Origin of the sequence: Mesorhizobium sp. (genome assembly GCF_017306585.1) — a bacterium.
Taxonomy (GTDB): domain Bacteria; phylum Pseudomonadota; class Alphaproteobacteria; order Rhizobiales; family Rhizobiaceae; genus Mesorhizobium.
Genome location: NZ_JAFKIC010000146.1, coordinates 1 through 40814 on the forward strand (window position 1 = coordinate 1; position 40814 = coordinate 40814).

The following is a 40814-nucleotide window of genomic DNA, read 5'->3' on the forward strand; positions in this document are numbered from 1 at the left end:
CGCAGCGTCACCTTCAGCGGCGCGGCATAGGTCAGGTCGCGCTGACGGCATTCGTCGACGTCGAATTTCGGTCCTTCGAACTCGTACTTCACGAACTCCAGCATCGAGGAGCCGGAAAAATCGGAGATCGGGAAGACCGACTTGAAAACAGCCTGCAGCCCTTCGTCTGGACGGCCGCCCTTGGGCTCGTCCACCATCAGGAACTGGTCATAGGATGCCTTCTGAACCTCGATCAGGTTCGGCATCTCCGCAACTTCCGGAATCTTTCCGAAGAACTTGCGTACGCGTCTGCGGCCATTGAAAGTCTGGGTCTGGGCCATCGTCGCTCCTTAGCTCTGAACTCGGGGCGAACCTCGCCGCGGTTCGCCTTGCATGCCGAACCGCCTGGGCGGCGGCTCTCTGTCTGTTCTCCGGCGGCCCCTACCAATTGCTTGGCGGCAGCCGGCTAAAACGGGAGAAAACCCGTTTCCTGAAGGCCGGTTTTCGGCCCTCAGGAAAGAGGTTCTCGTACATCTCGCGTTACGCGCTCTCCCTCCGGCCGGAGGGAGTGGCGGACGACGCGAGGCCGCCCGCCGCTTGATACGCTTACTTCAGGTCGACCTTGGCGCCGGCTGCTTCCAGCTGGGCCTTGAACTTGTCGGCGTCGGCCTTGGAAACGCCTTCCTTGACCGGCTTCGGAGCCGCTTCGACCAGGTCCTTGGCTTCCTTGAGGCCAAGGCCGGTGATGGCGCGGACTTCCTTGATGACGTTGATCTTCTGAGCGCCGGCGTCGGTGAGGACGACGTCGAATTCGGTCTTCTCTTCAGCCGGAGCAGCAGCAGCGGCGCCAGCGCCGCCAGCAGCGGCAACCGCCACCGGAGCAGCAGCCGAAACGCCCCACTTCTCTTCCAGGAGCTTCGACAGCTCGGCCGCCTCGAGGACGGTCAGCTTCGAAAGGTCGTCTACGATCTTTGCCAGATCAGCCATTGTTTTCTTCCTTCGTTAGGTTCGAACGTGTGTTTTTGATAGCGAGGAACGGCCTCATGCCGCCTCGTCCTTCCGGGCGTAAGCGCCGATGACACGCGCGACCGAAGCCGCGGGCGCATTGACGATCTGGGCGATCCGGGTTGCCGGCGTGGCGATCATGCCAACCAGCTTGGCGCGCAGCTCATCGAGCGACGGAAGTGTGGCGAGTGCCTTCACACCGTCGGCGTCAAGCGAGGTCGTGCCCATTGCACCGCCGAGAATGACGAGCTTGTCATTTCCCTTGGCGAAATCGGACGCGACCTTCGGCGCCGCAATCGGATCCTCCGAATAAGCGACCAGCGTCTGTCCCTTGAACAGATCGACGATCGATGCGGAGTCCGTGCCCTGAAGAGCGATTTTGGCGAGACGGTTCTTCGCGACTTTAACGGTGCCACCGGCGGCGCGCATTTTCGACCGAAGGTCGTTCATTTGCGCGACGGTGATACCGGCATAGTGGGCCACGACCACTGAACCCGCGTTCGAGAACGCATCGTTCAGGCCCGTGACGAGTTCGCGTTTTTCCGCTCTGTCCACTGCCTATCTCCAGTTGACCCCAATCCTGTTCAAAGGGAACATTCCCAATGAGAAGGACAGGCGTCGGGTTGCCTTTTGCCGGCCGGGCCATCCAGTAACGGATCTCCCGAACGGCGCTCGAGGATCCTGCCCCCTTTCGCCACATCGACGGCCAGGCCGGCGATGCGCAGACAAAAGGCAAACACGGTTCGAACCTTTCATTGGAGCAGTGCGCTCCGTTGTCGGGTCTTCACCCGTCTCATGCAGGCCCAATTGAATTAAGGCTTTTGGGCCGCCTGCAATCTCGGACAGGATATCCGGAAACCTTTCGGCTTCCGGCACCGGGCCGCCGACAGGTCGGAGGCCCGGAATTCAATGCGGGATCAGCCTTTAACAGGCCGATCCAAACAGTCTTGTCAGGACGCCGTGAGCGTCGAGACGTCCAGCTTGAGGCCGGGGCCCATCGTCGAGGTGACCGACACCTTCTTGACGTAATTGCCCTTGGCGCCAGCAGGCTTTGCCTTGGTCACCGCATCGGCGAAGGCGCGGACATTCTCTTCCAGCGCCTTGACGTCGAACGAGACCTTGCCGACGCCGGCGTGCACGATGCCCGCCTTCTCGACGCGGAACTCGACCGCGCCGCCCTTCGACGCCTTGACGGCGGCGGCGACGTCGGTGGTGACGGTGCCGACCTTCGGGTTCGGCATCATGCCGCGCGGGCCGAGCACCTTACCAAGACGGCCGACCAGCGGCATCATGTCCGGCGTGGCGATGCAGCGATCGAAATCGATCGTGCCCTTCTGGACGATGTCGACAAGGTCCTCAGCGCCGACAATATCGGCGCCGGCGGCTTTGGCTTCCTCAGCCTTGTCGCCGCGGGCGAACACGGCAACGCGAACCGAACGGCCGGTGCCGTTCGGCAGGTTGACCACGCCGCGGACCATCTGGTCGGCATGACGCGGGTCGACGCCGAGATTCATAGCGACTTCGACGGTCTCGTCGAACTTCACCGACGAACGGTCCTTGAGCAGCTTCAGCGCTTCACCCAGAGCGTAAGCCTTGTTGGGATCGATGCCTTCGCGGGACTTGGATACACGCTTTGCAATCTTTGCCATGATCTCAGCCCACCACTTCCAGACCCATCGAACGGGCGGAGCCCTCGACCATGCGCATGGCCGCTTCGACGTCGTTTGCGTTCAGATCCTTCATCTTGGCGGTCGCGATCTCACGAACCTTCTCGCGCGAGACGGTGCCAGCCTTGACCTTGCCCGGCTCCTTCGAACCCGACTTCAGGTTCGCGGCCTTCTTCAGGAAATAGCTCACCGGCGGCGTCTTCATGACGAAGGTGAACGACTTGTCCTGGTAATAGGTGATGACGACCGGAACCGGCGATCCCTTTTCCATTTCCTGGGTCTGCGCGTTGAACGCCTTGCAGAACTCCATGATGTTGATGCCACGCTGACCAAGCGCCGGGCCGATCGGGGGCGACGGCGTTGCCGAACCCGCGGAGACCTGGAGCTTGAGCTGGCCTGCAATTTTCTTAGCCATCTCTATTCCTGCCTTTGTCTGTGCCGGCCCAATATCTGGGAAACCCGGCGGTTGCAGTCTGGTGGTGCGGTTCGCGCGGCCGGCTAAAGCCGCGTTCGCCTCCCACCGTTCTCAGGCCGCGCGTCCATGCGCCGCCTCCCCCGACCGCCGAACCAGCAAGACTGGGCCGGCATCGGGGATTTCGGATCAGCCCTTTTCGACCTGTCCGAATTCCAGATCGACGGGCACGGCGCGCCCGAAGATCGAAACTTCCACCTTGAGCCGCGCCCGCTCCTCGTCCACTTCCTGGACAAAGCCGTTGAACGACGCGAACGGGCCATCCGAAACGCGGATCGCCTCGCCGATCTCGAACGTGACCGAGGGCTTCGGCCGCTCGACGCCTTCCTGCACCTGGTTCAGGATGCGCTGCGCCTCCGCCTCGGTGATCGGCACGGGCTTGGAGTCACCAAGGAAACCCGTGACCTTCGGCGTGTTCTTGACCAGCGAGAACACCGCATCGGTCAGGTTGGCCTTGAGCAGCACGTAGCCCGGAAAGAACTTGCGCTCGGCATCGACCTTGCGGCCGCGGCGAACCTCGACGACCTTCTCGGTCGGCACCACGATCTGCTCGATATCGGCGGACAGGCCCTTCTGCTTGGCCTTGTTCTCGATATCCTCGGCGACCTTCTTCTCGAAATTCGAATAGGCGTGGACGATGTACCAGCGCGTAGCCATTTTTACGACTTCTCCGTAATCGCCGGACTTAGCGTCCAATACCCAGGATCTGCTCGACCGCGAGGCCCATGAGCTGATCGGCGGTGAAGAAAAAGATCATCGCGATCACGGCGAAGGCCAGAACCATCACCGTCGAGATCATCGTCTCGCGCCGCGACGGCCAAGTCACCTTGGCAGTCTCCGCGCGCACCTGCTGGAGAAAGACGAAAGGATTTGTGGTTTTCGAAGCCATATGCCGCCTGTATTCAAGACCCGTTGGCCGGATCCCCTGGATGATCCCGCTGGCCGGGACGTGCCGCCTGAGCCCAAAGCCGCGCCGAATCAGCGCAACCATTCCGCCCATGCAAATCAGACGCGTAAAGCCGGCCTCCCAGCTCCACGCGCCGCGTGTCTGTTCTGTCTACATAAAACCGATTCTTGATCCACGCAAGTGGCAAGTGCCCGCTTTATGACCAAACGCCGCCTCGGAACCATCCAGTCGTCCCGTCCCGGCTATGCAGGCCTTATGCCCGAATTAGCGCCATATGGCAAGCGGCCCGCCGGTTTTCAATGGCTGGAGCCACAGTCACGCGCCAGTTTGCCGGATATGGCATGACGCAACCCGGACTGAGGCGCGCTCCCGATCATATTTCGGCGACCCAAATTCCTCTCGCACTGCAATCGATTTTTCGCGGATGGAGACTCTGACTGCACGGCGTTCCTGACTGTCAGTCGCTTCGATAGGCCGTCTTGCCAGCGGCCAGAAACGTTTCTTTCAAAGACCTGGGAATATCGTAGAGGCCCGCTGGGTGGATTATGTCGTCAATTCTCCACTTCCCCCCTTCCCACCTCATCTTATACCGGTATTGGCTTCCTATCGCTTGCTCGGTATCGCTGGCCGCCATCCCTACCGTTGCAACGACGACAGCGCGGTGCCCATCATTGGAAACCACATTCGCTTCGAGCAGCTTAAAGCGAACGGCATCCTGGGCTCCGGTAAGGATATCTCCGTCCCAGATGTTTTCCCCAGCCTCGTCGGCCCTTTTCCAACCATCGGTCAGCACGGAAGCCAGTTGTTTTGTCATATGGTCAGCATATTTCCACTCTTTGCCTCGATCCGTCAGCGAGACAACGAGGGCAATCGTGGCAACGGGATCTGCCTTCTTCTGTTCCTGACTGCCAGCTTGGCTGACGCCTTGTCCAATCGTTTGATTGGTGCCGGCCCCGCCGCCAGCGCTCGCCAGTAAGATTCCGAGACTGTTCAACCCGGCAGCCACCAAAAAGATCGTTGAAGTCGATCGAAAAGACATGTGTACCCTCATCGTCTCAAAGGGTCGCTTTCCCTGGACACCGTGAACACTCATAAAAACCTGCATGACAATGCAAGTCATATCTTGGAGTCTTCGCCTAGCAGGGCGATTTAGAAGTGCCTGATTTTCCTTGGAAAATGGCACGGGCAGCAGGGCTCGAACCTACGACCTGCGGTTTTGGAGACCGCCGCTCTACCAACTGAGCTATGCCCGTACACTGGCGCTGCTATTTCACAAAGCGAATGAGAACTCAAGAGCCGTTTTGAGAGATGCCGGTCCTTGGCCGCGATCGCGCCGTCGCAAGCCACAGCGCCCATGCGCAGATGAGGAGTTCGAGCAGGAAAGTCCAGTGCAGGACGAAGCTGACGACCCAGTTGCCATAGGTGGCCGGAACCGTCACCCACTCGAAGGCACGGGAATCAAACGGCATCAGCCACAGGATCGGCGACGCCACCGTATCCAGCACCATATGCAGCATCGCGCCGGCGAAAAACACGGCGATCGCCGGCAGGTGGCGCCAGCCGAACAGGCGGGCCGCCGCCAGGGCCGTCAGCCCCGTGGCCGCCCAGAACAGCGGCCAATGGGTGATATAAGCGTGGTGATGGGTCCGCCCGCCATCGACGAGATGGAAATACAGCATGTCGATATCGGGGATCACGCCGCCGATCATGCCGGCAAGCACGATGCCGGATGCCTCGCGCCAGTGTCGCCGCGCACCTCTTCCAAGAATGTATCCCGAGGGCAGATGGGCAATCAGCATGACAGGCTCGGCATTGTTGCGAACGCGATGACCATCCTCCGGCTTTGTGGCCTCATCCCTTCGGACCTTTGCAGAAATTCAGCATCTTGCGTGCATTCCACGCCAAACCTCGCCCAGCCTTTTCCGATTCGCCAAACTTACCCGCACCGGCCTCATGTGCGCCAGCATCGCGCGCGCCGGCCTCACTTGCCGGCCGGCACCTTGTACGGTCCGCCCGGCACGCCCCAGCCCCAGGCCGGCATCGGCTCTGTCCCGGGATCGCAGGTCTCGCCCAGATTGGAATTGATCCTGGCCAGCCGCGATCCCCATTCGATATAGCCGGTGAAGGCCGAGCGGAATTCGGGATCGTCGGGCAGCCCCACCTCGTCGGCGGCATCGGCCAGGAGATTGATCCAACGGCGTCGCTGCTCTTCCGTAAGGTGCCTGCCCAGATGATGCATCACCATCTCGCGGTGGCCGCCGAATTTCTCGCTGTAGGTTTTCGGGCCCCCAAAAACCTCGCCGATGAAGGCCGCGACATGGGCCGGATGGTCGGGCGACATGTTTTTGAACACCGGCCCGACGACCGGATCGCGCGCCACCTTGTCGTAGAAGGTTTGCGTCAGCCGGTTCAGCGCCTCGATACCGCCCGCCCATTCGTACAATGTCGGAACGTCCTGGCTCATGCTCGATCCTCCGTCGGCCCCGGCGCCACCGCCGACGATAGAGGAAGAAGCTACACTGGCTCAACCTGCCTCGATGGCCAGTGCCGCCGGCACCAATGCATGTCGCCCAGAAGTGCGCAGCGGTTCTGGGACGCATCAAGCAAAGAGTTAGAGCTTGGCCGGCGCGCCGGCCTCGGCATCGGCGGATGGCAGGGTCCCGCAGTTTTCGGGCCTGGGAACGGCCTTGCAGATGGTGGCGCCGGTCAGGGCGTCTACCGATTGCGGACCGGTGGTGAGCCCGGTCTTCATCATCTGGGCGGGTTCGAGCCGGCGCTCGGTGGCGTTGCGTTCGATCGCCTTGAACAGGTCGGAGCTCATCGCCATGTCGGCCAGATAGGCCTTGACCGCCTGCTTCTGTCCCATCGGGGACATGCCGAGCCACGCCTGGCGACCGACAAGGCGTCTGGCGCCGGCGGCCAGCACCAGCGCACAGGCCGAATCGCACGCCGCGCCCGCATCGATGCTCAATCCGGCATAGGCACCCTCCTTGGCCACGCAATTCCAGGCGCCGGGGTCGCAATCGACGAAATCGGTGCGGGCCACGGCGACGTCGAGCTTCCTGTCGTGGATCAGGCGCCCGGTTGCCATGGCGGCGGGCAGATCGCCTCCCCGCGAGCTGATCACGACGGGCAGCCGCCGGCTGCCCAGCACGGCCAGCAACTGCCGCAACTTCTGCGGCGTCTGGCCGGTGATCACGCCTTCCGCCGATATCCATTCCGGGCAGTCGGGATTGCACAGCGGATTGCTGCCGCGAACCACGAAAAAGCGCATCTCCGCCCCTGCTTCCGGCTTGGCGGACAAGGCGGCCGTGGCCTTCGTTGCGGCGGACGGCGCGACCTTGTTTGCAGGCCCCGTCATGTCCCGGCAGTTCGCGGCCGGCTGGTCCAGCCGGCACAGGCTCGCGGTGGTCAACAGGTCCACGGTGTCGCCGCTGGTGACGAGCTTCATCGCCAGCATGTCTTCCAACGGAATCTGACGGATTTCGCTGGCCTGCGTCGCCTTCATGATCTCCAGCACGCCGCCGTCTATCCCCATTTCCCGCAAGTAGGCGGCAAGCTTCTTCTCGACCGCCTTGCTCATCTCGTAGGTCTTGTAGCTGCCGGCGTTCTTCCGGCTGACCACTTTGGTGCTGATGATCTTCTTCTTGCCGTTCACGATCCTGTAGGTGGTCCGGTAGAGCAGCTTCTCCCGCTGGAAGGTGGTGGTGATCTGGTGGACACCGAGATAGCCGAAATCGCCGACCACACGGCGCACGCCGCCCGAAAACATCAGCGGACAGGCGGAGTTGCACATCGCCCCGTCGTCATAGGCCATGCCGAAATAGTCGGCGCCCTTGCCCTTGTTGTCGTCGCAAGTCTTCATCCCCGGCTGGCAACCGGAAAAAACCGTCACGCCGACGGCGATATCGAGCTTGTTCTTGCGGATCATCCGCCCAAGTGCCAGCGCCGCGTCGACATTGCCGCCGGGCGAATTGACGACGACAGGCAGCTGTCGTCCCTTCAGCGCCTTCAGCGTGCGTTTGAAGAGGGACGGCGTGTTGGCCTCGATGGCGCCGTCCGCCGATATCCATTCGGGACAGTTGGGCTCGCATCCCGAAACATTGCTGCGCACGACGACGAAGCGCATGGGCGCCATGTCGGGAGGCCCCTCCTGCGCCCGCACGGCCGTGACAGGGAGCGCAACGAGGAGGGCGAGGCAAGCGAGTGCCCACAACCACCATGCCTTGCCATTGAAACAGCGTCCTGGAACCACTGCGGCGAAGCTCCCTCAATGCAACCTATACTAGTTGCGGCAACGGCGCTTGCAACAGCTTTGAGACATGGCGCGTCGCCAAGACCCGAGGCCGCCGCGAAACGAAAAAGGGCGGCCCGAAGACCGCCCTTTCCTTATCGAACCGGCGAGCGCCGGATCGATTATTCCTTGATGGTGACGACGATGCCGGCACCGACGGTGCGGCCGCCTTCACGGATGGCGAAGCGCAGCTTCTCTTCCATGGCGATCGGCACGATCAGCTCGACATCGACCGTGATGTTGTCGCCAGGCATCACCATCTCGGTGCCAGCCGGCAGCGACACGATGCCGGTAACGTCCGTCGTGCGGAAGTAGAACTGCGGGCGGTAGTTGGTGAAGAATGGCGTGTGACGGCCACCTTCGTCCTTGGTCAGGATGTAGGCTTCGGCCACGAACTTCTTGTGCGGCTTCACCGAACCCGGCTTGGCCAGAACCTGGCCGCGCTCGACGCCTTCACGGTCGACGCCGCGCAGCAGCGCGCCGATGTTGTCGCCAGCCTGGCCCTGATCGAGCAGCTTGCGGAACATCTCGACGCCCGTGCAGGTCGTCTTGGTCGTCGGACGGATACCGATGATTTCCAGTTCCTCGCCGACCTTGACCACGCCGCGCTCGACGCGGCCGGTCACGACCGTGCCGCGGCCCGAGATCGAGAACACGTCTTCGATCGGCATCAGGAACGGCTTGTCCAGCGGACGGACCGGGGTCGGGATGTAGGCGTCGACCTGGTTCATCAGCTCGCGGATCGCGTCCTCGCCGATGGTCTTGTTCGAATCCTCAAGCGCAGCCAGAGCCGAGCCCTTGACGATCGGAATGTCGTCGCCGGGGAACTCGTTCTTCGACAGCAGTTCGCGAACCTCGAGCTCGACCAGTTCGAGGAGTTCCGCGTCATCGACCTGGTCGACCTTGTTCAGGAACACCACGATCGAGGGCACGCCGACCTGGCGGGCGAGCAGGATGTGCTCGCGGGTCTGCGGCATCGGGCCGTCGGCGGCCGACACGACCAGGATCGCGCCGTCCATCTGCGCGGCACCGGTGATCATGTTCTTCACATAGTCGGCGTGGCCGGGGCAGTCGACGTGGGCGTAGTGGCGATTGGCGGTCTCGTATTCGACGTGCGCCGTCGAGATGGTGATGCCGCGCGCCTTCTCTTCGGGCGCCGCGTCGATCTGGTCGTAACGCTTGTATTCGCCGAAATACTTGGTGATCGCAGCCGTCAGCGACGTCTTGCCGTGATCGACGTGGCCGATCGTGCCGATGTTCACATGGGGCTTCGTACGCTCGAATTTACCTTTTGCCATAGTCTCTTTCCTTGGACGGCCTGGACCTTCAGTTCAGTCGAATGCGGGGCGATTAGCGAGAAAGGCCAAAAAACACAAGTGTCTTTTGGCCGGGCGCCTTGTCACTCGGTCCGAACCGCTGATCCGATTGCGGGGATATCGCGCTGATATAGGAAGCCAATACGCAAAATGGAATGCGTCGCAAGGCGGTCGAACGGCAGGGATGCGGCGGTGCTCGACCCCGCCTGACTGCCGAAATTCCGGGCCGGTCATGGCCCATTGCGGCGCCGATCTATCTCTGGTTTCCTGCCGTGATGCATTTCATCCCGCCTGCCATCCGCGGCCCGTTCTTCATGATCGTCTCGACCGGATCCTATCTGGTCAACGATACGATGATGAAGCTTGCGACCGCGGGCTTGCCGTCCTACGAGGTGCTGTTCCTGCGCGGTGCGGCGGCGACGCTCTGGGGCTTTCCGCTCTTGTTCCTGCTTGGCTACGGCAGACAGATCCCGCTGATCCTCGACAGGCGCGTGCTGCGCCGCAACCTGCTCGAGCTGGCGGCGATCCTCTGCTACGTCGTGGCGCTCGCCAACATGCAGATCGCCGACTCCACCGCGCTTGGGCAAATTACGCCGCTGCTGATGCTGGTCGGCTCCTCCATCCTGTTCGGCGAGCGCATCGGCGGCCAGCGCATGGCGCTGATCGGGCTCGGTTTCATCGGCGCGCTGATGGTCGCGCAACCGACCATGCAGGGCATTTCGGTCTATGCCTTGCTGGCGCTCGGCAACGCGGCGCTGGCGGCCGCGCGCGACCTTGCCGGAAGGCGGATTCCGGCCGAGGTGCCGGGGATGATCGTGGCGATCTCGGCCGTCGTCGTGGTGCTGGTCGGCGCGGGTACGGCGCATCTGGTGTCCGAGCGCTGGATCATGCCCGAGGCCTATCATCTGCTGCTGATGGCCGGCGCCGGCTTCTTCCTGATCTTCGGCCACTTCTTCATCTTCATGGCCTACCGCGTCGGACCGACTAGCGCGGTGGCGCCGTTCTACTACTGCTTCACCGTCTGGGCGGTCATTTCGGGCCTGCTGGTGTTCGGGCAGTTCCCCAACACGCTGGCGGTCTGCGGCATCCTGCTGGTCGTCGGCAGCGGGCTGACCATCGTCTCGCTCGACCAGCGTCGGCGCAGGCTCGGCATCGTCGCCTGAGGGCAAGCGTTCCGATGCCGAAAGCAAGGCTGCCGTCAGGCATTGTCGCCGCCGACGCCGTCCTGATGCCATAAGCAAGCGGATACCCTGGCCGGCCCAAAGCCGGCTGGCAGTCGATCAAAGATTTCAAACGGTGCGGCGCGGGCCTAAAGCGTACGGCTGCCCGTGAACTGGTGATAGGCCCAGAGCACGACCACCGCGCCGACAACGGCGACGATCAGGCTGTAGATGTTGAGACCGGTCACGCCCGACGCGCCGAACGCGCTGAAGATCAGGCCGCCAACGATGGCGCCGACGATGCCGAGCACGATATCCATTATCATGCCCTGACCAGTCTTGTTGACGATCTTGCTGCCGATGAAGCCGGCGACCACGCCGAGAATGATCCAGCTGATGATACCCATTTTTTCCTCTCCATCCCCCGCAACACGAACATTTTCATATGATTGTCAAAAGCTCAAGCCAGCTTGAAATTCCGCCCGAATGCGCCATTGTCTAGGTCGGGCTGGGCTTGGTTGAGATGGAGGATCCATTATGGGACTTTTTGACAACGCCGTTCCTGGCGGCAACATCACCAAACCGCTGATGATCGCGCTCGGTGCCCTTCTGGTCGGAAAAATGCTGAGCGGCAGAAGCGCCGAGCCGGATCAGGCTCAAACACCCGCGCCGGCAGACCCGGCCGCGACCACCGCCAGTGACGGCGGCCTGCTTGGCGGCCTCGGCGGCCTCCTCGACAAGCTGAAGGACGCCGGCCACGGCAATGTCGCCGATTCCTGGGTCGGCACCGGCCAGAACCAGTCGATCAATGCCAATGATCTCGGCAGCGCGCTAGGGCCGCAGGTGATCCGCGAGATCGCGCAGCGGACAGGTTTGAACGAACAGGAACTGCTGCAGCAATTGTCGACCGCGCTGCCCGGCATCGTCGACAAGCTGACGCCCAATGGCCAGGTGCCACAGCAGCACCAGGTCGCGTCCGCCTTCAACAGCTGACGTGGGTGCAAATTAGTCAGAAGCGCTGCGTGCTCGTCGCGCGGCGCTTCACTTTGGCGATGATATGGAATGGTTGTCTGGAGCGGGTAGCGGGAATCGAACCCGCATATTCAGCTTGGAAGGCTGCTGCTCTACCACTGAGCTATACCCGCGCCTTGCACTGAAGTACCGGATTCATCCGAAAGGCGCCATGCGCTTTTCGTCTCCGATGCTTTTTCGTTTCAGGGCTTCCGGGCCGGCAGTGGTGGAGAGGGTTGGATTCGAACCAACGTAGGCTAAGCCAACGGATTTACAGTCCGTCCCCTTTAACCACTCGGGCACCTCTCCAGTCTGCCGCCGGAGCCATGCAACGAGGCATTCACGCCGACCCCGAACCCTAGTAGATGTCTTCTCCGAAATCAGCGAAGCGCCTTATGGCGGCAAGGCCAGTGGGTGTCAACCGCGCAGCAAGCGTTTTTCGAACTTGTTCGCCGACTGCGCCACGCGGCCATATCCTTGGCCGCATCGCACGGCTATAGAAGCCAGCCATGAGCAACAAGACCCACACGCCGAAAGACACCCACTACGCCAAGCTGCGCCGGGCGCATCGCGATGAGAAAAGCGGCGGCGCACCGGCGCTTCGGCCGCGCCAGCCGGTGCCCCCCGGCGAAAACGCGGCCGACGGCCTGGTCCGGCTCTATGGCCTGCACACCGTCCGCGCCGCGCTCGACAATCCGCGCCGCAAGATCAGAAAAATGCTGGTGACGCGCAACGCGGCCGAGCGGTTGGACATCGCCGACCTCACCGCCCTACCCTTTCAGGCGGAACTCGTCGAACCCCGGGACATCGACAAGGTCACCGGGTCGGACGCCGTGCATCAGGGCGTGCTTGTCGAGGCGGAGCCGTTGAAGCCCAAGCGCCTCGACGCGCTTGGCGACACGAGGCTGGTGCTGGTGCTCGACCAGGTCACCGATCCGCACAATGTCGGCGCCATATTGCGCTCGGCTGTGGCGTTCGGCGCGGGCGCGCTGATTACCACCGCGCGCCACAGCCCGCAGGAATCGGGCGTGCTGGCGAAATCCGCCTCCGGGGCGCTGGAACGTATCGACCAGATCGAGGTGAAGAACCTTGCCGACGCGCTCGGCCAGTTGCACGAGGCCGGATTCCAGACGATCGGGCTTGATTCGGATGGGCCTGCCGAACTCGAAGCGAGCTTTGTCGGTGACAGGATTGCCCTGGTGCTCGGCGCCGAGGGCAAGGGCCTGCGCCAGAAAACGCGCGAGACCGTGACGACATTGGCGCGGCTCGACATGCCCGGCGCCATCCGCTCCCTCAATGTGTCGAATGCCGCGGCGGTCAGCCTTTATGCGGCAAGGGCCTTCCTGAAACGCGGCTGACTTGCGGGCGCCAGGCCCATAGCGGGAATCATGTCAAAACGAGAAACGGGCTCCGAGGACGCCGGAACCCGTTCTTCGACGGACAGAGCTGGCGGCTTGGGAACGTTACGCCGCCCCTCACGACCTATGCCGCTTTGCCTTTGATTTCCGTTGCCTCCTTGCCGATCTCGAAATTGGCCATCCGCTCAAGCGCCCTGACGAGAGCGGAGTGATCCTCCTTCGCTCCGCCATCGGCCGCGCAGGAGTTGAACAGTTGCTGCGTCGTGGATGTATTGGGCAGTGACACGCCGAGCGCCTTCGCGCCCTCAAGCGCCAGATTGAGGTCCTTCTGGTGCAATTCGATGCGGAAACCCGGCGCGAAGGTGCGCTTGACCATGCGCTCGCCATGCACTTCGAGGATGCGCGAGGCCGCCAGTCCACCCATCAGAGCCTGCCTGACCTTGGCTGGATCGGCACCGGCTTTCGATGCGAAAACAAGGGCTTCGGCGACGGCTTCAATGGTGAGCGCGACGACGATCTGGTTGGCGACCTTGGTGGTCTGGCCGACGCCGTTGGGACCGACCAGCGTAATGTTCTTGCCCATCTTGTCGAAAACGGGCTTGGCCCGCTCGAAAGCTCTCTCCTCGCCGCCGACCATAATGGTGAGTGATGCCGCCTTGGCGCCGACCTCGCCGCCGGAAACCGGCGCGTCGAGATAGTCGCAGCCAAGATCATTGATTTTTTTTGCGAATTCCTTGGTGGCGATGGGGGAAATCGAGCTCATGTCGACGACCAGCTTGCCCTTCGACAGACCGCCGGCGACGCCATTTTCGCCGAACAGCACATCGGCAACCTGCGGCGTATCGGGCACCATGGTGATGATGATGTCGGCGGCCTTGGCCACCGCGGCATGGCCAGCGACTGTTTTCAGGCCCCTGGCGATGAGTTCGGCCGAAGGCTTGCTGCGATGATCGCTGGCGATGACCGTGTAGCCGGCGGCAAGCAGATGCCCCGCCATCGGTGCGCCCATGATGCCGAGGCCGATGAAGCCTATGGTTTCCATTTCTGTTCTCCAAAAATCTCGTTCGAAAGCTCGACGCTGCCCCTCATTCGCCTGCCGGCACCTTCTCCCCGTATAGGGACGGGGAGAAGTAAGAAGCTCCAGCGTCGGCACCCCCTCTCCCAGTTTTTACGGGGAGAGGGTAAGGGTGAGGGGCAGCGCCAGCGTTGGTGAAATACTAAGCCGCTGCACTTCCCTGCCCGGCCAGAGCCCGGAACCATCCGAGCCCAGCCTCCGTCCCCGCCTTCGGCTTGTACTCGGCCCCGATCCAGCCGGAATAGCCAATCCGGTCAATATGGTCGTAGAGGAAGGGGTAGTTGATCTCGCCCGTCCCCGGCTCGTGACGGCCGGGATTGTCCGCAAGCTGGATGTGCGCGATGCGGCCGAGGTTCGCCTCGATTTTACGGGCGAGATCCCCCTCCATGATCTGCATGTGGTAGATGTCGTATTGCAGGAAGAGGTTTCTTGAGCCTACGCGGTCGATGAGACCAAGCGCCTGGTCGGAATAGTTGAGGAAGAAGCCTGGAATATCGCGCGTGTTGATCGGCTCGATCAAAAGCCGGATGCCAGCCTGTTCGAGCTTCTCCGCCGCGAAAGCCAGGTTCTCGGCAAAGACATCCTCCAGAACCTTGCGGTCGACACCGGCGGGCGCGATGCCAGCCAGGCAATTCACCTGCTGGCAGCCCAGCGCCTGCGCATAGGTGATCGCCTTGGCGACACCCTGGCGAAACTCCGGCACGCGGTCTGGCAGCACGGCAATGCCGCGCTCGCCCTTGCCCCAGTCGCCGGCGGGCAGATTGAACAGCACCTGGGTGAGGCCGTTCTTCTTCAGCCTCGCCGCCACCACCTCGGGCGCATGGTCGTAAGGACCGATATATTCGACGCCCTTGAAGCCGGCGCGGGCGGCGGCGTCGAAGCGGTCGAGGAAATCATGCTCGCCGAAGAGCATGGACAGATTGGCTGAAAAACGCGGCATTCTTTTTTCTCCTATTTTCTGCCCACCTAGGCGTGTCGAGATTCAGGTCAGGCAGTGCCGAAAACGGTGGCTTTCGAGAACCGGAGCGGAGCGTACTTTTCGTACGTGAGCACCGGAAGCGCAGGAAGCCAGCGTTTGCAGGCCGGCCTCACCTGAATATCGGCACATCTAGTCGAGCATCACGATCGCCGTTGGCGCGTCTTCCTGATGTTCGGCAAGGTCTTCGAATTCGGTGATCTTGTCGATCTCGGTGCCCATCGAGATGTTGGTGACGCGTTCCAGGATGAATTCGAGCACCACCGGAACCTGGTGCTCCTTCATCAGCCGCTGCGCCTCCCTGAAAGCGCCAGCGAACTCTTCGGGCTTGCGCACCCTCACCGCCTTGCAGCCCATGGCCTCGGCCACCGCAACATGATCGACGCCGTAGCCGGCCTCTGGATCATCCGATCGGTTGACGTTCTCGAAGGCGAGGCTCACCTCGTAATCCATCGAGAAGCCGCGCTGCGCCTGGCGGATCAGGCCGAGATAGGCGTTGTTCACGACGACGTGGATGTAAGGCAGCTTGTGCTGCGCCCCGACCGCCAGTTCCTCGATCATGAACTGGAAGTCGTAGTCGCCCGAGAGCGCAACGATGGCGCGCTCGGGATCGGCGGCGCGCACACCAAGGGCTGCCGGCAGCGTCCAGCCGAGCGGGCCGGCCTGGCCGCAATTGATCCAGTTGCGAGGCTTGTAGACATGCAGGAACTGCGCGCCGGCGATCTGCGACAGGCCGATGGTGGTGACATAGGTGACGTCGCGGCCGAACGCCTTGTTCATCTCCTCATAGACGCGCTGCGGCTTCAGCGGCACCTGGTCGAAATGCGTCTTGCGCTTCATGGTCTTCTTGCGGCCCTGGCATTCTTTTGCCCAGCCGGACCAGTCACGCAGCTTGCCTGATGTCTTCCACTCCGTGGCGAGGTCGAGCAGGATCTTCAGCGCCGCGCCCGCATCCGAGACGACACCGAGGTCGGGCGCGAAGACACGGCCGATCTGCGTCGGCTCGATGTCGACATGAATGAATTTCTTGCCTTTGGTGTAGACATCGACCGAACCGGTGTGGCGGTTGGCCCAGCGGTTGCCGATGCCGAACACGAAATCGGCTTCCAGCATCGTCGCATTGCCGTAGCGGTGCGAGGTCTGCAGCCCGCACATGCCGGCCATCAGCCTGTGGTCGTCGGGGATCGCGCCCCAGCCCATCAGCGTCGGAATGACCGGAACACCGGATATTTCCGCGAACTCGATCAAGAGGTCCGACGCATCGGCGTTGATGATGCCGCCGCCGGCGACGATCAGCGGCTTTTCGGCCGCATTGAGCATGGCCAGCGCCTTCTCGGCCTGGGCACGCGTCATCGCCGGCTTGAACGGCGCCAGCGGCTCATAGGCATCGATATCGAACTCGATCTCGGCCAGCTGCACGTCGACCGGCAGGTCGATCAGCACTGGGCCGGGCCGCGATGACCGCATCAGGTGGAAGGCCTTCTGCAATGCCATCGGCACTAGGTAAGGCTCCATGACCGTCACTGCCCACTTGGCGACCGGCGAAGCAATGGCCGCGATATCGACCGCCTGGAAATCCTCCTTGTTCAGCCGGGCGCGCGGCGCCTGGCCGGTGATGCAGAGGATCGGAATGGAATCGGCGGCTGCCGAGTAAAGTCCAGTGATCATGTCGGTGCCGGCCGGTCCCGACGTACCGATGCAGAGCCCGATATTGCCTGATTTGGCCCGCGTGTAACCTTCGGCCATGTGCGAGGCGCCCTCGACGTGGCGGGCGAGCACATGGCGGATGGTGCCTCTCGCCTTGAGCGCCGAGTAAAGCGGATTGATCGCAGCGCCGGGCACGCCGAAAGCACAGGAAATACCTTCCTTTTCGAGAACGAGAACCGCAGCGTCGACAGCGCGCATTCTGGCCATTTTGCAGACCCTCCACAGGGGTTGTCATTGTTGGATGGCCTGTTATCTCAGCAAGCCGGCTATTTTTCAATTTTTTCAGAATATTTTTTCATTTCTAGAAAAAGCCGACTAGATGTTGAGTTCACTGAGTTTTCCGTTTTCCAATTATTCTGCCGCACCGCACAATGAAAAACTTTTTCATTGCCTGTTTGCGCTGGATTGCGGACAATGCGGCCATGGAAACCGCAGAGAAACGCCAGCGCGGCCGACCCCGCGCCTTCAATGGACCCTCCGAGGCCGGTTCGGTGCAGTCCCTCGACCGGGCCTTGCGCATCCTGGCCATTGTCGCCGAAGGCAGCGGCCTGTCGCTGAGCGAAATCGCCGCGCAAAGCGGACTGGCCGCGTCCACCGCCTACCGAATGCTGACGACATTGCAGAACCACGGCATGGTCGAATTCGACACATCGGACCAGTTGTGGTCGATCGGCGTCGAGACCTACCGCATGGGCGCGGCGTTCCTGCGCCGCCGCAAGCTGGTCGACCGGGCCCGCATCGTCATGCAGGAACTGATGGAGAAGACCGGAGAAACCGCCAATCTCGGCGTCGCCGAGGATGACTGCGTCGTCTTCGTCAGCCAGGTCGAGACGCACCAGGCGATCCGCGCCTTCTTCCGACCGGGAACGAGAAGCCCCTTCCATGCCTCCGGCATCGGCAAGGCGGTGCTTGCCCATCTCGAACCGGAGCGCGTCGGAACCATATTGCGCAAGGCCGGCCTGCAGCGCTTCACCGACAGGACGCTTTCCGACATCCCTGCCCTTGCGCATGACCTGGCTGCCATCAAGCGGCGCGGCTGGTCGGTCGACGACGAGGAGCGGCACCCAGGCATGCGTTGCGTTGCCGCCGCCATCTTCAACGAATTCGGCGAACCGATCGGCGGCGTGTCGGTGTCCGGCCCGACCGTGCGCGTGACGCCAGAGCGGCTTGCCGAAATCGGGCCGATGGTGCGCAATGCGGCGGCCGAGGTGACCAGGATGATCGGCGGCGTGCAGGCCGGCTGATCAGCCTGCCCCCGGCAACGCGCTCCTGGTCGCAATATCGAAGAAATCGAGCAGTATCGCCATGCCGACTCCGCAGGCGGTGAAGATCAGGCCGGTCATGAAGATGCGGTTGGCGCGCTCATAGACACGCCGCTGGAGGGAGTTGACGTCGAGCAGCAGGGACAATGCCCGCATCTGCAAGGCGATGCCGGCCAGGATCGGCAGGACGGCGACAAGATGATAGGCCCGCCACGGAATCGGATTGGCGGCCCAATGGGTGATGAAGCCCAGCGAAAATGCCAGCAGGATGCCGACAGTGGTAACGGTGCCGTTGCGAAAAACCGTCTCGACCAGATCTTCGCTCGGATCTTTCCTGGGGTCCTGCTCGTCCAAGCCACCCTCCCCTCCGTTGGCGCTCGAATGAGAAGACTAGACGTTCGCAAAATCGCTGTACACCGCCGGCGGCATGGTTGCCGCCTTCCCTGGCGTTCGAATGCATGCGAAAGGGCACGGATGCGGAAAACGGTCCAGATTCTGCTTACCGCTTCACTTTGCGGATGCGTGGCGGCGGCACCTCGGCCTGATGCCGGCGGCGGCCAGCGCGTTACTCCCATTCCAATCTCGCTCGCCCTCGAGGAGATCATCACCACGGGCGTCCGGCAGCACCTTCAGGACCCGGTGTCCGCCAAATTCGGAACAATGGCCGCTGGCCAGAGGACGTCCGATGGCCACCAGGAAATAGTGATCTGCGGCTACGTCAGCACAACTGAAGCGCATGGCGACGGTGGATCGTTTTTGGCCAAGGTCTACCCGGACGCCGGCAGCAACTTCGAGCTCGTCGCAATGAGCGGTCAATCGCCGAATGCCGAACTTGTCGTCGACACTGCCTGCCGGGCTGCCGGATTGCCGCTGCCCGCCGCCAGTTCGAAGGCCCATGCCTAGGCACGGGCTTCCGGCATAAAACAGAAAAGAGGCCCGTGCGGGCCCCTCTTCTGTTTGCCGAGACAGTTCCCTCGCTTAGAGGTGGCAGTAATGCTGGTAGCCGTCGTAACCGATATAGGTGTTGGTGTCCGGATCGTAGCTGCCGTAGCGGGCCATGCAGCGGCGGACATGCCAGGAGCCGTCGTAACCGCCTTCATCGACATAGACGGTGCGGGGCTGTTGCTGGGCAAGCAGGCTGCCCAGGACGAACCCGCCGACGCCGGCGGCGATGCCGATGCCGAGATCGTGGTTGTGGTGATGCAGAGGATGAGCCGCCGAAGGTTGAACGGTACCGGCCAGCATGGTGGCGGCGACGGTGGTGGCGATGAGGCCGGAAACGAGTGTGCGCTTGAACATGATGATCTCCTTGCTTCGTTGACCGAGGCGATCCATCCGCCTCTTGATCATCTGTCGTCGCGGCGAGGGAAAAGGTTCGAACCACTTGTTGATTTTTTTGCGGGCGCGAGAGGCATCTCTCTCCAAGCTCGCATTTTCGCCACCGGTGCCATCCGCAAAGGGTCGTTCAAAAACAAAACAGGGCAGCCGAAGCCGCCCTGCTTGAGAGAAGGATTGGGTCCTCCATCAAAGGAGAATGATCACCTTGCCGTGCTTGTGGTGATGATGATGGTGCCCCCACCAGAACTTCTTGTGGTGATGGTGGTGGTGATGGTGGTGGTGGTGGTGGTGGTGGTGGCGCATGCCATGAGCCGAGGACGACTGCACGGTGCCGGCAAGCGCGCCGGTGGCGACGAAAATGGCAACGAGGCCTGATGTCAGAGTGCGCTTCAACATGATGATCTCCTGATCCTTGATCGAGGCGACCCATTCGCCTCTCGGGAGATCAGTCGGCAGCGCGCGGCAAAAGGTTCGACGGAGTCGGGAGATTTTTAGGCAGTAGGCAGTAGGCAGTAGGCAGTAGGCAGTAGGCAGTAGGCAGTAGTGAAGGCTGCACCTGCGCTTCCGAGCGATGCAATCCCTATTCCCTATTCCCTATTCCCTATTCCCTATTCCCTATTCCCCTCACCCCATGCCGGTGATGTGGCGCAGCCAGAAGGCAAGCGCGATGAAGCCGATGATGGTGGTGACGCCGGTCCAGTCGATGTTGGCGTTCTTGACGTCCCTGATGAGCTTCACCAGCAGCATCCAGGCCACGACCACGAGCGGCAATATGATGACAAGCCTGATCATGCGACAGCCTCACCCCTGCGATTGCACCTCCCCGCAATATAGGAAGCGTGACGCCGGTTTTTCAGGATGCGGCCCGGGACCCGCCGCAAATTGCCGGCGGAGCGCTGAAAACAGAGTTTTGTCTTTACTGGCGCGGCAAATATGCTAACGGGGCGCCAGTGCCCTTGTAGCTCAGCTGGTAGAGCAGCGGTTTTGTAAACCGAAGGTCGCGGGTTCGATTCCTGCCGGGGGCACCAGTTCTCAAGACCTAAACCCCTGTTTTACCTTCATAATTAGGTACCTTGCAAAGTTCCAGCATCTTTACCAATCGCTCGAACCAGGCCTTTGTGTAAGGATTTGTGCAACGAAACATATGGATGTATTGCTCGGAATCACTCCTCGATCGGGGAATCGAACATAGGCAGGCCAATGATAAGCCGCCCAACCAAGATGCGCTCGGCCATGGTTTGTGCGCAACAAACCGGCCAACATCAAAGAGCTGCCCTACTCTTCCCGGAACGCACGCGCAATCTGATCGGCCAGCGGTTTCACGAGATAGGACAGCATGGTGCGACTGCCGGTTGAGAAGAACGCTTCGACAGGCATGCCCGGCGCTAAGGTGAGGCCTTTCAGTTTCTTCAACTCCGTGTGCGGCAGCCTGACCCGAACTGTATAGAAGCCCGCACCGCTGCGCTCGTCTATACTGAGATCGGCGGAAATCTCGTTGACAACGCCGTTCAGTTCCGGCGTCACGCGTTGATTGAACGCCGAGAGCTTCAGGGCCACGTCCTGCCCCAGCGAGAGCTGGTCGATATCTTGCGGCGCAATGCGAGCCTCGACGGTCAGATCGTCCGCCACCGGTACCACCAGCATGATGACCTCGCCCGGCGAAATGACGCCGCCGATCGTGTGGACCGCAAGCTGGTGAACCACCCCATCCTGCGGACTGCGGATGTCGATACGCTTGAGCTGGTCCTCGGCCGACACCTTGCGTTCGACAAATTCCGATATCTTGCCCTGGACGTCACGTAGCTCGGTCGCAACCTCGCTGCGCAGATCCTGGTCGACCTGGATGATCTGCAGCCGGGTTTCGGCGATACGGCCCTTCGATTGGGCAATCGATGCCGTCAGTTGCCCGTGTTCGCCATCGAGGCGCACCGCGTCGCGCTCCAGCGCCGTCAGGCGGTCGATCGAGACCAACTTCTTGAGCCAGAGCGTGCGGATACTATCGAGTTCGGTGCCGATCAACTCTATTTCCCGGCTCTTGGCCGTGCGCTGTTCGGTGAGCCCCGAGGCTTCTTCGGCAAGCTGGGCTATGCGTTCTTCCAATTGCGCCTTCTGCCCTGCGCGAGCCTGCCGGCGAAACTCGAACAGCGACTGTTCGCCGGCCATGGCGCGAGCAACAGCGGTCTCGTCCCGCCTTGAGGTCAACGAGGTCGGAAAGGCAATATCGGCATGGTCGTCTCGCTCGGCTTCGAGACGAGCCAGGCGTGCCTCGAATTCGTCGAGACCCTTGATGACGATAGCAAGGTTGGCTCGGGTGACGGTTTCATCGAGACGGATCAGAACCTGGCCGGATTTCACGGCATCACCTTCGCCCGCCAGGATGTCGCCGACCACGCCGCCTGTGGGGTGCTGAACCTTCTTGACGCTGGAATCGACGACCAACTTTCCCGACGCGATCACGGCACCGGAAAGCTCGGTGACGGCTGCCAGGCTGCCCGCGCCGCCGACGAGAAGGATGCAGGCGGCGACGCCGCCAAGCAGATAGCGCCGGATGGTGCGATCAATGGTGGGGGCCTCTGCCATCAGGATGCGTTCTCCTCCGGCACGGACACGACTTTCAACGGAACGCCGCCCGGGCGGGTGACCTTGTTCAGAACCTCGTTCTTCAGGCCGAAGGCCTGGACCCGGCCATTGGCCATGACCAGGACCTGATCAAGACTCGCCAATGCGCTCGGCCGATGTGCCACCACAACGGCGATGCCGCCACGGGCTCGGACACCTTGGATAGCCTCGGTCAAGGCGGCCTCGCCTTCGGCATCGAGGTTCGAATTGGGCTCGTCGAGGACGACCAGGAACGGATCGCCGTAAAGCGCCCGCGCCAGCGCCACCCTTTGCCGCTGGCCGGCCGACAAGGCCGATCCGGCCTCGCCGATGAGTGTGTCGTAGCCCTCCGGCAAATGGACGATCAGGTCGTGCACGCCAGCTGCCCGAGCCGCCGACAATATCTTGTCCGAGGGTGCCTCGGGTTCGAAACGCGCGATGTTTTCAGCAATGGTGCCGTCGAACAGCTGCACGTCCTGGGGCAGGTAACCGACATGCCGGCCAAGGTCTTCCGGCGACCATTGATCGAGCGTCGCGCCATCGAACCTCACCGCGCCGCGGGCCGGTAGCCAGATGCCGGCAATGGCCCGCACCAGTGAGGATTTGCCGGAAGCACTCGGCCCGATGATGCCGAGACCTGCGCCCTTCTCCAGGGCAAGGCTTGCATCCTGTACGACCACGCGCCGTCCGCCGGGTGGCGTAACGCTGATGCCCTCGACCACGAGGGCCGACGTTGGCGCCGGCAGGGAAACGGTCGTCGCCGCCTCGGGAAGCAGCGCCAGGAGCTGGGTAAGCCGGGCCCAAGCCTGGCGGGCGTTGACGAAGCCCTTCCAATGCGCGATTGCCAGTTCGATCGGCGCCAGTGCCCGGCCCATCATGATCGAGCTGGCAATCATGATGCCGCCCGTCGCTTCTTGGTGGATGACCAGCCAGGCGCCGATCGCCAGGATGCCTGATTGCAGCATCATGCGCAGGATCTTGGAGATGGTTCCGAGTGTGCCGGCCAGATCGCTCGCTTTGGCGTTTGTCCCGAGATACTCGGCGTTGATATTGGCCCAGCGGCCGGCGATGCGAGAGCCGAACCCCATCGCCTGCAGCACCTCGACATTGCGCCGCGTCGCTTCGGCCAGCGTGTTGCGCGCCGCAGCGTGGCGGTTGGCTTCCTTGGCAGGCTCGCGTGTGCGGGCTTCGGCAAGCAGTGTCAGTCCAAACAGGATGACGGCGCCGGCCAGAGCCGTCATGCCGATCCAGAAATGGAAAAGGAAGCAGATGCCGAGATAGAGCGGCATCCAGGGCAAGTCGAAGAGCGCCGTGGGACCGGCACTTGACATAAACGAGCGCACTTGATCGAGATCGCGCAGCGACTGCATGCCGTCGCCCGCGAGCTTGGTGCGCAAGGGCAGTCGCATCAGCGCGGCGTAGACCTTGCCGCTCACCCGTGCATCCAACCCCATGCCTAAGCGGACCAGGAGGCGCGACCGGATGAGCTCGAGCACGCCCTGGAAGACGAAGAGCGTGCCGGCAAACACCGCAAGGCCAACAAGCGTCGGCACGCTTCGGCCGGGAATGACCCGGTCATAGACCTGCAGCATGAAAAACGAGCCGGTGAGCGCCAGGATATTGACGACGCCACTCATCAACGCGATGCCGGCGAAGGCACGCCGGAAAGAACCAAGAGCCGTCGCGAGGGTTGTTCGCGGCGGTTCGGATGGACGGGAGTGCGGTAAGGCGTTCAAGTGAATTCCAGTTCAGGGATCACGCGGCAATGAATTGGAAACCGTGCTGATGAAGATTTGCCAGCCGAACATTCTTCAGGATCCCAAATAGCCAGCGGTAATTGTGACACCAAATCCGAGGGTGTTCATTTCTTCACCGCCTACAGAAAAACTGACCGCAGCCTTCGCCAAACTGTGCACGCGCCGAACCAGCAAGCTTCAATCGCCCATACCAAAAGACGGTCGAGCGGCATTTTTTTGAAGGATTTTCCGACGTCGCGGTGGGATAGCGGCCCTCTCGCATATGCGTTCCAATTGACATGCTTCGGCAACGCTTGGCACGCAACAAGTGCATAGTCGAGACCGACCCGCCATCGTGAAATTCTCCGCCGCTTTTCTGGGTTGAGGCCATGATCGACACGCTGCCTCAACAAGAAAAAATCGGTAACACGTCCGTGATCGCCTGTTAAGGGCCAGAAAAAATGAACCCCAATCTAAACTTCAATGTACTGTACAGGCATGCAACGACGAGCCGGACGACTCTCAACAGAGAGAAGTATTTATGCGGCATGATGACTGAAAGAGGCAAGGCGCAGTCATTGGGAGGGTTCTGGAGTTCATCCACAGGTTGCCGGGCTTTGCGGGTCGCGAACTGGCGCATCCAAGGCTTTTAATGGAAACGCTGATCCGGCCCCATCCCTGTGCGGGCAGGCTCGGTGTCCCCGCTCTCATGCGATTATGCAGACCTCACCGGCGACTGCGTCCGGGAAGACCAGCCTGCTCATGGCAATCCCGGCGCCGGCGCGCGCCTTCGAAACACCGTCAGCCTTGGCGTTAAAGGTGAGAGGTAGATAGAAGTTCTTCTCTTCGTCTCGGCAATCGCCATGCAAATCAGCACCGTGGTAAATACGATCGGAACAAAAGACGTTACATCCAGAAATCCGAACACTGAGGCTAAATGGGCCAGAATGATTATTATAGTCTGGTGGATAACATAATATGTCAGTATTGATTTATTCAAATGCGCGACAACCGGGTTGGGCCGCGTGGCGATCCGCCTTGCAAATGCCAGCAATGCAATGATCGCACACCACTGAAAGACCGATCTGACGATACGCATCATGACGACAAGCGTATCTGGCCACTGCTCCCGGGGAATGGCAACCACGATTGTCGCCATGGCGAGGAACGAGATGAATGCAAGGCCGCAACTCACCCATCTTTGCCGGTCGATTTCGCGCCAGAAATTCCGTTCGTTCATCAGGAGGGAGCCTGCCATGAACATCGAGAAATAAAGGATGTGTGCATAGGGGTCGTTCGTGATGACCGAGGTCTCCCCAACGATCGGGTAGAGCCAGAGTCTGAGGACTGAAAGGTATATTATCGGAGCCGCGAACAGGTTTGCGCCCTTGAGGGAAGACGCAAAAGCAGAGGGTATTCCCGGCCAATACCTTTCAAGCCGTGGCCATACGAGGGACCACACGAAGATATAAATCCAGAGATAGGCCAGAAACCACATGTGCTCCAGGCGAATGCCCGAGATCACGTAAACCTTCCAGAATTCCCAGTAGGACAATTCCGGCAGAGGGTTGAACTGGGATAGATAGATTTGTGGAGGTACGATGAGGACAACCCCCACAACCAAAGGCAGCAGAAGTTGCCGGGTTCGCGATCTCAGGATTTCGTCAACGGATTTTCTTTCAAGAAGTGACGACGTTACCAGACCCGATAAGAAAAAAAGCAAGCTCATCCGCCACGGATGAGATCCAACCGCAATCAAATCGATCAGCCGGATATTTTCTTCGGAGTTCAAGAGCCAGGTTTTCGTGCCGTACAGCAGGCTCGTGTGATAAACTATCATCGTGCCAAAGCTCAGCACACGCAACAAATCGATGTCGTGCCGCCGCTCACGCTTTTCCAAAATAACCCCTGCAACCCGCACACCTCAATTGACACTATACAATCAGAAGACGGTTTCTTGCTGCTTAACGCAGTAGAAGTGATTGCGATAATTTCTAATGTCTTTTTGATTGTGAGACGATATATTAGCACAGGTTAATATTGAGCAATCTCAAAAGTCGGGCCACAGGGTTGCGGCAACAGTGCATCGGTCGGCAACCTTGGGCTGTCGAGCATTGCGGCGGCACCGGCCCCGGCATCAGCGCTTTATGCCTGGAATCACGTCCATCTGATCCCGGAGCGTTGTCCGCGCCGATTCTGATGTGCGGGACTGCGGCATCGCCTCCAAGTCACTTCCAGTTCAGACATCAGGCGGCAATGAACTGGAAGTCGTCCTGGTGCAGGTTCGTCAGCGCGACGTTCTTCAGGGTCACGACGTTGCTGACATCATGCGTGATGACCGTGTCGGCGCCGACCTGGGTGGCAGCGGCCAGCACCGATGCGAAGTCCGCGAAGACGTCGTCGTCGAACTGGATGATGTCCTCGGTCCCGGGACCCGCGACGAAGTCGTTGATGACCTGGTTACCGAAGTTCGGACCGAAGACGAAGGTGTCGCCGCCTTCGGTGACCTCGATCGTGACATGTACACCGTTGGGCGTCATCGTCTGGTCGGGGTGATCGGTGTCGTGGAGGCCGTATGTCAAGGTATCGGTGCCGGTAAAACCTTCCTCCGGCTGGTAGACATAGGAGTTCGAAGCGCTGCTCCAGTAGACGGTGCCGTGCTCCGGCTGCACCCAGATATAATGCTCGGCATTGGCGCCAGAGGGGATCACGTCATTGGCCATCAGGTTCAGAACGATGGCCGTATCTTCGCGTGTCGACAGGGCATCGTCGTTGCCGACCCAGACGCCGGGATCGGTGCCGTTTTGCGTGACCTCGATCGAGACATGCACGCCGTTGGGCGTCATCGTCTGGTCGGGATGGTCGGCATCGTGCAGACCGTAGACAAGCGTGTCGGTGCCGACGAAGCCTTCATCCGGCTCGTAGACATAGGAGTTCGAAGCGCTGCTCCAGTAGACGGTGCCGTGCTCCGGCTGCACCCAGATGAAATGCTCGGCGTTCGCGCCTGCCGGGATGACATCGTTGGCCATGAGGTTGAGCACAAGCGCCGTGCCCGCGGTCGTGGAAAGCGCGTCGTCGGTGCCGATCCACTCAGCCGGCTCGGCCGGTCCGATCCTCAGCGATAGCGTGTCCGAAACCTGTAGCGCGCCGTCGGAGGCGGTGATCACGATGTCGATTGCGCCTTCGGACCCCGCCGGCGGCTCGCCGGACAAGGTACGCGTCGCCGCATCGAAGGCCAGCCAGGACGGAAGAGCAGACCCGTCGGCCAGTTTGGCGGACAATGTCAGCGATTGACCATCAGGATCGGAGAAGGTGTTTGCCGGCAGGACGGCGCTGAAAGACGCGCCTTCCGAGGTTTCATAATCCGGCAACGCATTGGCAACGACCGGCGTATGGGCTCGGGCCGTGAAATCGGTCTTGGTCCACACCGTTCCGTTGGCAAAGCGAACCGTCTCGATGCCGCGATCCCAATTCGGGTCGCCTGTTCCCAGAAGGGTTATCCGGCCTCCATCACCAGCGCCCGCCGCACTTTGGCCGATGACAAGAACAACATCGTTGCCGGCCGTGAGATCGAAAGTCACCGACGAGGGATCGATGCCGTTCAGGATCAGCGTGTCATTGCCGCCGAAGGTGTAATAACCATTGGCCTCGTTGATGATGTCGTTCCCGTCTCCCCGGTTGTAGATGTACGTGTCGTCGCCCAAACCACCAATCAGAGTGTCGTTGCCAGGCCCGGCCTGGAACGTGTCGTTTGAGTTGAAGCCGGTGATCGTATCATCGCCCGAAGTGTTGGCTCCGGCGAGATAGCGCGTCTTGAGATCCGTGTTGGACCACACGGTGCCGTCGTCGAAACGTACGGTTTCGATACCGCGCTGCCAGTTTGAATCGCCGGTCCCGACGAGCTTGAGCCGGCCGCCATCGCCGGCGCCGTTCGCGCTCTCGCCGATGACGAGGACGATATCCCCGTCGGAAAGATCGAAGGTGACCGCAGTTGGAGCGATATCGTGCAGGATCAGCGTATCGTTGCCGCCGAAGGTGTAATAGCCATTGGCTTCGTTGATGATGTCGTTCCCGTTGCCCCTGGTGTAAATGTAGGTGTCATCGCCCAGGCCGCCGATCAGCGTGTCGTTGCCCGGTCCGGCGTGGAACGTATCGTTCGAATTGAAGCCGGTGATCGTGTCGTCGCCCGATGTGTTGATGCCATCGAGGTAGCGTGTCTTCAGGTCCGTGTTGGACCACACCGTACCGTCGTCGAAGCGAACGGTTTCGATGCCGCGCTGCCAGCTTGAATCGCCGGTTCCGACAAGCGTTATCCGGCCGCCGTCGCCTACGCCCGGGGCGCTCTCGCCAATGACCACAACCAGGTCGCCATCGAAAAGCTCGATGGTCACCGATGCCGGGGCGATGTCGTGCAGGACCAGCGTGTCGTTGCCGCCGAACGTGTAATAGGCATTGCCTTCGTTGACGATATCGTTGCCGTCGCCACGGCTATAGATATAGGTGTCGTCGCCCAAACCGCCGTTCAACGTGTCGTTGCCGCGACCACCCTCGAAGGTTTCGGAGGCGTTGGTTCCATTGATAACGTCGTCGCCGTCCATGGAGCCGGAAGCAAGTGACAGCGTGCGCAACGTGCTCTTGTCCCAAATCGTCCCGTCGTCAAATTCCACCGTTTCTATGCCATACTGGCCGTTATCCAACGCCGATCCGACCAAGACTATCTGGCCGCCGTCTCCGCCCCCCGGCACGGTCTCGCCGATCTTGAGAATGATGTCGTCGCCGGAACGAAGCACTGTCACGGACGCGGTTGTTATACCGTGCAACACGGCCCGGTCCGTGCCGCTGGCATTAGGGCCGGCGGTGGTGTCATCGAACACGTCATTGCCGTCACCACGGCTGTAGACATAGGTGTCATTACCAGCCCAGCCGATGAGAGTGTCGTTGCCATGGCCCCCGGCTAAACTTTCGCCGCCACTGGTGCCGACAATGGTGTCGCTGCCTGTCGTCGTCTGGCGGTCCGCGATAAGCTGCCGGAGCTCATCGCGTGTCAGCGTCCGGTCGCCAAATTCGAAGAACTCTATCTGGTCCAGCAAGGGCAGAGTGAGCACCTCTCCGGTCTGCGTCAGCGTGAAGGTGGCCCCGTTCTTCGTCGCGCCGGTCACGGCTACGGCAACGTCGGCCGTATCGATGCCGGCGCCGAACCTGATCCTGTCCTGATCGTAGCTGACCCAGATGGAATCCGAGCTTTCCCAAATCGTGTCATTGCCGTCGCCATAGCCGAACAGGTAGGTATCGGCCCCGCCGGCGCCGTCGAGCTGGTCGTCGCCGGCACCGCCATAGATGGTGTCGTCGGTCCAGAAGCCCCGGATCGTATCGTTGCCGGACGTCGCTTGCGCGGCGATCAGTTGCTGAATGATGTCGAACTTGGTCAGGACGGTGCTGTCCTCGAAAACGAACTGCTCGATGTCGTACCAGGTGAACCAGTTCCAGAGGGCGTGCTGGCCCGAGATGGTGAGCGTCTCGCCGGTCGAGTTCAGCGTTGCCACTAGATCATTCCGATCGGCACCAAGCGAGAAGGTAACGTCGTCTACCCCGATGCCGGGACCGAAGCGAACCGTATCGTTGTCGCCCGACAGGACAACCTCCAGACTCTCGTGAATGGTGTCATGGCCATCGCCGTAGCCGAACAGATAGGTGTCGTCGCCGTCGCCACCGGCCAGGATGTCGTTGCCGGCGCCGCCGGTGATGATGTCGTTCCAGGGAGATCCATGGATTTCGTCGTCGCCCGACGTCGCCTGATCGGCAATATATCGGGCGACGAAATCGGCTTCCGTCCAGATTGTGCCGTCGGAGAAATGAATCTCTTCAATCCCATCCGGCCGCCAGTTGATGTTGGTATGCCAGAACTGGTTGATCAGCCGGATCGAACCGCCATCGGGCATGTTGAGGATCAGGTCGTTGGCGGCGGCTGGATCGCGGCTGAAATGGACATCGTCAGGATCGATGCCGATCAGTTCGATGATGTCGAAGGTGCCGCCTAGGACCGCCTGCCCATTGTCCCAGATACTGTCGTGACCGTCGCCAAGCGTGTAGCGGTAGATGTCGTTGCCATTGCCGCCGCTCATGAAATCGTCGCCGAGCCCGCCTTCCAGGATGTCGGCGCTGCTGAAGGCGTAGATGGTGTCGTTGCCATCGGTGCTCGCCCGGTCGAGCATCAGGTGCTGGAGGTCGAGCCACGACAGCGTATGCGCCTGACCGGCGCGGTCGACATAGTTGAAGTTGTCAATGCGGTCGAAATAGACGACGTCGGGCACGAACGGATAGATCGCGTAGAACTGATTGACGATCGTCACGTCGCTGCCATCTGGCAGGCGCAGCGTCAGATCCCACGAATTGCCGTCCCTCAGGAGCTGCAGCTCCTCGATATTGAAGCGCGTGGTGAAGGTCAGCGCATCGCCATCCACGCCAGCGAATATGTTGCTGGCGCCGTCCTGGATGCGGTCGTGGCCATAACCCTCGCCGAACAGATAGGTGTCGTTGCCGTTGCCGCCCTGCGCAAAGTCGTTGCCGCGGCCGAGGTCTATGCGATCGTCGGCGTTGAAGCCGTAGATACTGTCATCGCCATTGGTCGACTGGGAGGCGATGAGGCGGTCCATGATCTGCCGTTCGGTGATCGAGGAGCCGTCGGTGAAAACGATGTATTCGATGCTGCTGGTGAAGAATTCGGGATAGAGCGCCGGATAGATCTTGTTGTTGGCGTCCTCGACGATGATCTGGTCGCCGAGATTGCCGTAGTGAATGGTGTAGTCGCTGGAATTGCCGTCCCGCGTGAACCAGACATTGGCGGTCGTGATGCCGACGCCGAAATAGATCGAATCCGCCATCGAGCGGAACGGATTGCTCTCGAAATCGTGGATCACGTCATGACCGTCGCCAAGGTCGAAGCGATAGATGTCGAAATCGCCGCCGCCTTCGTGCCGGTCGTCGCCCTTGCCGCCCCAGATGTAGTCGGTGTCGTTCGAACCGGTGACGGTGGTGCTGCCGGCATCGACGGTCGCCGCCTCGCGGGTCAGGTCGGCGTCGTTCCAGGTCGTGCCGTCGGCGAAGACGATCTGGTCGATGCCCGATACGGGCCAGGCGTTGCCGATCAGGTCGCTCGGCCACTCGCCGGCGAACTGGTCCTTGATCGTTACCGTCTCGCCCGTCGAAAGCAGCGTCAGAACGAGGTTCGAGCCGTCGCGTGTGACGTCGAAATCGGAAGCGACATGGTGCGAGAAACGCACCTGGTTGCCGGTGCCATCGGCCAGCACGACCGTATCCTCGATGACGACATGGCCGAGATTGCGCCCGAAGACATAGGCGTCGGCGCCCGCCTTGCCGGAGACATAGGTCTCGTCACCATTGAGGTAGAACAGGTCGATGTCGTTGCTGCCCATAACGTCGCCGCTGCCGGCGATGATCGCCTCGCCCGGCAGACCGATAGCTGTCGCGACATCGACGAAGTCGAGTGTCGACCCCGCCGTCTCGTAGCCGTCAATGACGTTCTGCAGCAGGAACGGGTTCGAGTTCTGCAGAAAGGCTTCGCCGCGCTGGAAATTGCCGATGACATAGTCGAGCAGCGGCTTCCAGTCGTGCAGCCAGTCGATCGGATCGGCCTGCGTCGCCGCCTCGGCTATGATCTTCTCGAACGTGCCGCCGAGCTGGCGCAGATGATTGGTCGCCACGAACACATTGGCATCGGTGTCGTAGGCGAGATCGCTGAAATAGCTGGACAGCGGACCGCCCTGCACCGCGACCCGGACGGCGAGCTGCTTGTAGCCCTCCTCCATGCGCGTGATCGTCTCGATCAGCGTCGTGAGGGGTGCCGATTGCGGCGCCGGCCGCTGGTAGAAGACGGAGAGGTCGGTGCCGGTGTAGCGCTCGAAGAAGGCGAGATCCTCGCCCGGCACCCAGTCGAGCACCGTGCCCGGGGTAAGGCCGAGGTCGCCGGTCGCACCGTCCACGACTGGCCGAGGCGTGCCGCCGACCGATCCCGCCTGGTAGGTTATCAGGCCGCCATCGGTGCCCTTCAGATAGTACCCGCCCGAGACCGGATCGAGTTCATAGGCATCGCCTGTGCCGAACAGGGCATTGTAGAGGTCATGCCAGTCGCCGATCGCTGAATCCGTCGACTGGTCGGAATCATGGCTGTGCACGATCCTGGCGCCGCTGGCGAACTCGACCGTGGTCAGCGTGATCGTGCTGCCGTCCGTGTCGAGCACGGTCGATTGCGTGCCGCCCCAGACATAGTCGACGACCTGGCCGCCGACACGCACCACCAGAAGGTCGGGCAGATCCTCGAGGCCGGTGACGATGGCGCCGGCGTCGTCGCGCACGGGCGCCGCGTTGCCCCATATCTGGGCGATCGGGCGTACGGCAGCGACGAGCGCGTCGAGGTCATTGCTGTCGAAGGCCGCGAGCAGCCCCTCCAGGGTCGCCGCCCGGTCGTGCGCCGCCTGCTGCTGGAGCGGATCGGCAGGGTTCTGCATATAGCTGATCGCCGAGCGCAGATCGGTCAGCGTGCCGAAGCCTTTCAGGTTGGGCAGGGCCGCCGCCTCGGCGGTGACGGCGATGGGCGGACCGTCATAGCGCGTGTTCATGTCGTCGATGTTGAGCAGCACCTCGCCGACCGTTCCGGTCGAGCCGTCGGCCCTGGTGAAGGTCGAGGTTCCGATGACATGGTTGCCGTTGATGGTGTCGAGGATGACGGCCTCGCCATTCGGGCCGATCTCGACGGCGCCATTGCCGAGTGTGGGCAGAGTGAAGGAGACGATGCCGTGCTGGCCGACCGTCTTCAGTTCGGCCGCCTCCGAAATCATGTTGCCGTTGAAATCCTGCCAGACGAGCAGGCTGCCGAACGTGTCGGAGGCGTCGACGATGCCGTCGCCATTGAAATCGGCAAGGCCGTTGTCGGCGGCGTCGACGACGCCGTCATGATTGCCATCGAGCGCGGCCAGGATGCTGTAGCCATAGGTGTCGCCATAGCCGAACAGCTCGCCGCCGCCATCGATGACACCATTGCCGTTGATGTCGCGCGCCAGCATGCCGTCGTCGGGCTTCGCCCAGGCGGTGCGCTCGGAATAGAGGTCGAAGTCGACATCGAAACGCCCGGAGGTTCCGGTGCGCATCGTCAGCTCCAGCCCGTCGCCGTCGAGGTCAAGCACGAGCGGATCGGCGGTTTCGGGGCCGAATTGGCCCGAGCCTACGAGCGCGCGAAGCGCAAAGTCGACGACACCCCATAGGCCGATCTCGTTCGCCATCCTCGGGCGCAGGTCCATGAGCCGATGCACATCAAAAGTGATCTCGGCCAAGGCGATATCGCCGGGGCCGGTGCCAATGCCGGACTCCTGCCCCTTCACACGCTGCTGCCAACCCTCGATGTACATGTGGTTGTCGCGGCCGTCGGTTGAGATCATCCATGGATTGATGACCAGAAGGTCGCCATCCTGATTTATGCCATAAGCCACGCCATAGGCGCCGATGGCATAAGGCGATTCCCATGCCGCACTTTTGAAGCCGCCATAAAGGTTGAGCGTGCCGAAAAGCGTCAGCCGATCATTGGCGTCAAAGCCTTGTACGAGAACGCCGGGCTGCAGCCAGACCTTGTCCTGCCCACCACCGAGTTCGACGATCGAGCCGTATTCCACCCCGACCAGCACGTCATCATGATCGGTCAGGATGATCTTGTCGGCGCCCTTGATGCTCAGATTGTCGGCGCCGCCCAGGCCGGTGATCAGCCCGAGTTCCGTCGCCAGACCGCCAAGTTGCGATATGCCGCCGGTGAGCAGGCCCTGTTCGCGCTCTGTCGTCCAGCCCTTGTAGTAGACCAGCCCGTGGCCAACCTGAGAATAGTCGGCAATGTCGACATTATGAATGAAGGCGTCTTCGTCGAGCGTGTCGCCGGGCTTCAACTCCGACTGGACGCGGCGCGAGCTGCCCATGTCGATGATGATTTCGGCATTAAGGGACTGGTCGGTGACGCGGACGATATCGGCATTGTCGGACAGTTCGACGCGCTCGATTGAGATCAACGTATCCGTGCCCGACGTGCGATTGGTCTCGATATCGCGGACGACGATTTCGACGCCATGGCCGTCGCCAACATCAATGCTTTTCAGCTGCTCGACAATGAGACCAGATCGGCTCACCTGGCGCTCGATTGGAGAACTCTGGCCCGTCTCGGAGTCAACCTCAAACAATTCAGGCTCTTGAGCCCCGGACAAGTATTTGACGGTATCTGTTTCTCCATGCCCCAATTGCGTGAGCACCCATTCGATCCAGGGCGCGAGACGCTCCTGTCCACCGACATAGGTATCATTGTCGTCGCCACCATTTGGCAGAGCGGCATTTGCCATACCGGGAAGCGCAATAAACGTGTCGTTGCCAGCACCACCAACCAGCAGGTCCTTGCCGGCACCGCCGAGCATCGTATCGTCACCGGCGCCAGCCGCGATGAAGTCGTTTGCGTTCGACCCAGTTATTTGGTCAGCGCCGTCTCCAGAGATAAAGATAGAACTGCTATGCGGATCCGTGACTGGATCGCCATTCTGATCCGTGAGCTCCATGTCGGGAAGCCGAACGCTCTGCGGACCTTCATCAAGACTGAAATGCACGGCATTGAAACGATCAGTATAGTGAGGGGATTGCCCCTCGGTTGCATGAGCGGATCCCCACAGCCGTTCCATAAGAAGCTGCATTTCTTTCGAGTCGGTTTGCGCTCCTTCCGCTTGATTGGAACGGAAGAAATCGTCGAGAATTCCCTCCAGACCGAGCATTTGGCCGGTATATTCCGCATCTGAGCCATTTTCCCCCGAGCCAATCCCCCAGAACATACGGTCGAAGTTTACGGTCAGAATGCGATCGATGCCCGCATATCCGCTCTCACCAGGTTCACTGATATGCAGAATTCCGTCCCGAAGTTCTTCATGATCCGACAGTCCGATCTTCCGCAACCCCATCAGGGTTGAGAAATGCATGATAGCTTCGCTCAAGCCATCGGCAGCATGCGCAAGGGTGTTGGACGCCCCACCACTCGAAACAAGCCTCCCGAGTTCATCGGCATCATCGAACATAATGCGGATGGCAGCATCCCCGAAGGGCTTTCCTGCCGCTGCCATGCCTTCATCAAGCGCGGAATAGGCAATCACATAGCGCATGGCGCTATCCAGCGTGGCGTTGCCTTCTATATGTTTCAGTTCAGGAATTGATTTTGCAAATTCAGTATCGAACCACACTTTGAAAAGGCTGGGAGCGATGAATGCCCAGTCAGTATGTCCGGTTACAGTCGTACCGTTCTCTTCGTGCTCGTCCTCCTTCGCGAACAAAAGAATAGGTAAGAGCTGCTGTGAATGCATTGAAATTGGATCAAGCAGCCCAGAAATACCGAGATGGGTGTCAAGCACCTCCACAGGTTGAGAACCATAGATATAGCCGGCATTGGTGCCGATCAGCGCCCCATAGGCAGGCGACAAAGCCGAAAACAGCGCCGCCGAGATGAAGGGCTCGATCGCGCGGACACCAGTTAAGACTTCGCCTGCGACATTGTGCGAGGAAATGTTCCCAGCCGTGGGCCAGACATAATTTGCTGGAGGTACGCCATCGACCAGATAGGACGCTAGGTCAATGCCTGCTTGTGCCGCATCCCACCAGATGCTGAGCGCAGTGGCGGCAGCGCCATAGGGCATGTTGTCGAAAACCACAGCTTCATCACCGGAAAGTGACGCAATCAGGCCAGCAAGGCCGCCGCCGAGCGAATGGCCGGTCAATACTGCATTACCGCCCTCGGTAGACAGGGCATTCTGGCCTGTCACACTTTGATAGAAATCGAGCGCGAGTTGTCCCTGCGCGCCAGGCGCGTAGGTGGTCGGGCTAAGAATGCCTGCACCTACTGCCCAGCCGGAGAAAATATCGTTGGGGAAAAGACCACCGAAACTGTTGGTGCCTCTATAGGAGATGACCGTTGTGCCGGCCTCAATGCCGTCAACCCCTGATCCAACCTCATAGGCTATGGCGTAAAAACCAGAATCCTGCCACCGCTGATAATCGCTCGAAGTAACGCCAATAGCGTCCCGACTAAGTATTTCAGCGCCCCCCACGCTCGAGCCATCAATGAATATTCCAGCTTCATAGTCTCTATTATAGGAGTCCATCGCCAAAATTGATAGAAAAAGATCTTTGTTCATGCTCATTTGAAGAGCTCCGTACTGAAGTTTCCCGAGTTGACTCGCTGAATATCAGATTGATCTTTCAGAAATTTTGGCGGATTTGGCAACAACGTAGCCCTGGAACGCCCAACAGTCTCAAGCCAAGGAAGACGTTTCTCGATTGCCCCCTCAGTTGGCTTCTCGTCAGTCACCCCAAGCGTGATCAATTTTAAAGAAACGCCTGAGCCAAATACTGCCGCAAGGTCCTCTGGGTCCACCTTACGCAGAGTTGTTGGATCGCTGAGGTTTGTGAAAGTCACAAACAGGGGATAACGATCGCGAGGCACGTTCTTCGTGCCCCGGAAATGCATGATGGCAGGCAGAAGCCTCTCATAGTCGCCACGACCATAACCCAGATCATCATGAAGCGTGTATTGGGCAATGTATTTGGTTTCTTCGCCGATCAGAGCGAAGAGCTGGCCTCGTGTCCCAAGATCCACCACCGTCGCCTCACCTTTATAGCCCGACGGAGACACTCCAAGTGCGTTAGCTTCCTGCCACCAGACATGAGATACGGCCGAGCCTGAGACCACCTTGCCGTCGACCAGCACCTCGACAGTCAATTTCTGATTCCATTCCCACACGTCTGCAAACATCCCACACGAGGCAAGAAGGAATGCAGGGATGACAATGACGCCTCGCGTCAGCAGACGCGCAAGTCGCTGGCCAATGCTAGACAAAGGTTGGAATGCTCCAACCTTTCCCGCTTCAGCCCCCACAACCAGCTCAATGCCAAGCGTGACGCCCGACATCATTAAACCCTCGCCGCTTTCATGGGTGCGCGGTGATCACCGCCGCGTTACCCCCGCAGCGAATTTGGTAACATGGTCGTGATCGCCTGTTAAGACCTCGCGCAAACACAACTTAAGAAATTCTTGGTTTTTTCTATAAGTAAGTTCTAATTAAAACTTTCATCTACTGTACGTGTGCGGGCTGTGTCCGTTGGGAAGGCCATGCCGTCAACTCGGCCACACGTGAGTCACGGCCGAGCCGAAAACCACCTTGCCGTCGACCGGCACCTCGACCGTCAGCTTCTGAGTCCATGGAAGCAGCTTGCGCTTCGGTCGCCTCGACATCGGTGACGGTACCGAGCCCGGCGTATTCGAACTCGGCGTTTTTTGATCTGTTGTTCTACATCCGCGTTATCCGTGCCAGTTACAGCTTGGAAAAAGTCGGCAGCGAGAAAGGCCTGCTCTTGAAACGGCCTCCCCGCGCCGACGAGATAGCCGTTCCAGGCGTCGGCGACGAACTTTGACAAAGTATCGGCATTCGTCCCCCGATACGATATCACCGTCTCGCCGTTCCAGTCGTAGGCAGCCGCATAGAAACCAGCAGCTTGCCAGTCGCTATATTCACTTGGCGTGATTCTAATTTGCTCATGCTCTTTGACGATCGCCGTACCAATTCCAGAGCCACTCAGGTTTAAATTCGCGCCGTACTCACGATTGTAGGCATCCATTGACAAAATCGCCAAGAATAAGTCCCTTGACATCGTCATTTGCGCGGCCCTTTCAAATGTGGAAAATTGGACAGCAGTCCGCCAATCGCCTTGCGGCTTTCAAGAGGAAGAGAAGACCAGCCTGGGTTTTCCATAACATCGGGACTATTTAGCCAAGCCAATAGTCTTCCAATGCGGCCCTCGGTTACCTTTTCGTTGGTGATCTCAAGCGTAACACGCTTAAGCGCCACGCCTGCCCCGAAGCTCGCCGCGAGGTTGTCAGGATCAACCTTCTGAACGGTCCGAGGGTCGGCGGCATCGAGGAACGTAACGAGCAAGGGATATTCCTTGCGTGGCACATCGCGTGTCTCACGCAATGTTTCCAATTGAGCCGCCTTGTCCTTGGTGTCGGCAATCTCAGGAAGAAAGATCGTCAAAGCACGATCAAGCTCGTTCCCCAATAGCGCAAACAGATACTTTCCGGGAGCAACCTCAACGAATGCAGCCTCTCCAGTCGTCTTGCCGCCTATACCGCCGGCGCCTTCTCCGGGCAACCACTTGGGAGTCGTCCCGGCATTCACCGCAACTACGCTTCCGCCAGAGACGGTGCCTGTAGGCGTTTCGACCTCAAGGGTTAACTTCTGATGCCATTCCCAATTTTTGAAACCAAGCGCTTGCCAGCTGGCTGCTCCTATTGCCAACAGCGCTGCTGCAAGAATTGCCAATTTGGCGGCAGTCCTGGCCATCCCCAGGGGCCTATCCGTTTGAAGGACAGGAGCCAGACATCCCTCGTTTGCTGTCGGCACAAACAACCGGTAGCGCATGAATGTCCTGGCCTGGCCATACATGGATGCGTTTACCTGCATCCCCTGAGACTGGCCAGCCAAGCCTGACGCCCGACACCATCAAACCCTCGCCGCATTTCCGGGTACGCGGCGATCACCGTCGCGTTACCCTCGCAGCGAATTTGGTAACATGGCCGTGATCGGCTGTTAAGACCTCGCATAAAAACAACTTAAGAAATTCTTGGTTTTTTCTATAAGTAAGTTCTAATTAAAACTTTCATCTACTGTACGCGTATGGAATTCACGTGTTACGGCCAACGAATGAAATACTCTTCGGCGAGAACGAAGTTCGCGCCGAGGGATCCGCCTCGGCCAGCCTTCCGCGCGCATTCAAGGCATGACATTCCCGAAGTGATCTCATCCGCCAGCTTCCCCCGGCGGCTCGCCGTAAGCGCGACCACCGCAATCGACCTGCTTCCAGAGATCACGACGGCACGGGCGCACGCTTTTCACTGAGCTTTTCCAGTATTTCCTTGTCGACCAATTGCCGAACCATCGGATGGACGTGCACCGGTGCGCCCTTGGAGAGTTGGCCGAAATTGATCAGCACGCTGGTGGCGAGCGCGCGGTTGGCGGCAACGACGTCGAGCAGCCAGACGATGTCGCCGCTGTCCCAGTCATTGCCCTTGAGCCGGACCGGAAAATTGCCGGCGCGGGCCTGCTCCTCGATCCTGGCGCTGACTTCTTCCGAGACCTTCGCCCAGATCGCCAGGCCCACCATCGGCCCTTCCTCGCCGCTCGCCGACGGCTTGCCCGAGGCGATCGCGATGCGGTCGCGCAGCAGCGGCTCGAGCGCCAGCCATTCGAGATCCGAGATCGAGAGGTTGCGGTAGCGCGGCGTCGCCATCAACGCCATCGTCACCTGAGAAAACGCGGTGGCGAGCTTGCTGCGCATCTCGCGTAATTTCACCTGGGCCTCCTCGGACAACCGAGGCTGCGCCGGCTTCGTCCCGCCGGCGGCGGCATTCTCCCTGACCGATCCGCTCGCGCCGCCGTTCTGCTTCGTGACCTCACCATTGGTAGTTTTTTCGTTCGCCATCAAATCCTCGCCATGTCTGCAATTTTTCGAAGCGGTCATGGTTGCTGCAACACCCGCTCGGGTCAACAGCCAACGTCGTCTCATCAAGAAGGGGCGCAGGATGTGTGCCAGGCGAGGACCCGGAGCGATATATGCCAAAATGCGCCCGCGCCGAGCCTTCGACAGAACCTCTGCTCTCAAGATCAGTTCCAGGAGCAACAGATATCCGGCGCAGCCGCCCTCACCGTCTGCTTTCAGGCGGCAACAAAGCTTCGGCGACTTCCGAGATGACGCGGATCCGAGTTACGCTGACAGTGGCCCCTACCGAGAGCTTGATCGGACTTGCGCCTGACGACCACGACCGAGCTGCGGTCCTGTAAACCGAAGGTCGCGGGTTCGATTCCTGCCGGGGGCACCAGCATCAACGGAAAGCAGGCTTTTCAGCTTCCAGGCGGTGCCACAAAGCGCCCGCAGCCTTCACGCAAGCGTCTCGCGGATCGCGGCGGCCAGCCGGTCGACGCCCTCGATTGTCTGCGCGGCGTTGCAGGCCGCGTAGCCCAGAACGAGGCCCTGGGTGGGAGCGGTGTCCTGGAAGTATTTCGACAGCGGTGAGACGTTGATCGCCCGGCGCGCCGCTGCCTGGCTGACCTTGATGTCGTCTATGCCGGACCTGAGATAGCCCACCACCTGGATGCCCGCTTCCGCCGGGGACAATGTCATCTCTCGGCCCAGCCGTTCTTCCACGATCGTGCCAAAGAACTGGCGCCGCTGCGCATAGATGCGGCGCATGCGTTTGAGATGCCGGCTCATGTGCCCTTGCGTGATGAAATCGGCGAGCGCCGCCTGCAGCACCAGCGGCGCGAACTGGCCCGTGGTGGAAAGCGCGTTGGCGATGCGTTCGGCAAGGCCTGGCGGCAGCACCATGAAACCGAGGCGCAGCGCCGGGAACAGGAGCTTGGCGAAGGTACCGACATAGATGACGCGGCCCGAGCGATCCATGCTCTGGATCGCCGGCACCGGCCTGCCCTGGAAGCGGTATTCGCCGTCGAAATCGTCCTCGATCACCCAGCTGTTGCCGGTCTCGGCGATGTCGAGCAGGCGCAGCCGCTCTTCCATGCGCATGGTGATGCCGAGCGGATGCTGGCAGGCCGGCGTTACATAGATGAGTCGCGGTGCCGGATCTGGCGCATCGAGGCGCCAGCCGCGCTGCTGGTCGACCGGGATGGGTGCGATGCGGGCGCCGGCAACGGTGAAGGCTGCCTTGGCGCCGTAATAGCCGGGCTCCTCCATCCATACCGTGTCGCCGGGGTCGAGCAACAGGCGCGCCAGAAGATCGAAGGCGGCCTGCGCGCCAGTGGTGATGACGACCTGCTCCGGCCGGCAGCGCACGCCGCGCGCCGAGAAGAGATAGCC

Annotated in this window: 35 protein-coding genes, 4 tRNA genes and 1 pseudogene; 8 read left to right on the forward strand and 32 right to left on the reverse strand. The window is 60.8% G+C overall.

All coding sequences use genetic code 11. The features are described from left to right. The 13 genes from J0I79_RS15825 to tuf all read right to left on the reverse strand — a co-directional run. Positions 1 to 320 (reverse strand): hypothetical protein (locus J0I79_RS15825; RefSeq protein WP_292860292.1); only part of this gene is annotated, 320 nt, incomplete at its 3' end. A gap of 265 nt (positions 321 to 585) precedes the next feature. Further along, positions 586 to 966 (reverse strand): 50S ribosomal protein L7/L12, encoded by a 381-nt coding sequence (rplL, locus tag J0I79_RS15830; RefSeq protein WP_292860295.1) that lies wholly within the window; start codon positions 964 to 966, stop codon positions 586 to 588. Between the two features lie 54 nt (positions 967 to 1020). Further along, positions 1021 to 1539, reverse strand: coding sequence for a 50S ribosomal protein L10 (rplJ, locus tag J0I79_RS15835; protein ID WP_292860298.1), 519 nt, complete (start codon positions 1537 to 1539; stop codon positions 1021 to 1023). A gap of 395 nt (positions 1540 to 1934) precedes the next feature. Then, positions 1935 to 2633, reverse strand: a complete 699-nt coding sequence (gene rplA, locus J0I79_RS15840) for a 50S ribosomal protein L1 (protein ID WP_292860301.1) — start codon at positions 2631 to 2633, stop codon at positions 1935 to 1937. 4 nt (positions 2634 to 2637) lie between these two features. Further along, entirely contained in the window at positions 2638 to 3066 is a 429-nt protein-coding gene (gene rplK / locus J0I79_RS15845) for a 50S ribosomal protein L11 (RefSeq protein ID WP_137935232.1), read from the reverse strand. 186 nt (positions 3067 to 3252) lie between these two features. Next, positions 3253 to 3780 carry a transcription termination/antitermination protein NusG gene (gene nusG / locus J0I79_RS15850; RefSeq protein WP_015317996.1) on the reverse strand — a complete coding sequence of 176 codons (528 nt, stop codon included), beginning with the start codon at positions 3778 to 3780 and terminating at the stop codon, positions 3253 to 3255. A gap of 28 nt (positions 3781 to 3808) precedes the next feature. Then, the gene (gene secE / locus J0I79_RS15855; RefSeq protein WP_013531408.1) at positions 3809 to 4012 is read right to left on the reverse strand and encodes a preprotein translocase subunit SecE; all 204 of its coding nucleotides are present in this window, start codon (positions 4010 to 4012) and stop codon (positions 3809 to 3811) included. Between the two features lie 475 nt (positions 4013 to 4487). Beyond that, positions 4488 to 5069: a hypothetical protein gene (locus J0I79_RS15860; RefSeq protein WP_292860306.1), complete on the reverse strand. Its 582-nt coding sequence runs from the start codon at positions 5067 to 5069 to the stop codon at positions 4488 to 4490. Positions 5070 to 5207: 138 nt separating this feature from the next. Beyond that, positions 5208 to 5283, reverse strand: a tRNA-Trp gene (locus J0I79_RS15865). A gap of 36 nt (positions 5284 to 5319) precedes the next feature. Then, positions 5320 to 5829 (reverse strand): metal-dependent hydrolase, encoded by a 510-nt coding sequence (locus J0I79_RS15870; RefSeq protein WP_292860309.1) that lies wholly within the window; start codon positions 5827 to 5829, stop codon positions 5320 to 5322. A 182-nt stretch (positions 5830 to 6011) separates the two neighbouring features. Beyond that, complete coding sequence (locus J0I79_RS15875) at positions 6012 to 6494, reverse strand: group II truncated hemoglobin (protein WP_292860312.1); 483 nt, start codon at positions 6492 to 6494, stop codon at positions 6012 to 6014. Positions 6495 to 6641: 147 nt separating this feature from the next. After that, a complete protein-coding gene (locus tag J0I79_RS15880; protein WP_292860315.1) occupies positions 6642 to 8285 on the reverse strand; it encodes a hypothetical protein in 1644 nt (547 codons plus the stop codon). A gap of 161 nt (positions 8286 to 8446) precedes the next feature. Then, the gene (tuf, locus tag J0I79_RS15885; protein ID WP_292860318.1) at positions 8447 to 9622 is read right to left on the reverse strand and encodes an elongation factor Tu; all 1176 of its coding nucleotides are present in this window, start codon (positions 9620 to 9622) and stop codon (positions 8447 to 8449) included. Positions 9623 to 9915: 293 nt separating this feature from the next. Between tuf and J0I79_RS15890 the strand changes: the two genes are divergently transcribed. After that, positions 9916 to 10803 (forward strand): DMT family transporter, encoded by an 888-nt coding sequence (locus tag J0I79_RS15890; RefSeq protein WP_292860388.1) that lies wholly within the window; start codon positions 9916 to 9918, stop codon positions 10801 to 10803. 146 nt (positions 10804 to 10949) lie between these two features. Here J0I79_RS15890 and J0I79_RS15895 read toward each other — a convergent pair whose 3' ends face one another. Next, positions 10950 to 11207, reverse strand: coding sequence for a GlsB/YeaQ/YmgE family stress response membrane protein (locus tag J0I79_RS15895; RefSeq protein WP_292860322.1), 258 nt, complete (start codon positions 11205 to 11207; stop codon positions 10950 to 10952). Positions 11208 to 11337: 130 nt separating this feature from the next. On the opposite strand from J0I79_RS15895, the gene J0I79_RS15900 reads away from it, so the two are divergent. Next, the gene (locus J0I79_RS15900; protein ID WP_292860325.1) at positions 11338 to 11793 is read left to right on the forward strand and encodes a YidB family protein; all 456 of its coding nucleotides are present in this window, start codon (positions 11338 to 11340) and stop codon (positions 11791 to 11793) included. A 78-nt stretch (positions 11794 to 11871) separates the two neighbouring features. On the opposite strand, the gene J0I79_RS15905 is transcribed toward J0I79_RS15900, so the two are convergent. After that, positions 11872 to 11945: transfer RNA gene (locus J0I79_RS15905), tRNA-Gly, on the reverse strand. Positions 11946 to 12035: 90 nt separating this feature from the next. Further along, positions 12036 to 12120: transfer RNA gene (locus tag J0I79_RS15910), tRNA-Tyr, on the reverse strand. Positions 12121 to 12320: 200 nt separating this feature from the next. Between J0I79_RS15910 and J0I79_RS15915 the strand changes: the two genes are divergently transcribed. Then, positions 12321 to 13169 carry an RNA methyltransferase gene (locus tag J0I79_RS15915; RefSeq protein ID WP_292860328.1) on the forward strand — a complete coding sequence of 283 codons (849 nt, stop codon included), beginning with the start codon at positions 12321 to 12323 and terminating at the stop codon, positions 13167 to 13169. A gap of 124 nt (positions 13170 to 13293) precedes the next feature. Here the strand turns inward: J0I79_RS15915 and J0I79_RS15920 are convergent, their stop codons facing one another. The 3 genes from J0I79_RS15920 to gcl form a co-directional block, all read right to left on the reverse strand. Next, entirely contained in the window at positions 13294 to 14322 is a 1029-nt protein-coding gene (locus J0I79_RS15920; protein ID WP_292860331.1) for a 2-hydroxy-3-oxopropionate reductase, read from the reverse strand. A 64-nt stretch (positions 14323 to 14386) separates the two neighbouring features. Continuing rightward, positions 14387 to 15184, reverse strand: coding sequence for a 2-oxo-tetronate isomerase (gene otnI / locus J0I79_RS15925; protein ID WP_292860334.1), 798 nt, complete (start codon positions 15182 to 15184; stop codon positions 14387 to 14389). Positions 15185 to 15352: 168 nt separating this feature from the next. Continuing rightward, the gene (gene gcl, locus J0I79_RS15930; protein ID WP_292860337.1) at positions 15353 to 17134 is read right to left on the reverse strand and encodes a glyoxylate carboligase; all 1782 of its coding nucleotides are present in this window, start codon (positions 17132 to 17134) and stop codon (positions 15353 to 15355) included. Positions 17135 to 17349: 215 nt separating this feature from the next. Between gcl and bhcR the strand changes: the two genes are divergently transcribed. Then, positions 17350 to 18171: an HTH-type transcriptional regulator BhcR gene (gene bhcR, locus J0I79_RS15935; protein WP_292860341.1), complete on the forward strand. Its 822-nt coding sequence runs from the start codon at positions 17350 to 17352 to the stop codon at positions 18169 to 18171. Here bhcR and J0I79_RS15940 read toward each other — a convergent pair whose 3' ends face one another. Continuing rightward, positions 18172 to 18543 (reverse strand): hypothetical protein, encoded by a 372-nt coding sequence (locus J0I79_RS15940; protein ID WP_292860344.1) that lies wholly within the window; start codon positions 18541 to 18543, stop codon positions 18172 to 18174. Positions 18544 to 18663: 120 nt separating this feature from the next. Between J0I79_RS15940 and J0I79_RS15945 the strand changes: the two genes are divergently transcribed. After that, positions 18664 to 19092 carry a hypothetical protein gene (locus J0I79_RS15945; protein ID WP_292860347.1) on the forward strand — a complete coding sequence of 143 codons (429 nt, stop codon included), beginning with the start codon at positions 18664 to 18666 and terminating at the stop codon, positions 19090 to 19092. A 75-nt stretch (positions 19093 to 19167) separates the two neighbouring features. Here J0I79_RS15945 and J0I79_RS15950 read toward each other — a convergent pair whose 3' ends face one another. Continuing rightward, the gene (locus J0I79_RS15950) at positions 19168 to 19488 is read right to left on the reverse strand and encodes a BA14K family protein (RefSeq protein WP_292860350.1); all 321 of its coding nucleotides are present in this window, start codon (positions 19486 to 19488) and stop codon (positions 19168 to 19170) included. A gap of 18 nt (positions 19489 to 19506) precedes the next feature. Between J0I79_RS15950 and J0I79_RS15955 the strand changes: the two genes are divergently transcribed. After that, positions 19507 to 19902 carry a hypothetical protein gene (locus tag J0I79_RS15955; RefSeq protein ID WP_292860352.1) on the forward strand — a complete coding sequence of 132 codons (396 nt, stop codon included), beginning with the start codon at positions 19507 to 19509 and terminating at the stop codon, positions 19900 to 19902. Positions 19903 to 20151: 249 nt separating this feature from the next. Here J0I79_RS15955 and J0I79_RS15960 read toward each other — a convergent pair whose 3' ends face one another. Next, positions 20152 to 20319, reverse strand: a complete 168-nt coding sequence (locus J0I79_RS15960; protein WP_292860354.1) for a hypothetical protein — start codon at positions 20317 to 20319, stop codon at positions 20152 to 20154. A 160-nt stretch (positions 20320 to 20479) separates the two neighbouring features. Between J0I79_RS15960 and J0I79_RS15965 the strand changes: the two genes are divergently transcribed. Then, positions 20480 to 20555: transfer RNA gene (locus J0I79_RS15965), tRNA-Thr, on the forward strand. A gap of 247 nt (positions 20556 to 20802) precedes the next feature. Here the strand turns inward: J0I79_RS15965 and J0I79_RS15970 are convergent. The 5 genes and pseudogenes from J0I79_RS15970 to J0I79_RS35135 form a co-directional block, all read right to left on the reverse strand. After that, complete coding sequence (locus J0I79_RS15970) at positions 20803 to 22107, reverse strand: HlyD family type I secretion periplasmic adaptor subunit (protein ID WP_292860356.1); 1305 nt, start codon at positions 22105 to 22107, stop codon at positions 20803 to 20805. Beyond that, on the reverse strand, positions 22107 to 23861 hold the full coding sequence (locus J0I79_RS15975) for a type I secretion system permease/ATPase (protein WP_292860359.1): 1755 nt from the start codon (positions 23859 to 23861) through the stop codon (positions 22107 to 22109). Before J0I79_RS15975 ends, J0I79_RS15970 begins: the two co-directional genes overlap by 1 nt. A gap of 760 nt (positions 23862 to 24621) precedes the next feature. Further along, positions 24622 to 25761, reverse strand: coding sequence for an acyltransferase (locus J0I79_RS15980; RefSeq protein ID WP_292860362.1), 1140 nt, complete (start codon positions 25759 to 25761; stop codon positions 24622 to 24624). Between the two features lie 346 nt (positions 25762 to 26107). Continuing rightward, entirely contained in the window at positions 26108 to 34045 is a 7938-nt protein-coding gene (locus J0I79_RS15985; protein WP_292860366.1) for a calcium-binding protein, read from the reverse strand. A gap of 273 nt (positions 34046 to 34318) precedes the next feature. After that, positions 34319 to 34969: pseudogene (locus J0I79_RS35135) on the reverse strand (hypothetical protein); the annotation flags it as partial. Here J0I79_RS35135 and J0I79_RS15995 point away from each other — a divergent pair. After that, positions 34868 to 35104 (forward strand): hypothetical protein, encoded by a 237-nt coding sequence (locus J0I79_RS15995; protein WP_292860371.1) that lies wholly within the window; start codon positions 34868 to 34870, stop codon positions 35102 to 35104. The pseudogene J0I79_RS35135 and the gene J0I79_RS15995 overlap by 102 nt on opposite strands. Positions 35105 to 36081: 977 nt before the next feature. Here the strand turns inward: J0I79_RS15995 and J0I79_RS16000 are convergent. From J0I79_RS16000 to J0I79_RS16020, 5 genes are all read right to left on the reverse strand, one after another. Continuing rightward, the gene (locus J0I79_RS16000) at positions 36082 to 36852 is read right to left on the reverse strand and encodes a hypothetical protein (RefSeq protein ID WP_292860374.1); all 771 of its coding nucleotides are present in this window, start codon (positions 36850 to 36852) and stop codon (positions 36082 to 36084) included. Between the two features lie 275 nt (positions 36853 to 37127). Continuing rightward, positions 37128 to 37559: a hypothetical protein gene (locus J0I79_RS16005; protein ID WP_292860376.1), complete on the reverse strand. Its 432-nt coding sequence runs from the start codon at positions 37557 to 37559 to the stop codon at positions 37128 to 37130. 35 nt (positions 37560 to 37594) lie between these two features. After that, positions 37595 to 38284, reverse strand: coding sequence for a hypothetical protein (locus tag J0I79_RS16010; RefSeq protein ID WP_292860379.1), 690 nt, complete (start codon positions 38282 to 38284; stop codon positions 37595 to 37597). Between the two features lie 523 nt (positions 38285 to 38807). After that, positions 38808 to 39620 carry a toxin-activating lysine-acyltransferase gene (locus tag J0I79_RS16015; RefSeq protein ID WP_292860382.1) on the reverse strand — a complete coding sequence of 271 codons (813 nt, stop codon included), beginning with the start codon at positions 39618 to 39620 and terminating at the stop codon, positions 38808 to 38810. Between the two features lie 258 nt (positions 39621 to 39878). Continuing rightward, the coding region (locus J0I79_RS16020; RefSeq protein WP_292860385.1) for a PLP-dependent aminotransferase family protein at positions 39879 to 40814 on the reverse strand (936 nt) is incomplete at its 5' end.

What these genes read in the sequence shown, in the direction of transcription:
- rplL (WP_292860295.1), bottom strand. Translation starts at nt 966, where the DNA reads ATGGCTGATCTGGCAAAGATCGTAGACGACCTTTCGAAGCTGACCGTC.
- rplA (WP_292860301.1), bottom strand. Translation starts at nt 2,633, where the DNA reads ATGGCAAAGATTGCAAAGCGTGTATCCAAGTCCCGCGAAGGCATCGAT.
- rplK (WP_137935232.1), bottom strand. Translation starts at nt 3,066, where the DNA reads ATGGCTAAGAAAATTGCAGGCCAGCTCAAGCTCCAGGTCTCCGCGGGT.
- nusG (WP_015317996.1), bottom strand. Translation starts at nt 3,780, where the DNA reads ATGGCTACGCGCTGGTACATCGTCCACGCCTATTCGAATTTCGAGAAG.
- secE (WP_013531408.1), bottom strand. Translation starts at nt 4,012, where the DNA reads ATGGCTTCGAAAACCACAAATCCTTTCGTCTTTCTCCAGCAGGTGCGC.
- J0I79_RS15860 (WP_292860306.1), bottom strand. Translation starts at nt 5,069, where the DNA reads ATGTCTTTTCGATCGACTTCAACGATCTTTTTGGTGGCTGCCGGGTTG.
- J0I79_RS15870 (WP_292860309.1), bottom strand. Translation starts at nt 5,829, where the DNA reads ATGCTGATTGCCCATCTGCCCTCGGGATACATTCTTGGAAGAGGTGCG.
- J0I79_RS15875 (WP_292860312.1), bottom strand. Translation starts at nt 6,494, where the DNA reads ATGAGCCAGGACGTTCCGACATTGTACGAATGGGCGGGCGGTATCGAG.
- tuf (WP_292860318.1), bottom strand. Translation starts at nt 9,622, where the DNA reads ATGGCAAAAGGTAAATTCGAGCGTACGAAGCCCCATGTGAACATCGGC.
- J0I79_RS15890 (WP_292860388.1), top strand. Translation starts at nt 9,916, where the DNA reads ATGCATTTCATCCCGCCTGCCATCCGCGGCCCGTTCTTCATGATCGTC.
- J0I79_RS15895 (WP_292860322.1), bottom strand. Translation starts at nt 11,207, where the DNA reads ATGGGTATCATCAGCTGGATCATTCTCGGCGTGGTCGCCGGCTTCATC.
- J0I79_RS15900 (WP_292860325.1), top strand. Translation starts at nt 11,338, where the DNA reads ATGGGACTTTTTGACAACGCCGTTCCTGGCGGCAACATCACCAAACCG.
- J0I79_RS15915 (WP_292860328.1), top strand. Translation starts at nt 12,321, where the DNA reads ATGAGCAACAAGACCCACACGCCGAAAGACACCCACTACGCCAAGCTG.
- otnI (WP_292860334.1), bottom strand. Translation starts at nt 15,184, where the DNA reads ATGCCGCGTTTTTCAGCCAATCTGTCCATGCTCTTCGGCGAGCATGAT.
- gcl (WP_292860337.1), bottom strand. Translation starts at nt 17,134, where the DNA reads ATGGCCAGAATGCGCGCTGTCGACGCTGCGGTTCTCGTTCTCGAAAAG.
- bhcR (WP_292860341.1), top strand. Translation starts at nt 17,350, where the DNA reads ATGGAAACCGCAGAGAAACGCCAGCGCGGCCGACCCCGCGCCTTCAAT.
- J0I79_RS15945 (WP_292860347.1), top strand. Translation starts at nt 18,664, where the DNA reads ATGCGGAAAACGGTCCAGATTCTGCTTACCGCTTCACTTTGCGGATGC.
- J0I79_RS15950 (WP_292860350.1), bottom strand. Translation starts at nt 19,488, where the DNA reads ATGTTCAAGCGCACACTCGTTTCCGGCCTCATCGCCACCACCGTCGCC.
- J0I79_RS15960 (WP_292860354.1), bottom strand. Translation starts at nt 20,319, where the DNA reads ATGATCAGGCTTGTCATCATATTGCCGCTCGTGGTCGTGGCCTGGATG.
- J0I79_RS15970 (WP_292860356.1), bottom strand. Translation starts at nt 22,107, where the DNA reads ATGGCAGAGGCCCCCACCATTGATCGCACCATCCGGCGCTATCTGCTT.
- J0I79_RS15995 (WP_292860371.1), top strand. Translation starts at nt 34,868, where the DNA reads ATGCATGATAGCTTCGCTCAAGCCATCGGCAGCATGCGCAAGGGTGTT.
- J0I79_RS16000 (WP_292860374.1), bottom strand. Translation starts at nt 36,852, where the DNA reads ATGTCGGGCGTCACGCTTGGCATTGAGCTGGTTGTGGGGGCTGAAGCG.
- J0I79_RS16005 (WP_292860376.1), bottom strand. Translation starts at nt 37,559, where the DNA reads ATGGATGCCTACAATCGTGAGTACGGCGCGAATTTAAACCTGAGTGGC.
- J0I79_RS16010 (WP_292860379.1), bottom strand. Translation starts at nt 38,284, where the DNA reads ATGGCCAGGACTGCCGCCAAATTGGCAATTCTTGCAGCAGCGCTGTTG.